At 64.9% G+C, this 57671-nt stretch carries 49 protein-coding genes (1 of these 49 running past the window's edge); 30 read left to right on the top strand and 19 right to left on the bottom strand.

Features of this window, described 5'->3' with window-relative positions; genetic code table 11:
* The 9 genes from MHX64_RS04890 to MHX64_RS04850 form a co-directional block, all read right to left on the bottom strand.
* Positions 1–1037, bottom strand: partial view of a Na/Pi symporter gene (locus tag MHX64_RS04890; protein ID WP_239356055.1) — the 5' portion only. The gene continues 247 nt to the left of window position 1, outside the view; 1037 of the gene's 1284 nt are visible here — the first part of the coding sequence; the start codon lies at positions 1035–1037; the stop codon falls past the left edge of the window.
* A gap of 112 nt (positions 1038–1149) precedes the next feature.
* On the bottom strand, positions 1150–3102 hold the full coding sequence (locus tag MHX64_RS04885) for an ABC transporter ATP-binding protein (protein WP_239356054.1): 1953 nt from the start codon (positions 3100–3102) through the stop codon (positions 1150–1152).
* The gene (locus MHX64_RS04880) at positions 3099–4805 is read right to left on the bottom strand and encodes an ABC transporter ATP-binding protein (protein WP_239356053.1); all 1707 of its coding nucleotides are present in this window, start codon (positions 4803–4805) and stop codon (positions 3099–3101) included. Before MHX64_RS04880 ends, MHX64_RS04885 begins: the two co-directional genes overlap by 4 nt.
* 113 nt (positions 4806–4918) lie before the next feature.
* Positions 4919–6157, bottom strand: coding sequence for a DUF418 domain-containing protein (locus MHX64_RS12060; RefSeq protein WP_239356052.1), 1239 nt, complete (start codon positions 6155–6157; stop codon positions 4919–4921).
* Positions 6154–6849, bottom strand: coding sequence for a hypothetical protein (locus MHX64_RS04870; RefSeq protein WP_239356051.1), 696 nt, complete (start codon positions 6847–6849; stop codon positions 6154–6156). The genes MHX64_RS12060 and MHX64_RS04870 overlap by 4 nt, the downstream gene beginning before the upstream one ends.
* A gap of 17 nt (positions 6850–6866) precedes the next feature.
* Positions 6867–7718 (bottom strand): ATP-binding cassette domain-containing protein, encoded by an 852-nt coding sequence (locus MHX64_RS04865; RefSeq protein ID WP_239356050.1) that lies wholly within the window; start codon positions 7716–7718, stop codon positions 6867–6869.
* A gap of 82 nt (positions 7719–7800) precedes the next feature.
* A complete protein-coding gene (locus MHX64_RS04860; RefSeq protein WP_239356049.1) occupies positions 7801–8463 on the bottom strand; it encodes a response regulator transcription factor in 663 nt (220 codons plus the stop codon).
* Positions 8460–9602: a sensor histidine kinase gene (locus tag MHX64_RS04855; RefSeq protein WP_239356048.1), complete on the bottom strand. Its 1143-nt coding sequence runs from the start codon at positions 9600–9602 to the stop codon at positions 8460–8462. Before MHX64_RS04855 ends, MHX64_RS04860 begins: the two co-directional genes overlap by 4 nt.
* 190 nt (positions 9603–9792) lie before the next feature.
* The gene (locus tag MHX64_RS04850) at positions 9793–11163 is read right to left on the bottom strand and encodes an FAD-dependent oxidoreductase (protein ID WP_239356047.1); all 1371 of its coding nucleotides are present in this window, start codon (positions 11161–11163) and stop codon (positions 9793–9795) included.
* Between the two features lie 238 nt (positions 11164–11401).
* Between MHX64_RS04850 and MHX64_RS04845 the strand changes: the two genes are divergently transcribed.
* The 8 genes from MHX64_RS04845 to MHX64_RS04810 are packed head-to-tail and all read left to right on the top strand — an operon-like array spanning position 11402 to position 18474.
* Positions 11402–13066, top strand: a complete 1665-nt coding sequence (locus MHX64_RS04845; RefSeq protein ID WP_239356045.1) for a nitrite/sulfite reductase — start codon at positions 11402–11404, stop codon at positions 13064–13066.
* The gene (locus MHX64_RS04840; protein WP_070472049.1) at positions 13063–13323 is read left to right on the top strand and encodes a hypothetical protein; all 261 of its coding nucleotides are present in this window, start codon (positions 13063–13065) and stop codon (positions 13321–13323) included. Before MHX64_RS04845 ends, MHX64_RS04840 begins: the two co-directional genes overlap by 4 nt.
* Positions 13320–14099 carry a phosphoadenylyl-sulfate reductase gene (locus MHX64_RS04835; protein ID WP_239356044.1) on the top strand — a complete coding sequence of 260 codons (780 nt, stop codon included), beginning with the start codon at positions 13320–13322 and terminating at the stop codon, positions 14097–14099. The genes MHX64_RS04840 and MHX64_RS04835 overlap by 4 nt, the downstream gene beginning before the upstream one ends.
* A 17-nt stretch (positions 14100–14116) precedes the next feature.
* Entirely contained in the window at positions 14117–15031 is a 915-nt protein-coding gene (cysD, locus tag MHX64_RS04830) for a sulfate adenylyltransferase subunit CysD (protein WP_194560608.1), read from the top strand.
* Complete coding sequence (locus MHX64_RS04825; protein ID WP_239356043.1) at positions 15031–16314, top strand: sulfate adenylyltransferase subunit 1; 1284 nt, start codon at positions 15031–15033, stop codon at positions 16312–16314. The genes cysD and MHX64_RS04825 overlap by 1 nt, the downstream gene beginning before the upstream one ends.
* Positions 16315–16325: 11 nt before the next feature.
* Entirely contained in the window at positions 16326–16967 is a 642-nt protein-coding gene (locus MHX64_RS04820; RefSeq protein WP_239356042.1) for a sirohydrochlorin chelatase, read from the top strand.
* Between the two features lie 10 nt (positions 16968–16977).
* Complete coding sequence (locus MHX64_RS04815; protein WP_239306197.1) at positions 16978–17901, top strand: sulfite exporter TauE/SafE family protein; 924 nt, start codon at positions 16978–16980, stop codon at positions 17899–17901.
* 6 nt (positions 17902–17907) lie between these two features.
* Positions 17908–18474: a nucleosidase gene (locus MHX64_RS04810; protein WP_181889176.1), complete on the top strand. Its 567-nt coding sequence runs from the start codon at positions 17908–17910 to the stop codon at positions 18472–18474.
* A gap of 332 nt (positions 18475–18806) precedes the next feature.
* Here MHX64_RS04810 and MHX64_RS04805 read toward each other — a convergent pair whose 3' ends face one another.
* Entirely contained in the window at positions 18807–19331 is a 525-nt protein-coding gene (locus MHX64_RS04805; RefSeq protein ID WP_239356041.1) for a type 1 glutamine amidotransferase domain-containing protein, read from the bottom strand.
* A 45-nt stretch (positions 19332–19376) separates the two neighbouring features.
* The gene (locus MHX64_RS04800) at positions 19377–20780 is read right to left on the bottom strand and encodes an AI-2E family transporter (protein WP_370642069.1); all 1404 of its coding nucleotides are present in this window, start codon (positions 20778–20780) and stop codon (positions 19377–19379) included.
* 142 nt (positions 20781–20922) lie between these two features.
* Here MHX64_RS04800 and MHX64_RS04795 point away from each other — a divergent pair, with 142 nt between their 5' ends.
* The 7 genes from MHX64_RS04795 to MHX64_RS04765 all read left to right on the top strand — a co-directional run bounded on the left by MHX64_RS04795 (position 20923) and on the right by MHX64_RS04765 (position 28746).
* Positions 20923–22443, top strand: coding sequence for an aldehyde dehydrogenase family protein (locus MHX64_RS04795; RefSeq protein WP_239356040.1), 1521 nt, complete (start codon positions 20923–20925; stop codon positions 22441–22443).
* A gap of 245 nt (positions 22444–22688) precedes the next feature.
* Positions 22689–24530 carry a molecular chaperone DnaK gene (dnaK, locus tag MHX64_RS04790; RefSeq protein ID WP_181889173.1) on the top strand — a complete coding sequence of 614 codons (1842 nt, stop codon included), beginning with the start codon at positions 22689–22691 and terminating at the stop codon, positions 24528–24530.
* Positions 24531–24566: 36 nt separating this feature from the next.
* The gene (gene grpE, locus MHX64_RS04785) at positions 24567–25262 is read left to right on the top strand and encodes a nucleotide exchange factor GrpE (protein WP_181889172.1); all 696 of its coding nucleotides are present in this window, start codon (positions 24567–24569) and stop codon (positions 25260–25262) included.
* A gap of 147 nt (positions 25263–25409) precedes the next feature.
* Positions 25410–26591, top strand: coding sequence for a molecular chaperone DnaJ (gene dnaJ / locus MHX64_RS04780; protein WP_239356039.1), 1182 nt, complete (start codon positions 25410–25412; stop codon positions 26589–26591).
* A gap of 21 nt (positions 26592–26612) precedes the next feature.
* Entirely contained in the window at positions 26613–27023 is a 411-nt protein-coding gene (locus MHX64_RS04775; RefSeq protein ID WP_239356038.1) for a heat shock protein transcriptional repressor HspR, read from the top strand.
* An 804-nt stretch (positions 27024–27827) separates the two neighbouring features.
* On the top strand, positions 27828–28247 hold the full coding sequence (locus tag MHX64_RS04770) for a hypothetical protein (RefSeq protein ID WP_239356037.1): 420 nt from the start codon (positions 27828–27830) through the stop codon (positions 28245–28247).
* 25 nt (positions 28248–28272) lie between these two features.
* Positions 28273–28746, top strand: a complete 474-nt coding sequence (locus MHX64_RS04765) for a hypothetical protein (RefSeq protein ID WP_239356035.1) — start codon at positions 28273–28275, stop codon at positions 28744–28746.
* An 86-nt stretch (positions 28747–28832) separates the two neighbouring features.
* Here the strand turns inward: MHX64_RS04765 and MHX64_RS04760 are convergent, their stop codons facing one another.
* Genes MHX64_RS04760 through MHX64_RS04750 form a run of 3 tightly spaced genes read right to left on the bottom strand, consistent with a single transcriptional unit; the run spans position 28833 to position 32051 of the window.
* On the bottom strand, positions 28833–30599 hold the full coding sequence (locus MHX64_RS04760) for a pyruvate dehydrogenase (protein ID WP_239356033.1): 1767 nt from the start codon (positions 30597–30599) through the stop codon (positions 28833–28835).
* A 58-nt stretch (positions 30600–30657) separates the two neighbouring features.
* Positions 30658–31803, bottom strand: coding sequence for an alpha/beta hydrolase (locus MHX64_RS04755; protein ID WP_239356032.1), 1146 nt, complete (start codon positions 31801–31803; stop codon positions 30658–30660).
* Positions 31800–32051 (bottom strand): hypothetical protein, encoded by a 252-nt coding sequence (locus MHX64_RS04750; RefSeq protein WP_239356031.1) that lies wholly within the window; start codon positions 32049–32051, stop codon positions 31800–31802. The genes MHX64_RS04755 and MHX64_RS04750 overlap by 4 nt, the downstream gene beginning before the upstream one ends.
* 91 nt (positions 32052–32142) lie before the next feature.
* On the opposite strand from MHX64_RS04750, the gene MHX64_RS04745 reads away from it, so the two are divergent.
* The gene (locus MHX64_RS04745; RefSeq protein ID WP_239356030.1) at positions 32143–32973 is read left to right on the top strand and encodes a carbon-nitrogen hydrolase family protein; all 831 of its coding nucleotides are present in this window, start codon (positions 32143–32145) and stop codon (positions 32971–32973) included.
* Here MHX64_RS04745 and MHX64_RS04740 read toward each other — a convergent pair.
* Entirely contained in the window at positions 32963–33976 is a 1014-nt protein-coding gene (locus MHX64_RS04740) for a hypothetical protein (RefSeq protein ID WP_239356029.1), read from the bottom strand. The two genes, MHX64_RS04745 and MHX64_RS04740, sit on opposite strands and share 11 nt — an antisense overlap.
* An 80-nt stretch (positions 33977–34056) precedes the next feature.
* Between MHX64_RS04740 and MHX64_RS04735 the strand changes: the two genes are divergently transcribed.
* Both MHX64_RS04735 and clpB read left to right on the top strand, forming a co-directional pair.
* A complete protein-coding gene (locus tag MHX64_RS04735; protein ID WP_239356152.1) occupies positions 34057–35385 on the top strand; it encodes a sodium:glutamate symporter in 1329 nt (442 codons plus the stop codon).
* Positions 35386–36385: 1000 nt separating this feature from the next.
* The gene (clpB, locus tag MHX64_RS04730; protein WP_239356028.1) at positions 36386–38932 is read left to right on the top strand and encodes an ATP-dependent chaperone ClpB; all 2547 of its coding nucleotides are present in this window, start codon (positions 36386–36388) and stop codon (positions 38930–38932) included.
* A gap of 15 nt (positions 38933–38947) precedes the next feature.
* On the opposite strand, the gene MHX64_RS04725 is transcribed toward clpB, so the two are convergent.
* Positions 38948–40111: a hypothetical protein gene (locus MHX64_RS04725; protein ID WP_194989494.1), complete on the bottom strand. Its 1164-nt coding sequence runs from the start codon at positions 40109–40111 to the stop codon at positions 38948–38950.
* A 165-nt stretch (positions 40112–40276) separates the two neighbouring features.
* Between MHX64_RS04725 and panC the strand changes: the two genes are divergently transcribed.
* The gene (gene panC, locus MHX64_RS04720) at positions 40277–41071 is read left to right on the top strand and encodes a pantoate--beta-alanine ligase (protein WP_239356027.1); all 795 of its coding nucleotides are present in this window, start codon (positions 40277–40279) and stop codon (positions 41069–41071) included.
* 23 nt (positions 41072–41094) lie between these two features.
* Here panC and panB read toward each other — a convergent pair whose 3' ends face one another.
* On the bottom strand, positions 41095–41913 hold the full coding sequence (gene panB, locus MHX64_RS04715; RefSeq protein WP_239356026.1) for a 3-methyl-2-oxobutanoate hydroxymethyltransferase: 819 nt from the start codon (positions 41911–41913) through the stop codon (positions 41095–41097).
* A gap of 128 nt (positions 41914–42041) precedes the next feature.
* On the opposite strand from panB, the gene adhP reads away from it, so the two are divergent.
* The 9 genes from adhP to MHX64_RS04670 all read left to right on the top strand — a co-directional run bounded on the left by adhP (position 42042) and on the right by MHX64_RS04670 (position 50480).
* Positions 42042–43073 (top strand): alcohol dehydrogenase AdhP, encoded by a 1032-nt coding sequence (gene adhP, locus MHX64_RS04710; RefSeq protein WP_239356025.1) that lies wholly within the window; start codon positions 42042–42044, stop codon positions 43071–43073.
* Between the two features lie 10 nt (positions 43074–43083).
* Positions 43084–43506 (top strand): DUF4265 domain-containing protein, encoded by a 423-nt coding sequence (locus MHX64_RS04705; RefSeq protein WP_035000158.1) that lies wholly within the window; start codon positions 43084–43086, stop codon positions 43504–43506.
* Positions 43507–43527: 21 nt separating this feature from the next.
* Positions 43528–44370, top strand: a complete 843-nt coding sequence (locus MHX64_RS04700) for a sulfurtransferase (protein ID WP_239356023.1) — start codon at positions 43528–43530, stop codon at positions 44368–44370.
* 29 nt (positions 44371–44399) lie between these two features.
* Entirely contained in the window at positions 44400–45290 is an 891-nt protein-coding gene (locus MHX64_RS04695) for a hypothetical protein (protein WP_239356021.1), read from the top strand.
* A gap of 4 nt (positions 45291–45294) precedes the next feature.
* Positions 45295–45822, top strand: coding sequence for an orotate phosphoribosyltransferase (pyrE, locus tag MHX64_RS04690; protein ID WP_239307531.1), 528 nt, complete (start codon positions 45295–45297; stop codon positions 45820–45822).
* Positions 45815–46477 (top strand): RNA methyltransferase, encoded by a 663-nt coding sequence (locus MHX64_RS04685; RefSeq protein WP_239356019.1) that lies wholly within the window; start codon positions 45815–45817, stop codon positions 46475–46477. Before pyrE ends, MHX64_RS04685 begins: the two co-directional genes overlap by 8 nt.
* A gap of 258 nt (positions 46478–46735) precedes the next feature.
* A complete protein-coding gene (locus MHX64_RS04680) occupies positions 46736–47932 on the top strand; it encodes a glycoside hydrolase family 76 protein (protein ID WP_239356017.1) in 1197 nt (398 codons plus the stop codon).
* 48 nt (positions 47933–47980) lie between these two features.
* Complete coding sequence (gene fbaA, locus MHX64_RS04675) at positions 47981–49015, top strand: class II fructose-bisphosphate aldolase (RefSeq protein ID WP_239356016.1); 1035 nt, start codon at positions 47981–47983, stop codon at positions 49013–49015.
* Between the two features lie 292 nt (positions 49016–49307).
* The gene (locus MHX64_RS04670) at positions 49308–50480 is read left to right on the top strand and encodes an aromatic acid exporter family protein (RefSeq protein ID WP_239356015.1); all 1173 of its coding nucleotides are present in this window, start codon (positions 49308–49310) and stop codon (positions 50478–50480) included.
* A gap of 98 nt (positions 50481–50578) precedes the next feature.
* Here MHX64_RS04670 and MHX64_RS04665 read toward each other — a convergent pair whose 3' ends face one another.
* On the bottom strand, positions 50579–51457 hold the full coding sequence (locus MHX64_RS04665) for a PRC and DUF2382 domain-containing protein (protein ID WP_239356014.1): 879 nt from the start codon (positions 51455–51457) through the stop codon (positions 50579–50581).
* Positions 51458–51784: 327 nt separating this feature from the next.
* The gene (locus tag MHX64_RS04660; protein ID WP_239356013.1) at positions 51785–52579 is read right to left on the bottom strand and encodes a hypothetical protein; all 795 of its coding nucleotides are present in this window, start codon (positions 52577–52579) and stop codon (positions 51785–51787) included.
* Positions 52580–52631: 52 nt separating this feature from the next.
* On the opposite strand from MHX64_RS04660, the gene MHX64_RS04655 reads away from it, so the two are divergent.
* Together MHX64_RS04655 and MHX64_RS04650 are read left to right on the top strand one after the other, a co-directional pair.
* Positions 52632–53921, top strand: coding sequence for an adenylosuccinate synthase (locus tag MHX64_RS04655; protein ID WP_239356012.1), 1290 nt, complete (start codon positions 52632–52634; stop codon positions 53919–53921).
* Between the two features lie 599 nt (positions 53922–54520).
* Positions 54521–57671, top strand: a 3151-nt coding sequence (locus tag MHX64_RS04650; RefSeq protein ID WP_239356011.1) for a YPDG domain-containing protein, incomplete at its 3' end; no start/stop codon positions are given.

The raw sequence follows: 57671 nt of genomic DNA, 5'->3' as shown, positions 1-57671 counted from the left end.
GCGATCAGGCCGGTGACGGTGGTGCCGATGTTGGCGCCGACCACGAACGGGAACAGGGTGCGCACTTTGAACTTGCCGGAGGCGGCCAGCGGCACGGTCAGCGCGGTGGTGGTGGAGGAGGACTGCACCAGGGTGGTGATGGCGGCGCCGGAGAGCACGCCCATGAACGCGTTCTTGCCCAGCGCGGCGTAGAGGATGTCCTGGGCCTTGCCCACCAGCAGTGCGTTGAGGATGTTGCCGATGAACTGGATGGAAAACAGAATCAGCGCGATACCCAGCACGGCCAGGACTATGCCACCCCAGACGTCGCCGAGCGGCTCGACCAGGCTGCCCACCAGGCCGACCAGCGGCTCAGTGATCGCGTCGATGAAGTCGCCGATGGACTCGAAGATGCCGGCCAGCACGCCCTCACCGGAGCCGGTCAGTGACGGTGCAATCGCGGTCGCTGTCTTGCCCAAAAAGCCGGTGAACATCTCCAGCGGGAAGAAGATCAGGATGGCGATCAGGTTGAAAAAGTCGTGCACGGTCGCCATGGAGAAACCCTGCTGGAACTGCTTCTTGTTACCGGCCAGGCCAAGCGCCACCAGGGTGGAGGTCACGGAAGTGCCCATGTTCGCGCCGAAGAGCATCGGAATCGCGATGTTCAGCGGCAGGCCGCCGGCGATCATGCCCACCACGATCGAGGTGGTGGTGGACGAGGACTGGATAATCGCGGTGGCGACGATGCCGATGGCCAGGCCCACGAACGGGTTTTCGGCGAAGGAGAACAGCTCTTCGGCGCGGTCGCCGGCGATGCCCTTGAAGCCGTCGCCGATCATGCCCACGCCGTTGAGCAGGACCCAGACGCCGATGAGCACGGCGATCCAGTTGGCTATCTGCTTGGCTTTGCCGTCGAGCGGGAGGAAGCCGAGCGGGTCCTTGCGTTCGTTGTCGTCGTCGACATCGAGGTCGTCGAGGTTTGAGTTCTCGTCTTCTTCGGTGCGGCCGGTGTTGTCGGCCACGGCGACGGAAGATCCGCCGGTAGCTTCGCGTTTCATTGTTTCCCAATCAGGTCGCTGACACAGGTGTGCTGGCCACCGTAGGGGCACCGTGTTAATGGAACGGTGTCCAAAAGGTGAACATTTGGGAAACGTGTGAGTTAGCTGTCAATTACTCACTGAACTGCGATTGGTGCAGGCGCCAGTACGCACCTTGCTTTTCGACGAGCTCCGCATGCGAACCTTGCTCCACAATCCTGCCGTCTTCCATCACAACGATCACGTCCGCGTCCCGGATGGTGGACAGGCGGTGCGCGATGACAAAGGAGGTGCGGTTGGACCGCAGCGCATTCATCGCGTCCTGGACCAGCACCTCGGTGCGGGTGTCCACTGACGAGGTCGCCTCGTCCAGGATCAAAAGCGACGGCTGCGACAGGAACGCACGCGCGATGGTGATCAGCTGGCGTTCACCGGCGGAGACGGACCCGCCGTCCTGGTCGACTTCCGTGTCGTAGCCGTCCGGCAGCGAGCGCACGAAGCGGTCCACGTACGTGGCCTTCGCCGCCTCGATGACCTCCTCGTCGGTGGCGTCGAGCCGGCCGTAGCGGATGTTGTTCATGATCGTGCCCTTAAACAGCACCGCGTCTTGCAGCACCATGCCGATCTGGCTGCGCAGATCTTCGCGGGAACAATCCCGGATGTCCACCCCGTCGAGGGTGATCGCGCCCGAATCGACGTCGTAGAAGCGCATGATCAGGTTCACCAGCGTGGTCTTGCCGGCGCCGGTGGGGCCGACGATGGCGGCGGTCTGGCCCGGCTCCACCCGCAGGTTCAGGTCCTGGATGAGGGGATCGTCCGTGTAGGAGAAGGACACATCGCGGAACTCCACCAGGCCCTCGGCGCGGCCGTCCATGCGGGCTTGGGAGCTGTCTTCGGGTTCCTCTTCAGCGTCGAGAAGCTCGAAGACGCGCTCCGCGGACGCCACGCCGGACTGGAGCATCTGCATCATGCCGGCGATCTCGCCGAGCGGCTGGTTGAACTGGCGGGAGTACTGGATAAACGCGGTGGCGTCGCCGAGCGTGAGCTTGCCCGAGGCGACCTTCACGCCGCCGAGGACCGCGACAGCCACGTACGACAGGTACGAGATGAACTGCATGATCGGGTGCATCGAGTTGGCCAAAAACTGCGCCTTCTGTGCCGCACCCGCGAGTTCCTCGTTGCGTTCGTCGAAGGTTTGGCGCAGCGCCTCGGTGCGGCCGAAGATGACCGCGACATCGTGGCCGGAGAAGGACTCCTCCACGTGCCCATTGACGTCGCCGGTGGCCTTCCACTGGGTGATGAACTGCTTTTGGCTGCGCGTGCCCACCAGGCCCATGACCAGGCCGGTCAGCGGGATGGCAAGCAGCGCCACTAGTGCCAGCTGCCAGGAGATGGCGAACATCATCACGATGATGCCCACGATGGTGATCACGGCGTTGAACAGTGAGGACAGGGACTGCTGCAGGGCCTGCTGCACGTTGTCCACGTCGTTGGTGGTGCGGCTCATCACGTCGCCGCGCTGCCGGGTGTCGAAGTAGCTCAGCGGCAGACGGTTGAGCTTTGCTTCCACCCGCTCGCGCAGGTCGAACACCGCCCGGATGGACAGCCTGTTCAAGATGGCGCCCTGGGCCCACATGAGCAGCGCCGACAGCACGTACAGCGCAAGCACTGCAACGATCAGTTCGCGCAGGCGGTCGAAGTCGATGCCGCTGCCGGGGGTCAGGTCCATCGCCGAGGCCATGTCCGCGAACCGGTCCTGGCCGGCGGCGCGCATGCCCTCGATCGCCTGCTCCTTGCTCATCCCGGCGGGCATGTGCTTGGACATCACGCCGGAGAAGATCACGTCCATGGCCCGGCCCATCACGCGCGGGGCGTACACCGACAGGAACACGGACACCGCGTTCATGGCGAACACGGCCACCAGCGCAAGCTTGTACGGCGCCAAAAGCCCCAGCAGGCGCTTTGCGGACGGCCAGAACTGCTTGGCCTTGCGCGGCGCCTTGCTGGAGAAGTCGTCGCCGGCCATCTTCTCTTCGTATTCGGCGAGCTGGTCGTCTGTCAGCTCAGTTCCGTGTTGGTTGCTCATGCGTCCACCTCCGCCTGGCTCGCTGCGATCTCCCGGTACGTTTCGCTGGTTTCCAGCAGCTCCTCGTGCGTGCCGCGCGCGACGATGCGCCCGGCCTCCATCACCAGAATCTGGTCTGCGTGCCGGATCGAGGAGACCTTCTGCGCCACCACGATCACGGTGCGGTCCTTGACCACCTCGCGCATCGCGGCGTTGAGGTTCGCTTCGGTGGTCGCGTCGAGCGCGCTGAACGAGTCGTCGAAGATGTACGCCTTCGGGTCCGCCACCAGCATGCGCGCGATGCACAGGCGCTGGCGCTGCCCGCCGGAGACGTTGGTGCCGCCCTGGGCGATCGGCATATCCAGGTCGTCGACGAAGCCGGCCTGCGCCACTCGCAGCGCCGCCCACAGCTCATCGTCGGTGGCGTCGGGGTTGCCCATGCGCAGGTTCGTCGCCACGGTGCCCGAAAACAGCCACGGTTTCTGCGGGACCATGCCGGCAGCCGTGACCAGGCTGGCTCTGTCGAGGTCGGTGACCGGATGGCCGTCGATAAGCACGCGCCCCGACGTGGGGGAGTACAGCCTCGGCAGCAGCCCCACCAGCGTGGTCTTGCCGCTACCCGTCGAGCCGATGATCGCCGTCGTGGTCCCCGGGCGCGCCTCAAACGAGATCTCCTCGAGCACCGGCTGCTCCGCGCCGGGGTACGTGTAGGAGACATCCTCGAAGCGCACGACACCTTCGCCTATCGACGCCTCTCCGGTCGCCCCCGCACCCGCCTCATAGCCGAGCACCTCGTCCACGCGATCCGCGCAGACGATCGCGCGCGGCAGCATCATGAGCATGAACACGCCCATCATCACCGCCATGAGAATCTGCATCAGGTACTGCATGAACGCGGTGAGCGAACCGACTTCCACCAGCCCCTCGTCCACGCGGTGGCCGCCGAACCACAGCACCGCGGCGGTGGCGAGGTTCATGATGAGCATGATCACCGGGAACATGGTCACAAACACGCGGCCGATGTTCAGGCTGAGCTTGCTCAAGTCCGTGTTGGCGTCGTGGAAGCGCTCCGCCTCGTAGTCCTCCCGGCCGAACGCGCGCACCACGCGGATGCCCGCAATCTGCTCGCGCAGCAGGCCGTTGATCGCGTCCAGCTTCGCCTGCATCTTTTTGAACAGCGGCATCAGGATGGCGGCGATGACACCCACGACAATGGTGAGGACCAGCACCGCCGTGACCACCAGCCACGACATGCCGGCGTCCTGGCGCAGCGCCATGATGATGCCGCCGATGGCCATGATGGGTGCTGCGACCATGAAGTTGAGGAACAGCAGGACCGTCATCTGCACCTGCTGGACGTCGTTCGTGCCGCGGGTGACCAGCGTGGCGGCGCCGAAGTGGCCCATGTCCTCGTTGTCGAAGCTGGAGACTCGGTCGTAGACCGCCTTGCGGATGTCGCGGCCCGTGTTCATGGCCACCTGCGAGGCGAACCAGAACGCGCACACGGCTGCCGCGAGCTGCACAAGCGCGACGACGAGCATGATCCCGCCGACGCGCCAGATGTACGGCACGTCGGCGTTAGCGACGCCGTTGTTGATGATGTCCGCGTTCAGGTCCGGCAAGTACAGCGTGGCCAGGGTGGTGACCAGCTGTAACACGATGACCAGCGCGATCTTGCCGCTGTACCGCCTGCCAAAGCGTGCGGTGAGGCGGATGAGATCCATGAGTGCCCCTCTCTTTTTGTCCGGGGCAATATTAGACCGGTGGGGGTAGAAACAACGGGCCGAAGGGGTGCGCAGGCGCAGTGCGAACTCCGGCTGCGTCTACTCCGGACGGTCTAGCCAGGGTAGTGCTCGGGCAGGCCGTCTTTGCCGTACGACAGGCGACGGTGCAGCCATTCGAACGGCCCCGGCCTGCCAGCCCTCTCAAGTGCCCACGCACCAGCTACCGTGGCCAGCCAGATAAGCACCGCCCAGCCAAGCTTTCCGGAGATTGCTGCGTCGCGGGTCGCCCACCAGAACGCGGGCTGGGTTGTCAGGATGAAGAGGATCGTTTGCGCAAGGTAGCCGCTCATGGAACGTTTCCCCAGCGCCACTAGCGGCTGGGCTAGGTGCGGGAGGGAACCGGAGGCGTTGATACGCGATTGCAACGGCCGGCACGCGAGGGAGATGGCAGCGAGGATGCCGGGGCCGGTGAGCATGCCGACGAGCTCGTTGGTGGCATTGAGCCCTGTAGCCCACCTGGGTTCGAGCGCGCCGATTTCCGCGCAGCCCCACGGGATGCCGACGGCCGCGATAACTACGGCTGCAAGAATCGCCCACCCGCGGAGCATCCGGGAGTTGCCGTCGACGTCGCCGAAGATACCGCGGCGGCCCCAGACGAACCCGACCACGACAAGCGGGAAGAAGGCGAGCATCTCGATCACGCCCATTGCCGGGTACACCCAGAAGTTGGTCAGGCCCGCGGCTATGCGGTCGCTGAGGTCGACGATGCGCGCGGGGCTGCCGTCTATTGGTTCCGCTGTCGACGAAAACGCGGCGAATACGCCAGGTGCCCGAAGTACCGCGTTCAGGGCGAACGCAGCACCTGCGAGGGCGTAGAGGGCCTTGTCGCTCCACCCGATGAACAAGCACAGGATGAGTGCCGCGATGCCGTAGGCCGTCATGATGTCGTTGGTGAAAAACAGCGTCTTATGCACCAGACCGAACAGGAACAGGAACCCGTAGCGGCGCGCGAGCACCATGCGCCGGGCGCGCAGCGGGTAGCCGCGCCGCTCGAGGCTGACAAAGATCATGCCGACGCCAACACCGAGCAGGGTGGCAAACATGGGCAAACCGCGCACGTGCACGAAGAGCGTCTCGAAGAAGACGAGCAGCTTCTCCAACACGGTGCCGTCACCGTTGTAGCCGCCGAGGCCCGCCGCGTGGTCGGCGCCCTCGGCAGGGTCCCAGTCAGTGACCATGTTGGCCATCGCGATGCCGACGAGAGCGAACCCGCGGGCGAGGTCGGGGGCCACGAACCGCTGGCGGGCCGCAGTGCGCTCACCGGTGTGTGTTGTGGTCCCTGTCGCGGTCACTTCACTGCCCTCCGCTGCACGGCAGCGTACGCGGCGGCGGCAAGGACCGCGACCCAGACCGCAAGAGTGACCACGCCGGCCGTGCCGTTCCCGGCCGCGCCGCCCGGCAGGAGCTTCTCCAGGGCCGCGGCCCACGGCTGGTTGATCGCGCCGAGGGCAGTCTCCACAATGAGCGACTCTACGACCCAGACGAAGAAGGACGCGGTGCCCGAACCGAGCAGTACGGCTGTCAGGGCCGCGAGGAGCGGGTACGCGATCCACAGCTCGGCCTGGCCGCGCACCATATCTGCGCTGTCGGCGCCTTCCAGAGCGACGCTGTCGACAAACACGTGCGCGCCGCCGAGCCCGATCGCCGAGGCGGCAAATGCCGTCAGTATGCAGGCGAGAGCTGCGATTCCGACGCGACATGCGAGCTCCCAACCGCGGTGGTTCGACGCGAGGTAGGCGTAGCCGATCGTGCCGCGCGAGTGCGCGCTGCCGGCGGGGAAAGCGCCCGCGGCGAACGCCACAGGGAGCATCAAAGCGGCCGGGATGAGCAGCATTGCAGGGTCTGCGGTGCTTGTACCGTTGGGGCCGAGGAGCATCGCGACGGCCATGGGCCCGAGAATGAGGGCGGCCGCGACAAACGCGAGCAGGATGCGCGTCGCGGGGCGGGAAAGGACTTCCCGAAGCGTTGCTTTCAGTGTGTGCATGGAAAACCTCCTACGTCCTATTTCGTCGACTCCAGGAACACTTCTTCGAGGCTTCGGCGGGATTCCTGGAGGGAGTACACCGTCACCCCGGCGCGCTGGGCGGCCTCGCCGACGTCTCGGGCGGTGGCGTCGTCGACGACAACGGAGTCGCCGATGACCTGGCCGCCGACGGCCTCAGCCAGCCGCGCCGGGTCGCTGCAGGTCGCCTCAACCCGGTTGGAGCCCAGGAAGTCCTCGAGCGGGCCCTCACCGGCGAGGCGGCCGCGGTTGATCACCACAAGGCGGTCCGCAGTGAGCTGCATCTCGCTCATCAGGTGCGAAGAGACGACTACCGCACGACCCTCGGCGGCCATCTCGCGGATGCGCCCCCGCATCCAGGCCACGCCCTGCGGGTCGAGGCCGTTGACCGGCTCGTCCAGGATGACGTTGGATGGGTCCGCGATCAGCGCGCTGGCCACGCCGAGGCGCTGTCGCATGCCGAGGGAGTAGTTTTTCACTTCCCGTTTTGCCGCCTCCGCGAGCCCGAACGCCTCGAGCGCTTCGTCGGCGCGGGATTCCGGCACGCCGGCGTAGTCGGCGACCATCTTCAGGTGGCCGCGCCCAGTCATGTGTGGGGCGATCCATTCCGGGTTGAGCAGTGCCCCGACGACGCGTGCGGGTTGGTCGAGGGATCGGAAAGCGGAGCCGTCGATAAGCGCCTCGCCCTCGTTTGGGGTTTCTAGTCCGACGATCATGCGCATGGTCGTGGACTTGCCGGAGCCGTTCGGGCCCAAGAAACCGGTGACGGCACCGTCCGGCGCCGTGAACGACAGCGCGTCTACGGCGGTGGAGCTTGAATATCGTTTGGTCAGGTTGTGAACTTCGATCATGGTTCCCACAATCGCGCGCGGCGCGGGTGAAATCGTCCGCCCGCGGGTGTAAATCGGCGTGTACACCCTCGGGTGTACGCGGCTAGTGGCCCAGCAACTCGCCGGTGCTCACCAGACCCGCGCGGAACGCGAAGAGGACGGCGTGGACGCGGTCGCGGGACTCGGTCTTGAACAGAATGCGGTGCACGTGCGTCTTCACCGTCGCGGGGGAGAGCGTCTCGGCCTCGGCAATCTCCTCGTTTGAGTAGCCCAGCGCCACCAAGCGCAGGACCTCCACCTCGCGCGGGGTGAGTCGCTCGAGCATTGCCTCGTTGCGTGCCGCCTCCCGCTGCTCGGGGGCTTGCGCGGCGCCGATGACGTGGCGCGTCACCTTCGGCGCGAGTACCGCGTCGCCGCCGTGGACGGTGCGCAGCGCGTCGAGCAGCTCGTCAGGGTCGGCGTCTTTGAGCAGGAACCCGGAGGCCCCGGCGTCAAGCGCGCCGAGGACGAGGTCGCGCTCGTCAAAGGTGGTCAGCATGATCACGCGGGTGTCCGGGTGCTCGGCGAGCAACGCGCGACAGGCCTCGATGCCGTCCGTGCCGGGCATCTGAATGTCCATGAGCACGATGTCCGCCGCCGGCTGCCCGGCCACCCCCGCGCCGTCGCCCGCCTGCCAGATCACGTCCATGTCGTCCTGGGAGGTGACGAGCAGGGAGAAGCCGGCGCGCACGAGCGGCTGGTCGTCCACAAGCGCTACGTTGATCATCGTGGTACCTCCGCGGTCAGGACGAACTCGCCGCCGTCGTCGGTCACGCTCACGCGCCCGCCGTGCGCCGCGACTCGCTCGCGGATGCCCACAAGCCCGAAACCGTCGGGGTCGTGCTTGCTTTTCGGCGCAGCGTTGACCGCCTCCACACGCACCGACTTCGCGTCGGCGGAAAAGGTGAGCGCACCTTCCGGTGCGGGCGCGTGGCGCAGCATATTAGTGATGGCCTCCTGGCAGACACGGTAGATGGTGAAGAGCGTGAGCGGCGGCATATCCTCGGGGAGCTCGTCGAAGCCCGCGACGGTTAAGTCGAGGCCACGGGCGCGGGCGTCGTCGAACAGCGCGGTGAAGTCGCGTCGGCCCGGGGCAGCGCCGGTGGGTGCCGTGGCATCGTCGTCGCGTAACACGCTGAGCAGTCCGCGCATCTGCGACAGCGCGGTGCGTGATTCGGCGCTGATAGTTTCAAGGGCATCCCTGGCCACTTCTGGGTTGTGTTTGGATGCGTATCGCGCACCGTCCGCCAGGGTGGTGATCCCGGCGAGAGTGTGGGCGACGATGTCGTGCATCTCCCGTGCGATCTGGGTGCGCTCGCGGACGTGAGCGAATTCGATCTGCTGCTCCAACTCGGAGATCTTTTCCCGCCGGTTGCGAAGCTGAGCGCCGAGAAGGAAAAAGAACCCTAGAAACACCCACGACAGCGCCACCGTGCGGACTGCGACGGCTGCGGCGCGCCACGCGGACTGGCCGCCCGGCCAGTCCGGTGTGAACATGCTGTGGGTGAAAAGTGCGACGGTGGGTATCGCGAGGAGCCAGACGGTCAACCAGGTGCGGTCGCGCCGGGGGACCCGGGATGAGGTGACGACCGCACCGAAGGCGAGCGCCGGTTCCCAGTAGAGGGGGACGCTCAGCGCAACAAGGCACAGCGCGACGCTGGCGCACGCGGCGATCCCGGCGACGGCTGCGGCGGGGCGGACGCCGTACGCCGCGCAGCAGGCACCGCACACGGCGATGAGGGCGGCGCCGACGGCGGTACCGGCCGCACCGTAGGGGGACTGGACTGTGACCCAGTCGAAAGCGAAGAGCAAGGTCAGGATCGCGATGACTACGAGCGCGGTCGCCCGCTGCCAGGTTATGTTCATGCGTTCGCCCCGTTCTCGGCGAAGAAGCGCTGCATCGTGGCCAGCCATTGCATGCGAACCAGGATAGGTCCTCCCGGGTGACCCAGCGGCGGTCAGACACTCGCTCCCGTCGAGGTCAGTTCCGCAACAAAAGATCGACACGTCGCGCGGACGTGTCGATTCGGTTGATGTGGCTTTCCGCCACGAGGCCCTAATGGCCGGCGCGGGAGTGGCCGAGCATGTCCTCCCACTCCACGATCTTCTTGCGCTCGCGCGGGAAGTTGGCGTCGGCGGCGCCGAGTGCGCGCTCGGCCTCGTCGAGCTTGTACCAGCCTTCCCAGGTGGCGTAGTCCACGCCGCGCTCGCGCAGCAGGTCGAAGATGTCGTCGGCGCCGGTGTGGGTCGGCGCGGCGAGCTTGCCGGCGTCGGCGTCGGCCACGAGCATGTCGGTGGTTTCCTTGGCGTCGGACTTGGTGTTGCCGATCAGGCCAACGGGTCCGCGCTTGATCCAGCCGGTGACGTAGAGCTTGTCCTCCGGTGCTGCGCCTTCCTCTGCGGTGACCAGGACGTGGCCGCCGTCGTTGGGGATGACGTGGCGCTCGAGGTCGAAGGGCACGCCCTCGACCGGCTCGGAGCGGTAGCCCACGGCGTGGTAGACCTGCTGGACCGGCCAGTCGGTGAACTTGCCAGTGCCTCGGATGCCACCGTTGCCGTCGAGCTCCTGGCGCTCGGTGCGGATGCCGGTCACGGCGCCGGAATCGTCGGTGAGCACCTCCACCGGCTCCTCGAAGAAGTGGATGTGGATCTTGTGCGGGGCGTCGTCCGGCTCGCGCATGGCGTACTGCTCCAGCACCTGGCAGTTCAGGTCGATGGACTTGTCGGAGCGGCGGACCTGCTCGGACAGCTCGTCGTAGTCGATGTCCTCGGGGTCCACGAGCACCTGAATGGTGTCGGACTCGTCGAGCTCGCGCAGCTCCTTCGGCGTGAACTTCGCCTGGGCGGGCCCGCGGCGGCCGAACATGTGCACGGTCTCGGCCTTGTTGTTCTTCAGGGACTCGTAGACGTTGTCCGGGATTTCGGTGACCGTGAGCTCGTCGCCGGTCTTGGCCAGGATGCGGGAGATATCGAGTGCCACGTTGCCCACGCCGACGACGGCGACTTCCTTGGCCTCGAGGTTCCAGTTGCGCTCGAAGCGCGGGTTGCCGTCGTAGAAGCCGACGAACTCGCCGGCGCCGATGGACTTGTCGCCGCCCGGGATGAGCAGCTCGCGGTCGCGCACCGCGCCGGTGGAGATGACCACGGCGTCGTAGTAGTCGCGCAGGTCGTCGATGGTGATGTCGCGGCCGACGGTGACGTTGGCGATCAGGCGCAGCTTGTCCTTGTCCAGCACGTTGTGCAGGGACTTCACAATGCCCTTGATTCTCGGGTGGTCGGGGGCCACGCCGTAACGGATCAGGCCGAAGGGGGCGGGCATCTGCTCAAAGAGGTCGACGTGGATGTCGTGCTCTTCGTTGCGGATTAGCAGGTCGGAGGCGTAAATGCCGGCTGGGCCGGCTCCAACTACGGCGACGCGCAGGCTCATAAGTTTGTTGTCCTTTCGCAAAAGGGTGTGTTGATGTTGGACACTATAGCGTATAGACCGAGTGGTCTTAAACCTATTCCAATTTTCATTCGGCCCACCCCAAAACGCTTTACATTCACGGCATTAACCGGCACTTTCGGTAGTCCGGTTGTTTCAGACCGAGTAGTCCGGCACTATTGGCCAGCAATAGCTCCGGGCTGCCCGGATGTGTACAGAGTTGTCTAGTTAGGGAGGGCAGATGAGCGCACCCACGAAGCCCAGGACACGCGCCAAAAAGCCGGAGGGGCAGTGGCTTATCGACGGCTCCACGCCGCTGAACCACGACGAGGAGATCAAGCAGGAGTCCCCGGTCCTGGACGTCAAGCAGCGCGTGATCGACGTCTACTCCAAGGGCGGCTTCGACTCCATCGACCGCGAGGACCTGTACCCGCGCTTTAAGTGGCTCGGCCTGTACACCCAGCGCAAGCAGAACCTGGGCGGCGAGTTCACCGGCGAGGACAACAGCGTGCTCGAAGACAAATACTTCATGATGCGCATCCGCTTCGACGGCGGCATCTGCTCCACCGCGCAGGCCCGCGCCGTCGGCGAGCTCTCCCGCGACTACGCGCGCTCCACCGTGGATCTGACGGACCGCCAGAACATCCAGTTCCACTGGGTGCGCATCGAGGACGTTCCCGCGATCTGGGAGAAGCTGGAGGAAAACGGCCTGAACACCTGGGACGCCTGCGGCGACGTGCCGCGCGTGATCCTGGGCTCCCCGGTCGCCGGCATCGCCAAGGACGAGATCATCGACGCCACACCGGCGATCCGCGAGATCCAGAAGATCGTCACCAACGACGAGTTCCAGAACCTGCCGCGCAAGTTCAAGACCGCCATCTCCGGCAACGCCCGCCAGGACGTCGTCCACGAGATCAACGACCTCGCCTTCATCGGCGTCGAGCACCCCGAGCTCGGCCCCGGCTTCGAGTGCTACGTCGGCGGCGGCCTGTCCACCAACCCGATGCTCGCGCAGTCCCTCGGCGCATTTGTCACCCTCGAGCAGGTGCCGGACGTGTGGGCGAACGTGGTGCGCATCTTCCGCGACTACGGCTACCGCCGCCTGCGCAACCGCGCGCGCCTGAAGTTCCTGGTCAAGGAGTGGGGCGTGGAGAAGTTCCGCCAGATCCTCGAAGAGGACTACCTGGGCTATGCGCTTCCCGACGGACCAAAGGCCCCCAACAACCTGGTCGACCGCGACCACATCGGCGTCCACGAGCAGAAGGACGGCAACGTCTACATCGGTGTGAAGCCCACGCTGGGGCACATGTCCGGCGAACAGCTCATCGCACTCGCCGACCTCGCCGAACGCTACGGCGTGACCGACCTGCGCTTCACTCCGTTCAAGGAGGTGCTGCTGCTCGGGGTCACACCGGAGGACGTCGAGAAGCTGCAGGCTGATTTGGAGGAGATGGGCCTGTACTCTAACCCCTCCGAGTTCCGCCGCGGCCTGCTTAGCTGCACCGGCCTGGAGTACTGCAAGCTCGCGCACGTGACCACCAAGTCCCGCGCGATCGAGCTGGCGGATGAGCTGGAGGAGCGCTTCGGCGACCTGGATTCCCCGATCACCATTTCGCTCAACGGCTGCCCGAACGCGTGCGCGCGCCACCAGGTTTCCGACATCGGCTTGAAGGGCCAGATGGTGGACAACGGCGAAGGCGAAAAGGTCGAGGGGTTTCAGGTGCACCTGGGCGGCACCATCGGCGAGGGCGCGAACTTTGGCCGCAAGGTGCGCGGCCACAAGGTGCTGTCCACCGAGCTGACGGATTACGTCACGCGCGTGGTGCAGCATTACGTGGACAAGCGCGAGGACGGCGAAACATTCCGTCAGTGGGTCGCCCGTGCGGACGAGGACGACCTGCGATGAGCTTTCGCCGGGCCCCGAATCCGAACCGCAATTTCCCCTCGTTTTGCCCCTATTGTGGCGGCGAGGACCTCTGGCCGAACGAGGAGACGGACTTTGCCTGGAAGTGCGGGGAATGCCTGCGCATTTTCGAGGTGAAGTACCACGGCCAGGACGATCCGGACACCCCGCACGCGCCCGCGCCGTCGACGGAGGAGGCGCTGCAGGCCTCCCTGGCACGGCACGGGCACACCGCAGTAGTGAAGGAAGAGAAGCGATGACCAACCTGCTCAACCAGCCGGGAGGAAACTTCCGCGACCCCGACATCAGCCCGGAGGGGCCGAAGGAGACGGCGGCGTTGCCGGAGGACGTCGCCAAGCAAAACGCCCAGTTAGTCGAGGAGTGGGCACCCAAGCTTTACGACGCATCCGCCGCCGACATCTTGAGCTGGGCCCACGAGCACGCCCCCGGCAAGCTCGTGGTGACCTTGTCTATGGAAAACACCGTGCTGGCGGAGCTGGCCGAGCGCCACCTGCCGGACGCGGACTTCCTCTTTTTGGACACCGAGTACCACTTCCCGGAAACCCTCGAGGTGGCCGACGCCGTAGAGGCCCGCTACCCCTCGCACACGCTGGTGCGCGCAAAGGCCCAGCTTTCCCGCCCGGAGCAGGACAAGGTGTACGGCCCGAACCTGTACCTGCGCAACCCCGGCGCGTGCTGCCGGATGCGCAAGGTGGAGCCGCTGGCGGTGCACATGAGCCCGTACGCCGGCTGGATCACTGGCCTGCGCCGCGCCGACGGCCCCACCCGCGCTGAGGCGCCCGCGCTGAGCCTGGATGGAACCGGCCGGCTGAAGATCTCCCCGCTGGTGACCTGGTCGCTGGAGGACACTGAAGGCTCCGAGGAAGACAACGACCTGATCATCCACCCGCTGACCCGCCAGGGCTACCCCTCCATCGGCTGCGCGACCTGCACGATGCCGGTGGCCGAAGGGGAGGACCCGCGCGCCGGGCGCTGGGCGTTCGCATCCAAGACTGAGTGCGGCCTGCACGAATAAAAGGAGTGTTAGAGAAGATGACGCAAGCAACGACAACTGAGCTGTCGCCGCACCTGAAGGACTTGGAAAACGAGTCCATCCACATCATCCGCGAGGTGGCCGGGCAGTTCGACAAGATCGGCCTGCTGTTTTCCGGCGGCAAGGACTCGTGCGTGGTGCTCGAGCTGGCGCGCCGGGCCTTCGCGCCGGCGGCGATGCCGATTGAGCTGCTGCACGTGGACACCGGGCACAACTTCCCGGAGGTGATCCAGTTCCGCGACGAACTCGTCGAAAAGCACGGCCTGCGCCTGCGCGTGGCCGAGGTGCAGGACTGGATTGACCGCGGCGACCTGCAGGAACGCCCAGACGGCACCCGCAACCCGCTGCAGACCGTGCCGCTGGTGGAGACCATCGCAGAGGTCGGCTACAACGCAGTGCTTGGCGGCGCGCGCCGCGACGAGGAACGCGCCCGCGCCAAGGAGCGCGTGTTCTCCGTGCGCGATTCCTTCGGCGGCTGGGACCCGCGCCGCCAGCGCCCCGAGCTGTGGGACCTGTACAACGGCGCGACGCTGCCGGGCGAGAACGTGCGCGTGTTCCCCATCTCCAACTGGACCGAGGCGGACGTGTGGGAGTACATCGGCGCGCGCGGGATCGCCCTGCCGTCGATTTACTTCGCGCACGACCGCGAGGTGTTCGGCCGCGACGGCATGTGGCTGACCCCGGGCGAGTGGGGTGGCCCGCGCGACGGCGAGCAGCTTGAGACCCGCCGCGTGCGCTACCGCACCGTGGGCGACATGTCCTGCACGGGCGCGGTTGATTCGGACGCGTCCACGATCGACGAGGTGCTCGTCGAGATCGCCAACTCCACCCTGACCGAGCGCGGCGCGACGCGCGCCGACGACCGCCTGAGCGAATCCGCCATGGAAGACCGCAAGAAGGAAGGCTACTTCTGATGACTACGACTACCTCCGCCGCGGCCGCCCTGGCAGACCGCGAAACGCTGCGCCTGTGCACCGCCGGCTCTGTCGACGACGGCAAGTCCACCTTCGTCGGCCGCCTCCTGCACGACACGAAGTCCGTCCTCGCCGACCAGCTCGCCTCCGTGAAGCGCACCAGCGCAGATAGGGGCTTTGAGGGGCTCGATCTTTCCTTGCTTGTCGACGGGCTTCGCGCCGAACGCGAGCAGGGCATCACCATCGACGTGGCCTACCGCTACTTCGCTACCGACAAGCGCACCTTCATCCTCGCCGACACACCGGGCCACGTGCAGTACACGCGCAACACCGTGACCGGCATGTCCACCTCCCAGGTGGTCGTGCTGCTGGTGGACGCCCGCAACGGCGTGGTGGAGCAGACCATCCGCCACCTCACCGTGGCCAAGCTGCTGGGCGTGCGCACCGTGATCCTGGCGGTGAACAAGATCGACCTGGTCGGCTACTCCGAGGAGACCTTCAACGAGATCAAGGCGGCGTTCGACGCCAAGGCCGCCGAGCTGGGCATCGAGGACCCGCATGTGGTGCCGATCTCCGCGCTCAAGGGCGACAACGTCGCGGAGCGCAGCGCCGAGACCTCCTGGTACACCGGCCCGACCGTGCTGGAGCTGCTGGAGACCATCCCGGTCAACCACGGCCGCGCCGACGACCTGGACTTCCGCTTCAACATCCAGTACGTGCTTCGCGAGCACGCCACCGACTACCGCGCCTACGCCGGCCGCGTCAACGCCGGCTCCGTCTCCGTCGGCGACGAGATCCTCGCCCCGCACGGCCGGAAAACCACCGTGGCCGGCATCGACACCTCCGACGGCCCGGTGGAGACCGCCCACGCCGGCGACTCCGTCGCGCTGCGCTTGGCGGACGAGATCGACCTGACCCGCGGCGACCTTTTGGCCTCGGGCACCCGGCCGGAGGACGTGCGGGAGTTCGCCGCCACCGTCGTGGGGCTTACCGAGAAGGAGCTGCGCGCCGGGCAGGCCGTGAAGCTGCGCATCGGCACCGCGTTCGTGCGCGCCCGCGTGGCCAGCGTGGACCGCGTCCTCGACATCGACGGCGCCGCCGGCGACAACACCTCGCCCGAGTCCGTCGCCCTCAACGAGATCGCGCACGTGACCATCCAGACCGCCGACGAGCTGCCGGTCGAGCCCTACGCCGCCCGCGGCGCGGTGGGCAACTTCCTGCTCGTGGACCAGTCTTCCGGCAACACGCTGGCCGCGGGTCTCGTCGGAAAGCGCCTGCACTAGGAGCACCCGCCATGACCGCGCTGATCACCCTCTCACACGGCTCGCGCCACCCGCGCGCCAAGGAGGGCATCCGCGCGCTGACCAAAGCGGCGGCCGGCAAGCTCGGCGTGGAGTGGGCGGACGCGCACCTCGAGTTCGACCGCCCCACCCTCGCCAAGGCGGCCGCCGCGCTGGACAGCCCCCGCGCCATCGTCGTGCCCCTGCTGTTCACCCGCGCGTTCCACGCGAAAGTGGACGTGCCGGCCCACCTCGCCGAGGCGCGGGCCCACTGCGACCTCACCCTTGCCGAGCCGCTGGGCACCGGCCCCGACATCGCCGAGGTCCTGCACAAGCGTTTGCTTATCGACGCCCCTTCGGCGCCCCACGCCACCCTCTTCCCCGTCGGCACATCAGATACCGAACAGGCGGCGAACTACACCCGCCTGGCATCTGACCTGGCACGTGTGGCCGGGGTCGAGGTGTCGGTGGTGCAGGCGACTGGGGGCGACCGGAGGTTCGTCGATAGGCAATCGCACGTGCTGCCGCTGTTTGTCACCCACGGAACTTTGCTGAACCGGATCCCGGAGCACCTGTCAGCCTCCGGGCCTTTAACTACTGACCTCGCGGACGTTGTCGCCAGCCGATACCGCTCCGCCGCCGAAAAGGACGCCTGAAATGTACAAGATTGAGACGCTGCTGCTCATCGCCGTGGCCGGCCTGGCCGCCCAACTTGTCGACGGCGGCCTCGGCATGGGCTTCGGCGCCACCTCATCCACCATGCTCATCGCGCTGGCGGGACTCACCCCGGCAGCCGCCTCCGCCGTCGTGCACACCGCCGAGCTTGGCACCACGCTGGCCTCCGGCGTGGCGCACACCCGCTTCGGCAACGTGGACTGGCGCACCGCGTTCGCCATCGGCATCCCCGGCGCCATCGGCGCCTTCCTCGGCGCGACCGTGCTGGTGCGGCTGTCCACCGAAGCCGCGCGGCCGGTGATGTCGCTGATCCTGGCGCTGATCGGGCTGAACCTGATGCTGCGCTTCGCCCGTGGGCTGACGCAGCGCAAGATGGCTGAAAAACCGCACTCGCGCGGGTTCCTGGCCGGGCTGGGCCTGTTCGGCGGCTTCGTGGACGCCACCGGGGGCGGTGGCTGGGGGCCCGTGACCACCTCGACGCTGCTGTCCGCCGGGCGCTCCGAGCCGCGCCGCATCGTCGGCACCGTCAACACCGCAGAGTTCCTGGTTACCCTGGCGGCCACCCTCGGGTTTGCGGTGGGCATGTGGAACGACCTGATGGCTAACCTCGCCGGGGTGCTCGCGCTGCTGCTGGGCGGAGTGGTCGCAGCGCCGATCGGCGCGTGGGTGGTCACCCGCATGAACCCCATCGCCCTCGGTGGGGTGGTGGGCACCTTGATCGTGTTTTTGAACCTGCCGGTGGTGCTGAAGTTCCTCGGCGTGGACTCCGGACTGTGGGCTGTGCGCGTTGCCGTCCTGATCGTGGGCGCGGCGTTGTCCGTGCGCGGCGTGCTCAAGGCCCGGGAGAACTCGCGGGCGGCGGGGGAGCGCGAGGGCGCGACAGTGGTCGATCCGGAGCCAGCCCGCCTACGATAAATAGCCATGTCTGACTTGCTTATCGTCGCAGCCATGAAGGAAGAGGCCGCGGACATCATGTCCGGCGGCGACCACGAGGTGCTGATCACCGGCATCGGCACCCTGCCCGCCGCGATCGCGCTGACCCGCCGCCTGTCCGAAGGCCCTCTGCCGTCGCGCGTGATCAACGTCGGCACCGCCGGCGCCCTGGTGGACTTGGAGCCGGGCGTCTACGAGGTTTCCGACGCCGTCAAGCACGACTTCAAAGTCGGCGGCACCTCCGAGATCACCGACTTTGTCTACCCGCGCTGGTTCTCCTTCGACCCGCTGACCGAGCTGCCCAAGGCCAAGCTCGCCACCGGCGACGCGTTTGTGAACCGGTCCGACCTGCGCGACGAGCTCGCCCGCGAGTGCCAGCTCGTGGACATGGAAGGCTACGCCCTGGCAGCGGTGTGCTCCACGTTCGGTGTGCCGCTGACCCTGCTCAAGCAGGTCTCCGACTCGGCCGACGAGTCCGCCTCCGAGGTCTGGGAGGCAGCCCTGGAGCGCGCCCGCGTCGAGCTGGAGCAGGCGCTGCGCGACCACCTGCGGTAATCCAATCACTTCGACGGACTCGCCTATTCTTCGATCGCTGGCGCCGGCTTCCAATGGGCCTTTCCAGACTCGACTCCGTTGAGAATGCGGATCGTCTAGTAGCCCACCCAACGCTGCTAGACGATCAGCCAAGTCGGGTGGTGTTCCCCCAGGTGATGTTGAAAACGATTGCCGGTATCGGCCTAATCGTCTAGCGTTTCGCTGAGGTTGCTAGACGATTCGAACTTTCGACAGCACTGAACCGGAGAATCGGTCCGCGCTGAAGCCAACTCCCACATCAGGCAAAGAAAACGCCCGCCGGGGCAAACCCAGCGGGCGGAGGGAACAGAGCCCTACTTCGCGAACTCCTCCACAAGCGTGGCGTTGAATGCCGGCAGGTCGTCCGGGGTGCGGGAAGAAATGAAGCCGGAGTCGACCACAACTTCCTCGTCGACCCAGTTGGCGCCGGCGTTGGCCAGGTCGGTCTTGACGTTGGCTACGGAGGTGAGCTTGACGCCCTTGAGCAGGTCGGCGTCGGCGAGGATCCAGCCGCCGTGGCAGATCACGCCGATCGGCTTGCCGGCGTCCTTGAACGCCTTGACCAGGGCGACGGCGTCGGCGTCGGTGCGGATGGTGTCGGCGTTAATGGTGCCGCCGGGCAGGATAAGCGCGTCGAACTCGTCGACGGAGGCGTCGGCAGTCTTGGCGTCGACAGCTACCTTCGCGCCCTTCTTGCCCTCGATCTCACCGGTCTCGGTGGAGACGACCTTGGTGGTCGCACCGGCGGACTCTACGGCCTCCTTCGGGGAGGTCAGCTCCGAATCCTCAAAGCCGTTGGTGGCGATGATCGCGATGTTCTTGCCGTTGAGGTCGGCCATGGTTTACGTCCTTTCGTCGATGAGTAAGTACGGCGCCCACCGTACCTATTCTTCGTCGTTGATGGCGTGGGTGCGGCCCGGGACGTCGGGCTCTCCCTCGGCGTCGCCAAGCGGCACGCGGGTGGAGCCGATGCCTTCCTTGACGGGGACCTTGGTGTTGGACTTTTCGCGCTTGGCCATGCTCATCATGTGGTCGCGCACGGCGAGGAAGGAAGACTTCGAGTCCATGGTTTGGGTCTGTTGGGTGGCCATGGCTATCTCGTCTGCGGTGATTTCACCGGAGCGCAGCGAGACCATCTCGGCCCAGTAGCGCAGCCACACCGCAGCGACGGCGGCGACCGGCACTGCGAGGAACGCGCCGACGATGCCGAACAGGGTGCCGCCGACGGCAACGGCGAGCAGGACCACGGCGGCGTGCAGGCCCATGGCCTGGGACTGCAGGATCGGGGAGAGGACGTTGCCCTCCAGCTGCTGCACGGCGATGATGAGGATGAGCACGAACACCGCGTTCATGAACCCGTTGGACACCAGCGCGATGATCACGGCCAGCGCACCTGCGGAGATTGCACCGACGATGGGGATGAAGCCGGCGAAGAAGGTCACCACGGCGAGGACAGGCCACAGCGGAACGCCGAGGAAGAGCAGGCCGAGGCCGATGAAGATCGCGTCCACCATGGACACGATGGCCTGGGTGCGGATGAAGCCGGACAGGGTGTTCCAGGAGCGCATGCACACCTCGGTGAGGTGCCAGCCGGCGCGCACGCCGGTGTACTTGCGGACCCACGGCAGGAAGCGGTCGCCGTCTTTGAGGAAGAAGAACAGCAGCACGAGTGTCAACGCGAGCGTCGTGCCTACCGACGTAATCGCGCCGATGCCGGAGAACACCCCGGAGGCGATGTTGGACGCCTGCCCCTTCACGAACGCGGTGGCCTGGTCCACGGCCTGCTGGATGCGTTCTGGCTCGAGGAAGGTGAAGTTCTGTTCCTTCAGCCAGGCGATGATCTGGTTGATGCCCTGTTCCGCCTGGTGGCCGAGCTCGGCGCCCTGCGACTTCACGGTCGGCGCCATCGCGGCGATGATGCCGCCGAGGATGCCGAAGGTGCCGATCAGCGTGATGAACACCGCGAGGGCGGCGGGCACCTTGTGGTTTCGCATCCAGCGCACCGGCGGCCACAGCACGGTGGCCAAAATCAGTGCGAGGAGGATGGGCAAAAGGCCCATCCAGACCCATTTGAGCAGGTAAAGCAGGATCGCGGTGGCGGCGACGATGATGATGAAGCGCAGCGCCCAGGCGGCGGCGGTGCGGCCGTCGGAGGCGATGATGTCGCCGCGGTCCACGGGCTCCTTGGAGAGCTCCTGGGCCGCGTCTGCCGGAGTGGGCAGCATCCGGACATCGTCGACGGCGGTGTCGAGCGCGCCGACGTAGTCGTTGTTTTCGTGTTTAGTCACGCGCTCATTGTGCCAGAGATGCTGGTTAATGCATATGTGTGGGGAGACGGAGGGACGTCGATAGGCAAAATGTCCTAGACCACACGGCAATAAAAGTGTAGCGTGAACCACAAACAATACTCGATGTAAGAAAGGCCTGGACATGACCGTTTACCCGAACCCTGGAACTGAAGGCTCGAACGTCAAGTACCGCGAGCGCTACGACAACTACATCGGCGGCGACTGGGTCGCCCCCGTGGACGGCGAGTACTTCGACAACATCACCCCCGTCACCGGCGAGGTGTTCTGCCAGGTCGCGCGCGGCAAGGAAGCCGACATCAACCTCGCGCTCGACGCCGCGCATAAGGCCGCGCCCGCCTGGGGCAAGACCTCCCCGGCGGAGCGCGCGATGGTGCTGCTGAAGATCGCGGACCGCATGGAGGAGCACCTCGAGGAGCTCGCCGTGGCGGAAACTTGGGAGAACGGCAAGGCGGTGCGTGAGACGCTCGCCGCCGACATCCCGCTGGCCATCGACCACTTCCGTTACTACGCGGGTGCGCTGCGCGCGCAGGAGGGTCGCCTGAGCCAGATCGACGAGGACACCGTCGCCTACCACTTCAACGAGCCGCTCGGTGTGGTCGGCCAGATCATCCCGTGGAACTTCCCGCTGCTCATGGCCGCGTGGAAGCTCGCCCCGGCGCTGGCTGCGGGCAACGCGATCGTGCTCAAGCCGGCGGAGCAGACCCCGGCGTCGATCCTGTACCTGATGGATCTGGTCGGCGACCTCATCCCGGCGGGCGTGCTGAACATCGTCAACGGCATGGGCGACGAGGCGGGTGCTGCGCTGTCCGGCTCCGACCGCATCGCCAAGATCGCCTTCACCGGCTCGACCGAGGTGGGCAAGATCATCAACAAGGCCGCGGCGGACAAGATCATCCCGGTCACCCTCGAGCTCGGCGGCAAGTCCCCAGCGCTGTTCTTCGAGGACATCTTTGAAAAGGACGACGACTTCAAGAAGAAGGCCATCGAGGGCTTCGCCATGTTCGCGCTGAACCAGGGCGAGGTGTGCACCTGCCCGTCGCGCGCGCTGGTGCACGAGTCCATCGCGGACGAGTTCCTGGAGCTGGGCGTGCAGCGCGTCAAGCAGATCAAGACCGGCAACCCGCTGGACACCGAGACCATGATGGGTGCGCAGGCCTCCACCGAGCAGATGAACAAGATCCAGTCCTACCTGGAGCTTGGGCCCCAGGAGGGCGCGGAGGTGCTCACCGGCGGCGGCGTGAACAAGATCGACGGCCTGGAAAACGGCCTCTACATTGAGCCGACCGTCTTCAAGGGCACCAACGACATGCGCATCTTCCAGGAGGAGATCTTCGGCCCGGTGATGTCCGTGACCACCTTCAAGGATTTCGACGAGGCCATCTCCATCGCCAACGACACCATTTACGGCCTGGGCGCGGGCGTGTGGGCGCGCTCCGGCACCACGGCGTACAAGGCCGGCCGCGCCATTCAGGCTGGTCGCGTGTGGGTGAACCAGTACCACACCTACCCGGCGCACGCGGCGTTCGGCGGCTACAAGCAGTCCGGCATCGGCCGCGAGACGCACCTGATGATGCTGGACCACTACCAGCAGACCAAGAACCTCCTGGTGTCCTACTCCGAGCAGGAGACGGGCCTGTTCTAAGCAATTGCTTCTCGACGTTTACGCCTCCGGTTGCCCACGCGGCCGGAGGCTTTTTCTTGGAGTTGAGCTGCATAAACAAAGAAAGTTGCGTCGAGTGGGAACAACTTTGTCGCACGTGCCGTTGTTACCTATGAGTGCGACAGACTCAAGAACGTCGCCGCCGGTGTTATAGTGGTGGCCGTCAAGTTGAGTCGGAGCACATCAACTTACTGATAAACCACTTCTCAACAGGAGGAATAACTCTTATGGCACGTGCAGTTGGTATTGACCTTGGCACCACGAACTCGGTCGTCTCCGTCCTCGAGGGCGGCGAGCCGGTTGTCATCGCTAACGCGGAGGGCTCCCGCACCACCCCGTCCGTCGTCGCTTTCGCGAAGAACGGCGAGGTGCTGGTTGGCCAGTCCGCGAAGAACCAGGCTGTGACCAACGTCGACCGCACCATCCGCTCCGTCAAGCGTCACATGGGCGAGGACTGGACCGTGGAGATCGACGACAAGAAGTACACCCCGCAGGAGATCTCCGCCCGTACCCTGCAGAAGCTGAAGCGCGACGCGGAGGCGTACCTCGGTGAGGAAGTCACCGAGGCTGTTATTACCGTTCCGGCGTACTTCGAGGATGCTCAGCGTCAGGCCACCAAGGAGGCCGGCCAGATCGCGGGCCTCGATGTGCTGCGCATTGTCAACGAGCCGACCGCGGCTGCCCTGGCTTACGGCCTGGACAAGAACGAGAAGGAAGAGACCATCTTGGTCTTCGACCTTGGCGGCGGCACCTTCGACGTGTCCCTGCTGGAGATCGGCGACGGTGTTGTCGAGGTGCTGGCTACCGCCGGCGACAACGAGCTCGGCGGCGATGATTGGGACAACCGCATCGTCGAGTGGCTCGTGGACAAGTTCAAGTCCCAGAACGGCGTCGACCTGTCCAAGGACAAGATGGCTATGCAGCGTCTGCGCGAGGCTGCGGAGAAGGCCAAGATTGAGTTGTCTTCCGCACAGCAGGCCTCCATCAACCTGCCGTACATCACTGTGGACTCCGAGAAGAACCCGCTGTTCCTGGATGAGACGCTGACCCGCACCGAGTTCCAGAAGATCACCTCCGACCTGCTGGACCGCACCAAGAGCCCGTTCAACCAGGTGGTCAAGGACGCCGGCATGTCCGTCGGCGACATCGACCACGTGGTCCTGGTCGGCGGCTCCACCCGTATGCCGGCCGTGTCCGAGCTGGTCAAGGAACTGACCGGCAAGGAGCCGAACAAGTCCGTCAACCCGGACGAGGTTGTGGCGCTGGGCGCTGCTCTGCAGGCTGGCGTGCTGCGCGGCGACGTCAAGGACGTGCTGCTTCTCGACGTCACTCCGCTTTCCCTCGGCATCGAGACCAAGGGCGGCGTGATGACCAAGCTCATCGAGCGCAACACCACCATCCCGACGAAGCGTTCGGAGACCTTCACCACGGCTGAGGACAACCAGCCGTCCGTGCAGATCCAGGTCTTCCAGGGCGAGCGCGAGATCGCGTCCGCGAACAAGCTGCTCGGCTCCTTCGAGCTGGCGGGCATCGCACCGGCTCCGCGTGGTGTGCCGCAGATCGAGGTCACCTTCGACATCGACGCCAACGGCATCGTGTCCGTGTCCGCGAAGGACAAGGCCACCGGCAAGGAGAACACGATCAAGATCCAGGACGGCTCCGGTCTGTCCGACGAAGAGATCGATCGCATGATCAAGGACGCCGAGGCTCACGCCGACGAGGACAAGAAGCGCCGCGAGGAGCAGGAGACCCGCAACAACGCGGAGACCATGGCCTACCAGACCCGCAAGTTCATGGATGAAAACGGCGAGAAGCTGCCGGAGGACATCAAGGGCCGCGTGACCGAGGCTGCCGACGCTGTGGACGAGGCACTCAAGGGCGAGGACTTGGACGCCATCAAGTCCGCCGTGGAGAAGCTCAACACCGAGTCCCAGGCAATGGGCACCGCGCTCTACGAGGCTCAGGCGAACGAGGGCGCAACCCAGGCTGACGCCGCCGCAGGCGACGACAACGTGGTCGACGCCGAGGTTGTCGAGGACGACGACGCAACCGATTCCGACAACAAGTAGACCCGGCCCAGCAACCGAGAAAGGAGGCGACCTCTGATGACGAACCCGCACAATGAGCAGATGCCGGACAACCCGGGCGCTCCGGAGGCCACGGACCCCGAGTACGTGTCCCCCGACCAGGCGGAAACGCTCGCCGACGAGGCCGCTGAGTCCGAGGCGCTTGCCACGGACGAAGACCCCCTCTTAGCCGCGGACGCCGAGCTCGAGGACGCCGCGAAGATCGCGGAGAACGAGATCGACCCGGATGTGGACGGGGATGGCGCAGTCAGCGACATCGAGCTGCAGCTGGCGGAGCGCACCGAGTCGCTCCAGCGAGTCAGCGCGGAGTACGCCAACTACCGCCGCCGCACCGAGCGTGAGCGCGGCGAGCTGGCCAACACTGCGAAGGCGAAGTTCGCCACCCAGCTGCTGCCGCTTCTGGACGACCTGGATCTGGCCGAGCAGCACGGCGACTTGGAGCAGGGCCCGCTGAAGGCGTTTGCCGACAAGTTCCGCACGATCGTTGCCGGCCAGGGCATCAAGGAGTTCGGCGCCGAGGGCGATGCGTTCAACCCGGAGATCCACGAGGCAGTGCAGGACCTGTCCCAGGGCGACACCAAGGCCGTGGGCACGGTGCTGCGCAAGGGCTACATGATCGGGGACCGCCTGGTGCGAAACGCCATGGTGATCATTGCGGATCCAGCCGATCCCGCCGAGCCGGCCGGCGAGCCAGAAGCCGACACCACCGAGTAACCAACACGCTCGGATGCCAGGGCCGGGGAATGAGGTAGCGCGGAGACCCACGCGGCCTCGTCCCCGGCCTTTGTACTTAGATAAATTAGTGAACAAACTTTAGCGAGACAGACTCAATACTCTTTGTAGAGGAAAGGAGGGTGCGAGATGGCTATGCAGCAAGAATGGGCAGATAAGGATTATTACGGCGACTTGGGCGTGAGCTCGTCGGCAAGCGCTGCCGACATTAAGAAGGCATACCGCAAGCTCGCACGCGAAAACCACCCCGATTCCAACCCCGGCGACAAGAAGGCGGAGGAGAAGTTCAAGCGGGTGGCCGAGGCGTACGACGTTATCGGCGACGAGCAGAAGCGCAAGGAATACGACCAGCTGAAATCCATGATCAGCTCGGGCGGCTTCGGCCGGTTCGGGCGGGGAGGAGGGTCCGGCTTTCCGGGCGGGTTTCGCGGCACGGAAGCGGAATTCGACCTCTCCGACATCTTCGGATCAGCCGCTGGTGGACAAGCTGGAGACAGCGGCCTTGGTGATATCTTCGGTGGCTTCTTTGGCGGCCGCGGCGGTGCTGGCAGGAACGCTCGGCCGTCGCGGGGGGCCGACGTCGAAACGGAAATAACCCTCGACTTCCGCGAAGCAGCCAAGGGCACGACCATCCCGGTCGAGCTCACCGGCGAGGCGCCGTGCACCACTTGCCACGGCTCCGGCTCCAAGGACGGCAAGACGCATACCTGCCAGACGTGTTCCGGTTCCGGCTTCATCCGTGAGAACTCCGGCGCCTTCGGCATGGCACGCCCATGCACGAACTGTGGCGGCACCGGCGAGGTCATCGAAGACCCCTGCGCCACCTGCGGCGGCACCGGCACCGTGCGGCGCACCCGCTCGATCACCGTGCGCATCCCCGCCGGCGTGATCGACGGGCAGAAGGTGCGCCTGGCGGGCCAGGGCGAGGCGGGCCCGAACGGCACGCCCGCCGGCGACCTGTTTGTCACCGTGCACGTGCGAGGCGATGAGGTGTTCACCCGCTCCGGGGACGACCTGGAGGTCACCGTCCCGGTCGCGTTCTCCGAGGTCGCCCTCGGCGCGACTATCACGGTGCCCACCCTGGATAACCCGGTGAAGGTGAAGGTCCCGGCTGGCACCCCGAACGGGCGCACCCTGCGAGTGAAGGGCCGCGGTATCCCGAAGCGCTCCGGCGCCGGCGACCTGATGGTCACCGTCGAAGTGAAGGTGCCAAAGGATTTGGATCCGTCCGCCACCTCCGCGCTGCGCGCCTACGCCCAGGCTGAGAAGGACTCCGGCTTCGACCCGCGCGCCGGGTGGGCCGGGCTCTAGCCCAGGAAGGAGGTGTAGACAATGGATGAGAACCAGGAGTACTTTGTCATCTCCGTCGCCGCCGAGCTGACCGGCATGCACGCGCAGACCCTGCGCACCTACGACCGGCTCGGCCTGGTCACGCCGATGCGCACCAAGGGCGGCGGCCGCCGCTACTCGCGTCGTGACATCTCCATGCTGCGCCGCATCCAGCACCTCTCCCAGGAGGAGGGCGTCAACCTCGCCGGCATCAAGACGATCATCGAGCTGTCCCAACAGATCGAGGACCTCCAGGACGAGCTGGAAACCCAGCGCGGCCACAACGAGGAGCTGCGCCAGAAGCTGCAGTCCGGTGGGCGCCGGGGCGGCGAGCTCGTGCACGTACCCCGCTCAACAGCGGTAGTCACGTGGGAGCCAGCTGCTTCTCGACGCCGCCGGCGCAGCGCACGGTAGGTGATACTCCTTACGGGCGTTGTGCTTGGAGCTCATCAACGCGTGATTGTCTGGTGTAAAGGCTTAAGGACAGTGGAGTAACTACATCTGCGTAGAAATCAAGCCTTAGGAAACTGCAAAAAGGGCGAGGACTTCAATAGTTCCTCGCCCTTTTTCGCTTAGCAAGCTCCCCCTACATCCTATCCATTTGCTTGTCGGTATCAGTACGCAAATCCGTTTCATTCACCGATCGGTACCCGTTGGCGAAACCCTTCAGAATTTTGACTACCCACCAAATCACCGCAATTACGATGAAAGCAAGGATCGCATAGACGAGAAACTCCTGCATCGAGAAATTAATTGTCGGTCTCCTATCAGGTACAGCAATTACAACAAATTCACCGCAATGGTAAGGCGGCCAGTTATCTGAGGATTGAGAAATCGTTTGTATCCAATCTGATACGTAGCGATCGGCACAAAGCCCCCAATGTCCCTTGGCGCCAGGGTGGTCGTGAACGGCGAACCGAAGGAGGTTTGTTTCACGACCGATTCACAGTTGCTTCAGTTGGTGCCGTCGGCGTTGACGTCGGCTGCGGCCGTTGATGCCTTGGTGGCCACCAGAATGGTCAAGCCTAAGACGTCGCGCGAGGGGGTCGAGGAGGTCCCCTGTATACTCTCCCCGGAAAGCCCCGGAACGATCCCTGCGAAAGCACATCGCCGGGGTTACTGAATTTCCTTCTTCAGCGGTGGTCACGTGGGAGCCAGCTGCTTCTCGACGCCGCCGGCGCAGCGCGCGGTAGCGGTCGGAGTTTTAAACTCGGCGGCATGACGACTAAGGCTGGCGCTCCGCCGCTGCTCAAAGAGACCGGTCCGTGGCGGTTCCGTTTCCCGGAAGTCATCCTGCTGATTGCGGCATTCGCATGGATGGTGGTTGAGGATGCGAACGCCGAAATCAGCGCTGGTTTTGGATTTGCATTGTTCTTCGTCGCACCGATGTTTCTGGGTGTTTTGCTGATGTGCATGGTGCTGGGCATTCCGCTGCAGCGCCAGCCGGTGAATAAGTTTTGGGGAGATGCCGCCTACGTCGTGGTGGGCGTTCTCGTCGCCGTCATTCTGGCGAAGAGCGACAATCCGTACGGCGTGCTGTCGGCCATCATGCCGTACGTCGCCGCAGCCATAATCCTGACCGGGGTCTCCGCGGCGCTGCGGCGCGCAATTGCGCTCCTGGCGTGGAAGAGGAAGTAATGCGGAGGCTCGAATACTCGGCCACATGATGGCAGGTGTCAGCGAACCGCCGCTGCTTAAAGACACGCGACCGTGGGGTTTTCGCATCCCCGAGTTTCTGCTGCTCGCGATTCTGTGTGTCGCGTTTCCAGGCGTGGCGGCATTCGGCGGCTACATTGTCGTCCCCCTGCTGGGGATGCTCGCCGCAGCGCTGCTCATCGGGCTTCCCCTGCAGAACCGCCGGGTGAACGACTTCGTCGTTGACGCTGGCTACCTGGGTGTCGCGTACGTTGCCGGTCTCGTGCTGAGGCTGACCGGGTTTCCCTACGAGGATCAGTTTTGGCTCAACGCCACATTTGGAGCGACGTCCATTGTCGCTGCAGGTCGTCGGGTGGTCGGCGTTGATCCGGCGGGCGCTGGGGTATCGGCAGTGGAAATCGAATGCGGAATGACAAAACGCCCGCGCAATGAACACGTGAGCGCGGGCGTTTGTGCTGTAAAAATTCGAAACGCTTCCTAGCCATGGAGGGCTAGGGGCTTTTTGAAGCCTCCACAACACTACATACGCCGATGTGTTTCCGCATTGAGGAGGCTACCGGGCCGGACTTAGCCGCCGAACTCGATGGCCGCGGCGCCGCCGATGTGGCGGAGGTTGGACTTTGCCAGGTTGAACAGGCGGCCGACGCCACCCTCGAGGAAGGCGGTGCGGGCGCCGGACTTGGTGAAGCCCTTCATCATGTCCCAGGTGATTCCCGGCGGCAGGGAGAGTGCCTCCGGGTCGGTGACAATGTCCACGAGCACCGGGCCGTCGTAGGCCAGGGCCTCCTTGAGCACCGGCTCAAGGTCGTCCGGGTCCTCGATGCGGAAGGACTTAATGCCCACGCCCTTGGCAATCTCGGCGTAGTTAGCCTGCTCGTGGTCGGTGCCGAAGTACGGCATGCCGGCCACCATCATCTCCAGCTTCACCATGCCCAGGGAGGAGTTGTTGAAGCAGATGACCTTCACCGGCAGCTGGTGCAGCTTGATGGTGAGCAGCTCGCCCATGAGCATGCCCAGCCCGCCGTCACCGGACCAGGAGATCACCTGGCGGTCCGGGAACGCGGCCTGCACGCCGATCGCCATCGGCAGCGCATTCGCCATGGTGCCGTGGAGGAAGGACGCGGCCTCGTCGCGCTTGCCGTTCGGGGTGAGGTAGCGCGAGGACCACACGTTGCACATGCCGGTGTCGACGGTGAAGTAGGCGTCGTCGTCCGCAAGCTCGTCCAGCACGGATGCGGCGAGCTCCGGGTGGATCGGCTTCTTGGACTCGAAGGCCTTGGAGGTGTAGCTCTTCACCACGTGGTCCAGCAGCTGGTAGTGGCGCTTGAGCATCTTGTCCAGGAACTTGCGGTCGGTCTTCTCCTCAACGTGCGGGAGGATGTTCTCGATGACGCTCTTGACGTCGCCGATGACCGGGTAGTCCACCTTGGTGCGGCGGCCGATGTGGGTGCCGTCGATGTCGATCTGCGCGACGTTCTCGTCCGGCAGCCAGTCGGTGTACGGGAAGTCGGTGCCCACCATGATGAACAGGTCGGACTCTTCCATCGCGTCCACGCAGGCGCCGTAGCCGAGCAGGCCGGACATGCCCACATCAAACGGGTTGTCGTACTCGAAGTACATCTTGCCGCGGAAAGAGTGGCCGATGGGGGACTTGATCTTCTCCGCCAGGGCGAAGACCTCGTCGCGGGCCTCGCGCGCGCCGTAGCCGCAGAACAGAGTGATCTTGTCGGCCTTGTTAATCGCCTCCACCAGGCGGGCAGCCTCGTGCGGGTCCGGGTAGACGCGCTTGTTGGCGCCGGTGGCGTACACGGAGTCCGCGGTGTGCGGGCCCTCAGCGGTGTCGGCGGCGAAGACGTCGCCAGGCACGATCATCACGGACACGCCGTTGCCGGCCAGGGTGTTCTGCAGTGCGTTGTGGAGCACGCGCATGCCCTGGTCTGCCTCGTGGACAACCTCGCAGTAGGAGGAGCACTCCTGGAAGAGCAGCTCCGGGTGGGTCTCCTGGAAGAAGGAGGAGCCGATCTCGGCCGTGGGGATGTGCGACGCGATGGCCAGCACCTTCGCGCCGTTGCGGTGGGACTCAAACAGGCCCTGCACGAAGTGGGTGTTACCCGGGCCGCAAGAGGCGCCGCACACGGCGAGCTCATCGGCGGCGAGGGAATCGGCGCCAGCGGCAAACGCTGCGGCCTCCTCGTTGCGTACGTGGACCCACTCGATATCGCTTTGACGCACGGCGTCGGACAGCGGGTTGAGCGAATCGCCCACCAGGCCGTAAATGCGCTTAATGCCTTGATCCTCTAGGCGCTTGACTACTTGTTCTGCAAAGTTGGGCATTGTCTACCTAATTCTCCTTATAGGTGGTTTCATTCAACGTGCGCCATGGTAACGACATTTACGCAGGCGGGTCGGCGCGCTGTTGCAAAGCAGACAAGAACGCGGGGTCTGTGAAGTAGTCGGTGTGGTCGCCTCTCACACCCAGCACACGCTCGCCGCCCCACCCGATGTACGACGGCGACGAGCCGAGCGCCGCCGTCGGCCCGGAGCGCAGCAGCAGGATCGGGTCTTCGGGGGAATCCACCACGTGCACCGTCGCCTCCGGCCCTGCGAGCGTCAGCTTTGAGACGTGCTCGCCAGACACGCCAGCGCTGCCCAGGATCCACAGGTCGTCCGCGAGCAACCCGTGCTGGTGCGCCGCCTTCGTGGCCAAAAGCGTGCCGTAGCTGTGGGACACCACGGTCTTTTGCGCGTCAGGGAAGCGCTCCTCCAGCGCGGCTTGGAACATGGCGAGGTCGTCCGCGCCGGCGTGGGCGCGGTGGGGCGAGGCAGCGTCCGTGAGTAGCGGGGGAGGGGCGTAGCCCTGCCACACCACCACCGCGGCCCCGGTTTTCTCCGAGAGCATCCGGGCCTTTTCCAGCTCGCTCGGCAGCTGCGAGGGTTTGCCGGTGGTGGCGCCGGCGACCATGGTGATCACGCGCGCCGGGTCCACCGCGTCGCCGACGAGCACCGTGCTCGCCGTCGGCCCGGCCTCCAGGAGCACACCGCCGGCGTCCTCCACCGCGCGCAGCGTGGAGGCCGGCACCGTCTGCGCGTGCCGGGCGTGCAGCGATTCGAAGGACTCGTCCGGGTGGTCGAACAGCGGGTCGTAGTCCTGCTCCTTGCCGGATGCGCCCAGCAGGGTCCGGGACAGCCGCAGGTCCAGCATCATGGACATGCCGTTGAGCCACAGCACGACGCGGGAATGGGAGTACATGCCGATGAACTGGGCGGCCTCGTCAAACTGCTGCTGCAGGGCGGCGGCGGCGACCAAAGCCACCGAGGCTTGCTCCAGCCGCTCCGCGCTGGCGCTTAGCGACGAGCCGTAGTCCGCAAACCTGGCCGCAGAGACCTCGAACGCGGGGCCGCGGAACCCGGAATCCGCAATCACAGCGGCTGAAAACGGCGCGTGTTCCGCGCGTTCCCGCGTACCCTCAGCGGCCAATCTGGTGGCGGCGGCCGCGGCGAACAATTCGGATGCGATCAGTGCTGGTTTGTATGTCATGGCGTTAGCTCCTTGCCGAATCGGGCATCTGCCTGCTCCACTTCGGACGCAAACGCGGCGACATCGTGGAGGTGGGTGTCAAGGCGGGACGTGGTGTCGTCGACAAGCAAATGCTCCGTGTCCTGCAACGTTGCGAGCGCGGATGCGGAGCGCGACGGGCTTAAGTGGGCGGTGGGAAGGGTGCCGAAGCTGCGGATGCAGCTGCGGGCGGCACGTGCGGTCTCTGTGGTCAGTTGAAGAAATGTCATGCAACGAACCATCCGCGAACGCAACAAGCGGCGCAATACCCCTTTTCAAATCTGTGGATAACTCCCCCGAAACGCACCTAGAGTTATCCACATGAAGATCGCGCTATTGCAATTCGCCTCCGGCAGCGACAAGATGGAAAATTTGGCCGCCATCGAACCGCTGGTCCGCGACGCCGCCGCCCAAGGCGCAACGCTGATCGTCCTGCCCGAGGCCGCCAGCCAAGCGTTCGGGCAGGGGCGGCTGGATACGCAGGCAGAAGAGCTGGACGGTCCGTTCGCCACAGGGCTGAAAAAGCTTAGCGACGAGCTCCGCGTCACCATCGTCGCCGGCATGTTCCGCCCCGCAGACACGAACACCGTGGACGGCAAGAAGCTCAATCGCGTCTACAACACCGCGCTGATCACCGGCGGCGGGGTGCATAAGGGATACGACAAGATCCACACTTACGACGCCTTCAACTACAAGGAGTCGGACACGGTGCGCGCAGGTGGTGAGCTGGTCACGTTCGTCCACGACGGCGTGACGGTGGGGGTGGCCACCTGCTTTGACATCCGCTTCCCGGAGCAGTTCCAACAGCTTGCCCAACGCGGCGCAAAGGTGGTTGTGGTACCCACGAGCTGGGCGGACGGGCCGGGCAAGGTGGGGCAGTGGCACATCCTCACCGCCGCGCGTGCGCTGGACGCCGGGGTGTTCATCGCGGCGGCCGACCAGGCGCGCCCGGACTTCGAAGCCAAGGCCGGCGAGCCCTCAGGCCCCACGGGCGCGGGGCATTCGGTGGTGGTGGACCCGTTTGGCACACGCCTCGCGGAGGCCGGCTACGGCCCGGAAACCCTGGTGGTGGAGATCGACCCGACTGACGCAGACGAGGCACGCAAGCAGCTGCCGCTAGAGGCGATTAGGCAGCACAGCGCTATGCGCTAAACCACTCCGGCGCCGCATCGGGGGCGACGGTCTGCACGTCCCGCGCCCCGGCCACCTCCAGCGCCGCGGCCAGGCTCACCGCGCGCTCCTCATTCGCGCACACGATCACCTCGCGGCCCCACCACATCCCGGCGCCGGAAACCACCTGCTCCAGCGGCGCACCCACCCGCGACTGCGCAATCCACGCCACGTCCAGCCAGTCCTGCGCCTTGGCAAGTGCGTCCAGCGCCGCCGTGTCGTAGAACCCCTCCGGCCCGCTCGCACCGACCACGAGGTGCACCTCCGGCGGATCGGTCTGCTCCAAATAGTGGAAGACCAGCGCCTTCGCCGCCGCGAACCCACCCTCGGCGGCAACCAGGAGCAATTGCCTATCGACGTCCCCGCGTACCCCGCCCCGCGCCGCCCCCAACGTCAACCAGTCGCCCGGCTGCAACTGCATCTCGTCGGGAACGTGGAACTCCAGCTGCCCGAGCTGGTTGGACGGCAGCGCGGGGACCAGGCCGGTCCACTCGCCGGGGCGATTCGGCGACATCACCGGGATGACCTGTCCGGGGGCGTAGGGCACCGGCGTGCCGGCCTCCAGGCGCACGACCTGCACCCCGCCGCGGCGCTCCACGCTGGTCACCTGCGCGGCGGTGGCGGCAGGCACGCCAGCAACGTCCGCCTGTGAGGCGGCATTGCGCATGAGCTCCGCCGCCTGGATCAGTTCGGGCGCGTCGGCCCCGGCTTCGTCGATAAGCATCTGCACAGCGTTGGGGTACTCCTCGGCCGGAAACCCTGTGCGGCGCAGATCCAGCGCCAAGGCCTTCAGCTCGTCGCGGACCTCCTCTGCGGGGCGCTCGAGCACGGCGAGGGCGGCGCGCATGAGAATGGGCGGCATCTCCTCGCCAGGCGGCAGCATCATCTCTGCCTGCGGGTACGCCTCGGAAAAGCGGGTACGCCACGCGCGGCTGACCTGCGGGCCGCGGGTGCGCAATATCTCGGCAAAGTGGGCGGAAGGCATAGAAACAGGTTACCTAGCGGCTGTGGGCTAAAGTTGCACCCGGCTTGAATGTGATAAGTGGATAGAAAAGAGGTGCTGTGGTGGAATTCACCCCGTATACGTTGCTCACGGACATCGGCTGGATTTCGGTCCTGCTCATCGTCGGCAACATTTTGCGCAACCGGCTGAAGGTGCTGCAGGCGCTGCTGCTGCCTGCCCCGATCACCGCGGGGCTGCTCGGCCTGCTGCTGGGCGACGAGATCCTGGGCGTGATCCACTGGTCCGATCAGGTGGGCACCTACACCACGCTGCTCATCGCGGTGGTGTTCGCGTCCATGGCCTACTCGATGGAGCTCGGCGGCTCCGTCGCCTCCGGCGCCCGCAACATGTGGGGCTACTCCACCGCCATGTTCATGGGCCAATGGGGCCTGTTCGTGCTGCTCGGCGTGTACCTGTTCGCGCCGCTGTTCGGCACTGAACCATGGTTCGGCATGATGCTGCCGGTCGGCTTCGTCGGCGGCTTCGGCACCGCGGCGGCCGTGGGCTCCGCGCTTGAAGAGATCGGCGTGGAGGGCGCGTCCTCCATCGGCTTCACCTCCGCCACCGTGGGCACCCTGGTGGCCATCGTGGGTGGTGTGATCATGGCCAACTGGGGTATCCGCAAGGGCAAGGCCTCCCAGCTCGCCGGCACGCTTCCCGACGACCTGCGCACCGGCTACATCCACAACGAAGACGAGCGCCCCTCCATCGGCAAGGCCACCACCAACCCGTCGTCCATCGAGCCGCTGGCGCTGCACGCCGGCTTCATCGTCTTCACCGTGCTCATCGCCTACATGGTCAACAGCGTGATCAAGGGCCAGTGGCCGAACGTGTCCATCCCGCTGTTCGCCATGGCGTTCGTCATCGGGCTTATCGGCCGCCTGCTGCTCAAGCTCGCCGGCCGCCCGAACTACCTGGACAGCTCCACCATCAACTCCGTCTCCGGCGCCGCCACGGACTACATGATCGCCTTCGGCATCGCCTCCATAGTGCCCGCGGCACTGGCCGGCTACTGGCAGGCGCTCGTGCTCATCTTCGTGCTGGGCACCCTGTTCTGCGTGGTGTGGATGTTCTGGGCCGGCCCGACCTTCTTCGGCGACAAGTGGCTCGAGCGCGGCCTGTTCGGCTGGGGCTGGGCCACCGCCGCAGTGGCCACCGGCATCGCGCTTTTGAAGATGGTGGACCCGAAGCTCAAGTCCGGCACGCTCAACGAGTACGGCGTGGCCTACGTCGGTTTCGCCCCGTTCGAAATCGGCACCACCATCATTGCGCCGATCGCGGTCATCGCGGGCTTTACCGCCGTCTTCGGCTGGATCGCCTTCGCCATCGCGGTCGGGGTTGTCGTGCTTGCTTACGCGATGAAGTGGATACCGGTCGCGAGATCGTCGTAAAGCTTGGTGCTTAGAACGGCCGGCGGCGCAAAGCGGCAGGGATATACTGCTGGCCGGCTAACCAAGACGCTGCCGCAGGATTCATCGAGTTCATTAGGCGGAGACAGACTTTGTGGTACCGCATGAGCTCGGTTGGCTCCAAAAGCGGTTCCAAGTGGCTCGCTCGATTGCGGGCGAATCGCACGGTGCTCGCCCACTTATAGATCACGGCGTGGCTCGCATGTTGGAACGAAGATCCCTGCTTAGGGGCAAATGCCGAACTGAGAGCCTCGTTCCAAATCCTCATCCTGGGGTTCTGGGAGGAAGTTACTTCGGGGCGTGGCAGAAGGAACAACCAGGATCCGAACGGCAGGGCTGCCACAAGATCGTCATGCGTTGGGTTGGGCTTTGTTGGGTTGCCGTCTTCGCCCAGAAGGGCGGGTTCAGCCTTCTTCCACATGGGTGGCCGGTTGGCGGGCGAGATAATCTGCCGGAGCCGCGGCGCAGGATCTTTAAGCCATCCGCGGGGATACGGTTCTGATCGACCGGGCTCGTTTACGGGCTCGTTCTCGTTCCACCCTTGAAGTAGAGCGTCGATACTGTTGCGCAGCTGCACCTCGACCATTCCGGTGGTCGCAGCGACGGCACCGGCCGCCCCAATATTCCATAAATAGAGTTCAAGTGCCTTCGCGTCGGAGCCCCCAGCGACGGTCCGGTATGTATCGAAGCGGGCGTCCGACAAGGCTTTTGTGATAGCCAAGGTGGTTTGCGTTTGCACGAACTCATATTTACACTGGCAACTACAAGACGGGTTAAAATCCGGTATCAATAAGAATCCCCGCTAGGTTTCGCGCCTAGCGGGTTTCTTTGTTGAAGGGGGTATCCCCCGCGTGTGATCTGGTGCGATGCTACTTTGAGCCAACCCCGCGCAACTTTTTTGCCGTTGACAGGAACAGACTCAACTTCTTGTGCGTTACACCTAGTGCGAAACAAACATTAGGCAAGAAAGGACCATGGAATCATGGCGAATAAATACACGCAGAAGACACAGGAGGCCCTGCAGCAGGCGCAGATGCGCGCCTCTGCCGCCGGCAACCCGGAGATGCGCCCGGCGCACGTGCTGGAAGCGCTTTTGAAGCAGGAGGACGGCATCGCCGCCCCGGTGCTCAAGGCCACGGGCGTGGACCCAGACACCGTCGCGCGCGAGGCCAGCGAGCTGATTAGCACCTACCCCAGCGCGCAGGGGCAGAACATGGCCAACCCGGGCATCAACCGGGACCTGCAGACGGCACTGCAACACGCGCAGGATCTCGCGGGCGAGCTTGGCGACGAGTTCGTGTCCGCCGACGTCCTTTTGGCCAGCATCGCAAAGGGAGGCGACGACGCCGCTGAGCTGCTGACCAAGCGCGGCGCCACCTTCGAGGCGCTCAAGGAATCCTTCCCGTCTGTGCGTGGCGGCAAGAAGGTGACCACGGAAAACCCGGAAGATCAGTTCCAGGCGCTGCAGAAGTACTCCACGGACCTGACCGCGCGTGCGCGCGAGGGCAAGATCGACCCGGTGATCGGGCGCGATTCGGAGATCCGCCGCGTGGTGCAGGTGCTTTCCCGTCGCACGAAGAACAACCCGGTGCTCATCGGTGAGCCGGGCGTCGGTAAGACTGCGATTGTGGAGGGCCTGGCCCGCCGCATCGTCGCTGGCGACGTGCCGGAGTCGCTCAAGGGCAAGACGCTGATCTCGCTGGATCTGGGCTCCATGGTCGCGGGCGCGAAGTACCGGGGCGAGTTCGAGGAACGTCTCAAGGCTGTGCTGGACGAGATCAAGGAGTCCAACGGGCAGATCATCACCTTTATCGACGAGCTGCACACCATCGTTGGCGCCGGTGCCTCCGGGGACTCCGCGATGGACGCCGGCAACATGATCAAGCCGCTGCTCGCCCGCGGTGAGCTGCGCCTGGTCGGCGCGACCACGCTGGACGAGTACCGCCAGTACATCGAGAAGGACGCCGCCCTGGAGCGCCGCTTCCAGCAGGTCTACGTGGGCGAGCCGACGGTGGAGGACACCATCGGCATCCTGCGCGGCCTGAAGGAGCGCTACGAGGTGCACCACGGCGTGCGCATCCAGGACTCGGCGCTGGTGTCGGCGGCGGAGCTGTCCAACCGCTACATCACCAACCGCTTCCTGCCGGACAAGGCCATCGACCTGGTCGACGAGGCCGGCTCGCGCCTGCGCATGCAGATCGACTCCTCCCCGCAGGAGATCGACGAGCTCGAGCGCATCGTGCGCCGCCTGGAGATCGAGGAGATCGCCCTGCAGAAGGAGTCCGACGCCGCCTCCGCGCAGCGCCTGGAGCACCTGCGCGAAGAGCTCGCGGACCAGCGTGAGCGCCTCGGCGAGATGAAGGCGCGCTGGGAGAACGAGAAGGCGGAGGTGAACAAGGTCCAGTCCGCGAAGGAGGAGCTCGAGCGTCTGCGCAACGAGTCCGAGATCGCGGAGCGCGAGGGCGACTACGCCAAGGTTTCTGAGCTGCGCTACGGCCGCATCCCGGAGCTCGAGGCTGAGGTTGCCAAGGTGGAATCCGAGGCCAGCAACAAGACCATGCTGGAAGAGGAGGTCACCCCGGACATCATCGCGGACGTCGTATCCTCCTGGACCGGTATCCCGGCGGGCAAGATGATGCAGGGCGAGACGGAGAAGCTGCTGAACATGGAGTCCGTGCTCGGCGAGCGCGTCGTGGGCCAGAAGGAAGCCGTGGTCGCGGTCTCCGATGCGGTGCGCCGCTCCCGCGCGGGCGTGGCGGATCCGAACCGCCCGATCGGTTCCTTCCTCTTCCTCGGACCCACCGGCGTGGGTAAGACGGAGCTGGCCAAGGCGCTGTCGGAGTTCCTCTTCGACGACGAATCGGCCATGATCCGCATCGACATGTCCGAGTACGGCGAGAAGCACTCCGTCGCCCGCCTGGTCGGCGCCCCTCCGGGATACGTCGGCTTCGACGCCGGCGGTCAGCTCACCGAGGCCGTGCGCCGTCGTCCGTACTCGCTCGTGCTTTTCGACGAGGTCGAGAAGGCGCACCCGGATGTCTTCGACGTGCTTCTGCAGGTCCTGGATGAAGGTCGCCTCACCGACGGCCAGGGTAGGACGGTGGATTTCCGCAACACCGTGGTCATCCTCACCTCCAACCTGGGCGCCGGTGGCAACCGCGAGCAGATCATGGACGCGGTGAAGCACCACTTCAAGCCGGAGTTCATCAACCGCCTCGACGACGTGGTGGTCTTCGACCCGCTGAGCCAGGACCAGCTCGTCGGCATCGTGGACATCCAGCTCGACGGCCTGGCTGAGCGCCTCGCCGCCCGTCGCCTGACCCTCGACGTGTCGGATTCCGCGAAGTCCTGGTTGGCCGAGCGCGGCTACGACCCGGCCTACGGCGCCCGCCCGCTGCGCCGCCTAATCCAGCAGGCCATCGGCGACCGCCTGGCCAAGAAGCTGCTGGCGGGTGAGATCGTCGACGGCGACACGGTCCACGTGGACGTCGCCGACGGTGGCGAGGGCCTGGACGTCACCGCGAGGTAGTCCAGACCTACTGTGCTAGATCAAGTCGGTTGTCTGCCTGGCGCGGCTAACCAGATCAAGTCGGGCGTATTTGATGAAAGGCCAGCCTGACGGCCACTGCCCCGAACCGAGGTGAAGAATCTCGGTCGGGGTTTTGTGCGTCCGGAGGTCATCTTTCGGGCTGAGGAGGTAGATGACGTAGCGGCCGCCCGTGTCGTATCCGTTGCCGAGGCCGTAGCGCATCGCCGCCGCAACTTTCTTGTCCCGCTGGTCCCCGTTTGCCAGTCGATTCGCTTCTTCTCTTGACCACTCGGCAGGGACGATGATGTCTTCGATCTGGGGAAAGATTTGGGGGATGTGTGGACGAGATTGCGTGGAACAGAAGGTTGATTGGTCGCCGTTGAGGCTGGCATCGTAGCGCGGTAGGTAAAAACCCAGATGACTGATTTCTTGGCCGATGTGGCTCGACTGCTCCAAGATGACTGCCGCTTTTTGGTGGTAGCAGTCAAACAGTGGGTATTTGAATCGCTTGCCAGGTGAAGCCGATCTATTTCGCGTCGAAGGAAGGATCGCAGTGTCTGACTCCGATTCGACGTGCGGACGATTCCGCATCACTTCCGTCACCCTGGAGAGCCGGTGTACCCATTTCACGGCGTCCTCGTCTATCCAGCCAGTGAGCCTCTCGATTTTTCGCATTTCAACCTCAGGGTGGAAACGCAGTAAAGAATCCTGGTGCGAACAGCGGTTTCTGAGCTCCTTCAAATCCTCTAGGGCTTGTGCAACTAGAAGGCGATCCGGTTGGCCGGGAAACACACGGTGCAGATGATCATCCCAAAGTTTCGCTACCCGGAAGTCTTTAGAGCTGACCAGGCTGGTCCAGAATCCAAGATTCAACTGGGAGGTCACGTCATCTTTGGTGGGCGCGATTTTGCGTTTATTGTTGGTCATCCGTTCAGCTACTGCGCCAATTGAGTCGTTATTGGGGAGAGTCCAAGGAAACGCGAGCGGATGAATCCGCTCCAGCTCGCGCATCATGGAATTCCGCAAGAGAACTTCCACGTGGTGAATCACTTCAGACAACGCAGCAGATACGGCAGCGTTCAACTCATAAAGTTCCCAGGCGAGGTCTTCGTCACCGGACGTTTGAGCCAGGTAAGGGGCGAGTCGCGCATGCGACACCCATTCAATCTTTCGCTGCAAGAGTCCCTCCCAAACCAATTGCAATGTCCCCAATGAGCTAATACTCTAACAGCCAGACCGTCGAACGACCTTGTCTTCGGCGGTGAGGACTCTGTTGAAGCAGATTGAATGCTTGCAGGGTCCTCTATTCGTTTGAGTGGATATGCAGAGGTAGATAATGGGTGCATGACTCAACTCGTGCACACCCCGGAAGCGCTGGACAGAGCGCTTCCGGACGGCCCCGTCTCACTCGTCCCCACCATGGGCGCGCTGCATAGTGGCCACCTCGCCCTCGTCCGCTCAGCCAAGGCACTGGGCAACCCCGTGGTAGTGAGCATCTTCGTCAACCCGCTGCAGTTCGCGCCGGGCGAGGATTTAGAGAAGTATCCGCGGACGTTGGCTGAGGACGTCGAGAAGCTTGAGGCTCTCGGCGTCGACGCCGTTTTCGCGCCGGCGCCGGAGACGATGTACCCGCACGGACCGCGCACGACGATCCAGCCCGGCCCGCTCGGCGCGGTGCTGGAGGGCGCGACGAGGCCGACGCATTTCGCGGGCGTGCTCACGGTGGTGGCGAAGCTGTTCGCGCTGACCGGCGCAGCGGACGCGTTCTTCGGCGAGAAAGACTACCAGCAGCTCGCGCTGATCCGGCAAATGGTGGATGACCTGCACCTTCCCGTGCGCATCCACGGCTGCCCGATCGTGCGCGACACCGACGGCCTCGCGCTATCCTCGCGCAACCGCTACCTCTCCGCCGAGGAGCGCGAGATTGCCCTTGCCATCCCGCGGGCGCTGGCCACCGGCAGCCTCGCCGAAGCGCGCTCGCTTCTCGACGCCACCAAAGGCCTCCACCTCGACTACCTCGTCGCCACCGCCCCCGACATGTCAGATCTGCCGGAGGGGTACACGGGTCCGGCGCGTCTGCTCGTGGCGGCGAAGGTCGGCGCGACCCGTCTGCTGGACAACGCCCCGATCGAGCTCTAGCGCTGCAAGCGACCCGCGCCCTCCTAGAACGTGTGCTCGTCGGCCGGGAACTCCCCGGTGTGCACGGCGCGCTTGTAGTCCGCGGCCGCGGCAGCCAGGTCCGCGCCGACGGTTCCGAAACGGCGCACGAATTTCGCGCGGTGGTCGCCGGCGGGCATGTCCGCCATGTCGTGCCAGACCAGCACCTGGGCGTCGGTGCCTGCACCCGCGCCGATGCCGACGGTCGGGACCGGGCACGAGGCGGTAAGTTCCGCCGCCAAATCCGCGGGCACCATTTCGAAGACCACCATGTCGGCGCCGGCTTGGACGACTGCGTGGACGTCGTCACGCAATTGCTCCGCTCCAGCGTCGCGGCCTTGGACCTTGAACCCGCTCAAGTTGTCCACGGACTGCGGGGTGAACCCCACGTGGGCGCATACCGCAAGACCTGCGTTTTTCAGCGCCCGGATGCGCGGGGCGATCCGCACGCCGCCCTCCAGCTTCACCATGTGGGCGCCGGTGCGGCGCACCAGGTCGGTGGCGGTGCGGACGCATTGCTCGTCGCTCGCCTCGTAGCTCCCGAACGGCAGGTCCATGATCACCAGCGCATTCCCAGCGCCGCGCACGACGGCCGCGCCGAGGAACGCCATCTCGTCCACGGAGACCTGGCTGGTGGTGTCGTAGCCGTAGACCACGTTGGCAGCGGAATCGCCGACCAGGAGACACTCGATGCCGGCTTCGGCGAAGATGCGGGCGGTGGCGTAGTCGTACGCGGTGAGCATCGCCCACTTCTCGCCGTCGGCCTTCTTGCGCGCGAAGTCCGCCACGCGCACTTTCTTGGTGGGGGCTAAGTATCCAGTCACGCATGCAGTCTAGGCCGACACTTCTATAGCCCGGTCGAATACCAAAATGTTATCTGCGACTCTACTCGCAATTCTATGTGATCTGTACCATATGACATGTAACTGCATTTCGTCGGAAAGGAGTCCCAATGTCCACCCCAACCGCAATGCGCGCGGCAGTGGCTGAACAGTTCGGTCCCAGCGTCAATGTCAAAGAGATCGATTTGCCCAAGCCGGGCCCGTTTCAAGCACTGGTGAAGCTTCGCGCTTCCGGAATCTGTCACACCGACCTCCATGCTGTCGAGGGGGACTGGCCGGTCAAGCCGCAGCCACCGTTCGTGCCGGGGCACGAGGGCGTGGGCGAAGTTGTGGAGCTCGGGCCAGGAGAGCATTCGGTGAAAGTGGGTGACATTGTCGGCAACGCGTGGCTGTGGTCCGCGTGCGGTGAGTGCGAGTTCTGCCGGACGGGGCGTGAGACGTACTGCAAGCAGGCGGAGTACGGCGGATACACCCAGAACGGTTCGTTCGGTGAATACATGCTGGTGGACACCCGCTATGCTCCTCGAATCCCGGATGGCGCTGACCCAGTTGAGGTCGCACCGATCTTGTGTGCTGGCGTGACCGTCTATAAGGGACTGAAGGAAGCCGAGACTAAGCCGGGCCAGTTCATGGTGATCTCCGGTGTCGGCGGTCTGGGTCATCTGGCGGTGCAGTATGGCGTGGCAATGGGCATGCGAGTCATCGCGGTAGATATTGCGGACGACAAGCTTGAGCTGGCCAAGCAGCTGGGTGCCGAGTTCGCGGTGAACGCAAAGACCACGGACCCAGGCGAGGCGGTGCAGGAGTACACCGAGGGTGGCGCCCACGGCGTGCTGGTCACCGCAGTGCACCCGGACGCGTTCGGACAGGCGATTGCGATGTGCCGCTCCAACGGCGCCATCGTCTTCAACGGCCTGCCGCCGGGGGAGTTCCCGGCGCCGATTTTCGACATTGTCCTGCGCGGCATCACCATCCGCGGCTCCCTGGTGGGCACCCGCCAGGATATGGCGGAAGCGCTGGACTTCTACGCGCGCGGCGAGGTCAAGCCGCACGTGACCGCTTGTGAGCTGGATGATGTCAACGAGGTGTTTGAGAACATGCGCAACGGCAAGATTGCTGGCCGTATGTCGATCAAGTACTAGACTGCCCTGCATGCAGGCAACCACCACGATCCTCACCCGCGTTGCAATCCCGGGCGTTGAGAGCGAGCAGCTGCAGGCGCACCAGATTGGGCAGAATCATTTTGTGGTGGCGAGCGTGCCGTTCGTGGATACGACGCTCGCGATGGGCGACATCGTGGAGTGCGTGACGGTGGGCGGCGCGTTCCACGTGGATCGCGTGGTGGTGCGCGGCGGCGCCTCGACGGTGCGCGTGCTGCCGGAAGACCCCGAGGGCCTGGACCCGGACGAGATCGCCGGCACGCTGCTGGCGTTCGGGTGCCGGGTGGAGCTCGGCCCGGGCGGCATGCTCGCAGCCAGCATCGGCGCGGATTGCCCGCGCGAGGGGATCACCGAGTGGCTCAGCGGTTTGGAAGAGCAGGGCACAATCCAGCTCGCTCCCGGGTACATGGCGTAAAACACCGTTACACTTGCGGCCATGAGCGTCTTTGTCTCCGCCGCTGAACTCAACGAGCGAATCCAGACTGGCCAGAAGCAGACCATCATCGCCGCGCTGTGGGAGCCGAAAGCAGGCAAAGCGTGGTCCAAATTCCAATCTGAGCACATCCCGACGGCGCTGTACTGCGACCCGTCGGTGCAGCTCGCCGGCATGCCCGGCCGCGCGGTGGGCCGCAACCCGCTGCCCAGCATCGACGTGGTGCAGAAAGCCGCCGCGGGCTGGGGCATCGAGGACGGCCGCCCGGTGTTCATCTACGACGGCGGCAACGGCCTGTTCGCCGCCCGCGCGTGGTGGATCCTGCGCTGGGCCGGGGTCACGGACGTGCACATCCTCGACGGCGGCTTCGCCACCTGGGACGGCGAAGGCTTCCCCACGGTCGCGGGCCCGGGCGGCATCGTCGTCCCGCGCGACGTCGAACTCACTGAGGGCAGCTTGCCGTCCGCAACCATGGAGGATGTTGGGGCATTCGAGGGATTGCTTATCGACGCCAGAGGTGCCCGCCGTTTCCAGGGCCTCCGCGAGATCCTGGATTTGCGCGCCGGACACATCCCAGGTGCCCGGAACCTGCCGGTGAACGACCTGTTCGACCCGGAGACCCACAAGGTGAAGGGCACCGATGAGATCCGCGACCGCTTCTCCGAGCTGGGCGTTACCCAGAACACGGACCCGGCCAGCGTGATCACCTACTCCGGCTCCGGCAACCACTCCGCGCTGCTGCTGGCCGCGATGGAGCATGCCGGCCTGCCGCTGCTCACCCATTACGTGGGCGGATGGTCCCAGTGGAGCGGCAACCGCGACAACCCGGTGGCGACGGACATTTAGTGTCGGGCCGCGCGGTAGCATAGTCCGCGATGGTCATCCTGCTGTTCGTTCTCGCACTCGCGGCGCTGCTCGCCGCCGTGGCGCTGTTCGCGTCGGACGCCCGCGAGGGCAGCACAGAACCCAGCAAGTCCAGCAAGCGCGCCCGCCGCGCCTGGGCCCGCGAGCACGGCTACGCGTTCGCGTCCAGCGACGACATGCTGGCCGGCGAGTGGTCACGCGGCGCCGCCGCCGGGGGAGCGTCCGCCCGCAACGTGGCCACCGGCAGTGCCTACGGGCACGACGCTCACGTGGCGGACCTGGGCGAGGCCACCGTCATCGCCATGGGTACCGGCGCCGAAACCAGCGCGGTGGTGGATTTCCGCCGCACGGATTTCGCGGCGGAAGGCTCCGATGACCTGGTGGAGCTGGACACGCACCACGGGTTCACGTGTTTTGCTACGCAGGCGGGGGCGGGCCGGAGGTTCGTCGATAGGCGAGTGCTCACTGCACTCGAGCAACTGCCCGCCGCCGTGCAGGCCGTCTGGTTCGAGGGGGCGTGGGCGATTGCGCAGCTTGGCCGCGACGCCACCCCGCAGGACTGGGACACTACGCTGGCGCCCCTAGCACTGCTCGCGGATGCGGCCCGGACGCTCCCGCCTGTCGACGACGCTCCGCTCACCCTCCCATTCCCCACCCGCGACATCCCGGGCCAGGCCCCCGCGGCAGAGCCTGAAGCCGAGGACGAGCCGGTGATGCAGCGCCCCGAGGACCCCGTGGAGCTGCCCACCCGCACCACCGGCGGCGAGCGCGGCGAGGTGGCCGACCACACCATCGGCGGCGACGACGTGGAGGCCATCGCCGGCGACGAGCGCCGCGTGGTGGACTTAACCCGGGTGCGCCGCATGCAGGGCCCGAGCTCAATTTTCGACGACAAGGAGTAGAACGATGAAGGAAAAACTCGCTGAACTGGTCAAAGAGCTGGCAGTGGTGCACGGCAAGGTGACCCTGTCTTCGGGCAAGGAGGCGGACTACTACGTGGATCTGCGCCGCGCGACGCTGCACCACGAGGCCAGCCCGCTGATCGGCAAGCTGCTGCGCGAGCTCACCGACGACTTGGACTTCGACGCCGTCGGCGGCCTCACCCTGGGCGCCGACCCGGTGGCAACCGCCGTCATGCACGCCCCCGGCCGCCCGATCGACTCCTTCGTGGTGCGCAAGGAGGCCAAGAAGCACGGTATGCAGCGCCGCATCGAGGGCCCGTCCATCAAGGGCAAGCGCGTGCTGGTGGTCGAGGACACCACCACCACGGGCAACTCGCCGCTCACCGCCGTCGAGGCCTGCCGCGAGGAGGGCGCCGAGGTGGTCGCGGTGGCCACCGTCGTCGACCGCGCGACCGGCGCCGACCAGGTGCTCCGCGACGCCGGCCTGGAGTACCGCTTCCTCCTCGGACTCGAAGACCTCGGCCTTGCCTAATTCGCCTGAAGACGAGCTCCGCGGCCCCACCGAATGGAACGAAGGCCGCCACGGCGTCGGCCCCTGGGAAGGCCAGTGGCCCGACGACCCCCGCTTGGACCCGGAGTTCCTCCGCGACGGCGATCGCCGCAACGTCGTCGACGCGTACCGTTACTGGTCGCTGGATGCGGTGGTGGCCGACCTGGACCAGCGCCGGCACCCGTTCCACGTGGCCATTGAGAACTTCGAAAATGACATGAACATCGGCACCGTGGTGCGCACCGCCAACGCGTTTTTGGCCCGCGAGGTGCACATCGTCGGGCGCAAGCGGTGGAACCGGCGCGGCGCGATGGTCACGGACCGCTACCAGCACATCCGCCACCACGAAACGGTCGCCGACCTCATGGAATGGGCCGCCGCGGAGGGCATCCCGGTGGTCGCCATCGACAACACCCCCGGCTCCGTGCCGCTCGAGACCGCCGAGCTGCCCCGCGAGTGCGTCCTGCTGTTCGGCCAGGAAGGCCCGGGCGTGACCGAAGCGGCCCAGAAGGCGTCGGTGATGACCTGCTCGATCGCCCAGTTCGGATCCACCCGCTCCATCAACGCTGGTGTGGCGGCCGGCATCGCGATGCACGCCTGGGTCCGTCAGCACGCGGACCTCTCCCAGGCGTGGTAGCCGAGGGGCGGCCGGCCCCGGTTTTGTACGAATTTACATGCACCAAAACTTATAATCTTCTGACCTGCACGTTCGAAATTGAACAACCGTCCCAATTGTCGATTTGTGCATGTTTCGTTTAGCTGGCCCGCCGCCAGGCCCGCTACCAGACCCGCCGCCAGACCTAACCGAACCCCTAAAACCAGCCGGAACCGGTGAAACGAATCCGGCCACTCTGGCAATATAGGTACGAACCGTTTGAATTTGAGGAGTCCCCCTGTGCCGGAAACGTGGGCGCACCGCGCCGACCTGGCTGAATCTGCCGTAAATGAACGCCACGCGCAAAAGCTTTGGGGCCTGCCCAAGACGAACCTGGCGGTGGTGGCGTGGCCGCCGGGCCCGAAGGACCGCCTGTTTTGGCACTGGCACTACTGGTGGCAGGCCCAGTACCTGGACTGCCAGGTCGACGCCGCCGCCCGCCGCGAAACCAAGGCTCGCCGCCGCCGGATCGCGGACACGCTGCGCGGGGTGCAGCGCCGCAACCGGGGCAAGCTACTCACCAACGTCCACTACGACGACAAGGCGTGGCTGGCCCTGGCGTGGAACCGCGCGACCCACATCGGCGGAATCAAGCGCAACCGCCACCTGGACGACCTGGAGTTTGACCTGCTCGCGGGTATCGACCCGGTCACGGGCGTGCTGCCGTGGCGGAGCGGGGAGACGTTCTACAACGTGCCGTCGAACGCCACCGCGGCGCTGCTGTTCGCCCGCACCGGCCGCCTAGACAAGGCGCGCGAGATTGTGGACTGGATCTTCGACAACCTGGTGCGTGAGGACGGCCTGCTTGACGACGGCATCCGGATGCGCATGAGCGGACCGGAGGTCGTCGATAAGGTGTACACCTACAACCAGGGCACCGCGCTCGGAGCCAGCCTCGAGATCGCGCTCGCGCTGCGTGAGGACGTCGGCCTGGCGCACGACGAGCAGATCGATTCCTTCGTTTACTCGGAGCGCGCGGACGCGTCGATGTTCTACATCACCCACATCCGCGCGATTGTGCAGGCGATTGCGCTGCACCTGGCCACCCCGCAGGGCGTGCTGCTGAGCCCGCCGGAGGAGTCTGGGGAGGGCGACGGCGGCCTGTTCAAGGGCATTCTCGCGCGCTACCTGGCCGAGGTTGCCCTGCGGCTGCCGGAGGATTCGAAGGAGAACGTCGCCACCCGCAAGATCGCGGCGCGGCTGGTCATGCAGTCGGCGGAGTCGCTGTGGTCGCACCGCCTGGAGGTCGACGGTTTGCCGGTGTTCGCCGCGGAGTGGACCCAGGATGCGAAGTTGCCGCACAACTACGGGCTCGGGCCTTCGTCGATAAGCGAGGCGGTGGGGCTCGTGCGCATCGACGAGCGCGACCTGTCCGTCCAACTTTCCGGCTGGATGCTGCTGGAGGCGGCGGCGAGGGTGGCTGCAGCGCAGGCGTAAAACGGGCATACTGGGGTCGTAACTGCAACCCCTAGCAGGAGGATTTCCATGCCTATCGCAACCCCCGAGGTCTACAACCAGATGCTGGACACCGCCAAGAAGGGCGGCTTCGCTTTCCCGGCGATCAACTGCACCTCGTCGGAGACCATCAACGCGGCTATCAAGGGTTTCGCCGAGGCGGAGTCTGACGGCATCATCCAGTTCTCCACCGGCGGCGCCGAGTTCGGCTCTGGCCTGGGCGTGAAGAACAAGGTTGCGGGCGCGAAGGCGCTGGCGTCGTTCGCGCACGAGGTGGCGCAGCACTACGACGTCAACATCGCCCTGCACACCGACCACTGCCAGAAGGAAGTGCTGGACGACTACGTCCGTCCGCTCATCGCCATCTCCCAGGAGCGCGTGGACCGCGGCGAGCTGCCGCTGTTCCAGTCCCACATGTGGGACGGCTCCGCTGTGCCGATCGACGAGAACCTCGAGATCGCGCAGGAGCTCCTGGCTAAGGCGCACGCGGCGAACATCATCCTCGAGGTGGAGATCGGTGTCGTCGGCGGCGAGGAGGACGGCGTTGAGGCGAAGGCCGGCTCGAACCTGTACACCAACGAAGCCGATTTTGAGAAGACCGTCGATGCCCTGGGCACCGGTGAGAACGGCCGCTACCTGCTTGCAGCCACCTTCGGTAACGTCCACGGCGTGTACAAGCCGGGCAACGTGAAGCTGCGCCCGGAGGTCCTGGACATGGGCCAGAAGGTCGCCGCCCGCAAGCTCGGCCTGGACGAGGGCGCCCAGCCGTTCGACTTCGTCTTCCACGGCGGCTCCGGCTCCGAGAAGGAGAAGATCGAGGAGTCCCTGCGTTACGGCGTGATCAAGATGAACGTGGACACCGACACCCAGTACGCGTTCACGCGCCCGGTCGCGGCCCACATGTTCTCCAACTACGACGGTGTGCTCAAGATCGACGGCGAGGTGGGCAACAAGAAGACCTACGACCCGCGCTCTTACCTGAAGAAGGCTGAGCAGGCCATGTCCGAGCGCGTCATCGAGGCGTGCCAGGACCTCCACTCCGTGGGCAAGTCTGTGTCCAAGTAAGCATTTGCTTCTCGACGAACCTCCGGCCATCCCCGGAGGTTTTCCTTTTGCCCTGTTTCGGCCTGGTGCGAACTTTCCCGGGCGCGAACCGCACACACCCCACGCCTCGGGTACCGGGCCCCACGCCTCGGGCCAGTGTTTGTAAAAGATTACATGCGCGACGCCTTATAGCCTCCTGACCTGCAATAATAAATCTGCACACTCGTCCAGGATGTCGACTTTTGCACGTTTCGTTTAGGCCTCAACCGTTCTCATGCCCGACCGGTTCCCCTCCCGCCTAAACTGTCTAACCATGGCGAAGCAGAGGATGGGTACGCGGGAGCGTCTTCAGCTGGTGGACAAGTCGGTGCAGGCGCGCCTGAAACGTGTGCGCAAACGCCTGCTCCCGATTATGCAGATCGGCCTCGCCGCCGGCCTGGCTTACTTCCTGGCCCGCGACGTCGCCGGGCACCCGCGGCCGTTCTTCGCCCCGATCAGTGTGGTCATCATTATCGGTATGACGGGCGGAGATCGCGTCTCTAAGTCAGTGGATATGGCGCTCGGTTGCATCCTCGGCGTGCTCGTGGGCGACCTCATCTTCTACCGGCTCGGCGACGGCGGCTGGCAGATCGCCGTCATCGTCGCGGGCTCGCTGTTCATTGCGTCGTTCTTCTCCAGTTCGATCCTGGTGAACAACCAGGCCGCGATCGGCGCCATCCTGATTGCCACGATCATGCCGCCGGGCGCGGAGGTCACGGGCATCGACCGCACCGTAGACGCGATCATCGGCTGTCTGGTCGCGTTGGCCACCATCGCGCTGATTCCGCAGGCACCGATGCAGTCGGCCCGCGCGGAGGTGTCCAAGGTGTTGGGCATCATGTCGTCGGTGCTCGACGACGTCTCCGATGGACTCCGCGACAAGGACCCCGCCAGCATCGACGAGGCCCTCGACCTCATCCGTGGCACCCAGACCGGCATCGACGACCTCGCCGCCGCCATCAAGGCCGGCCAGGAAACGTCGCGGGTCTCGCCGTTTCTGTGGGGGACGCGCCGCTACATTAACTCGCTCGCGCGCGTGATCCCGCCCGTCGACAATGCGGTGCGCACGACTCGCGTGCTGGCGCGCAGGGCGGGCGTACTTGCGGACGACAACGATTCCGCCACCCCCGCCCAAATCGAGCTCCTGGACACCCTTTCCCAGGTCTGCCTGGAACTTTCCGAGGTCTACGACGTCAACTCCCGTGTCGCACAGGCCACCGTGATCCCGCAGTGCGTTAACGAGCTGCGCCAGGCCGCCCAGGAGGCCGGCATGGACGTCATCCCGGAGGACGGCGTGCTGTCCTCGTACGCGATTTTGGCGCAGACTCGCTCGCTGATCGTGGACTTGTTGATGGTGTGCGGGATGTCCCACGAGTCGGCGCTGGCTGCTTTGGTACCCACCTCGAAGACGCCGAAGGTCGAGCCGGAATCGTTCGACTTCGACTAGCGAGCGTTGGGTTTGGCGGCCCAAACCAACCCGCATAGCGAAAACCCCGGCTGGGAGGATATCCCAGCCGGGGTTTGTGGCGCCCTAGCGCGTAGTGTTTAGCGCTTGTTGATGTCGCCCTCGACGTCGCCCTCGACGACGCCGTCGGTCTCGAAGCGCTCCTTGCGGACCTCCTCGGAGACACGCTCGGTGTCGCGGACGGTGTCCTTCTCCAGGGAAACCTTCTCCACCGGGACGGACTCCTTGGAAACGTTCACGCGGTCCTCGGAGAGGGTGACGGATGCTTCCTGCTCGCCGATGTTGCCGTCGTAGTTGGCGCGGTCAGCGTCGGTGATCGGCTCGCGGACGACGCGGACCTCTTCGCGCTCAACCGGGACCTCGACGGTCTCGGTCTCGTTCACGACGTACTTGCGCAGGCGGACCTGGCCGGTCTCGACACGGTCCTTGGAGACGTTCAGCTGCTCCTCGGAGCGGATGATCTCGCCGTTGTCTGCGACGTCGCGGCGGTCAGCGTCGGCAACGTCGCGGCGCTCGGTGTCAACATCGGTCTCGACGTTGCGCTCGCCGGCAGCGTAGCCAGCACCTGCAGCACCTGCTGCGCCCGCACCAGCAGCGCCGGTCTCTGCGAAGCGGTTACCAGTCTCGTAGGTGGTCACGTCCTGGGTGTTCTCCAGGCCGTAGTGGCGGTAGAACGCGTCCTGGTCCTCGGTGGTGAGGTGGCCGTTCTCGTCCAGGTCCGGTGCGTCCTCGATGCGCTCCTTCGGGAATGCGAGGTGCAGCTCGCCGTCGCGCAGGGTGTGGCCGCGCAGCGGGACGATGGAGTCGCCGCCACCGAAGAGACCGTGGTTGACGGAAACGAAGTCCGGCTGGCCGGTGGTGTCGTTGACGTAAACGTCCTTGACGCCGCCAACCTTGTCGCCGTCGACGTCGTATGCGGTTGCGTTTGCGAGGTCCTCGATGCGGTTGAAGTCAGCCATGATTTCTCCTTAAAGGTTTTGGCTAGTAAATTTATTTTGCTACCGCGGTTTCCGTCTGGAGCGGTCCTTGCGGGAACAAAAACGAATGTAGGGAAGAGTTCCACGGCGCGTTTGGACGTCCGTTCAAAACCGCGGTTAGAACAAAAATTCGAGCGACAAACCCGCCCACTTCAGGTAGCCCTAGTCACACCCCTTTGACGTGGGCCTTTGCCTATCGACGCCACGTAAACCGCCAAAACCTACAACAAGGCTCAGTACCGGCGAGGTAACGAAACGCTAACCAAACGCCACAAAATTCCCACTGTGAGATAACTCACATTCTAGAATTTAGCCCTCGCGGACGCTCTGGATGTCGCGCAGATGGCGGTAGAACGTGACGCGGGTGACGGGGCGGGGGCGACGGATGCCGTCGATAAGCACGGCGATTTCCTCGCCCCCTGATTGCAGCGCGCGGCCTGCGAGGACCCGGGAGGCGTCGGTGCGGCGCACGGGCTGTCGCCGTAGGAAGCGGCGCGTGGGCACAAGCGGGCTGACAAACGGCACCGCGACCAGCCCGGGCGCGTCGACGGTGGGCACGAGCCGCGCACCAAACTCGCCGCCGCCGACGAGTACCTCGGAGTCCACCACAACTTCGCCCACGTACGGCGCGGAGCCGTCGCCAGTAAACAGCTCGGCGGAACCCGCGACCACCTCGCCGAAGTCCGTGCGTATGCAGGGCATCGGCCGCACCGCCCCCTCGACAGCGAGCGCCGCATCGCCGGCGCCCCACATCACCGCTGCGGGAGATTGCCTATCGACGGGCACGTACCCGACCTCCACCCACATCACATCCGCCCGCATCAGGCGAGTGAGCACGAGCCCCAGGGCGCGGTCGTCGCCGGAGACCACCATGCGCACCGGCTCGGAGGGCTGCTGCGGCGCAAACGACGGTTCGCCCAGGTGGGAGACGTTGGGGCTGGCCTGGATCTCGTCCAGAGACGGGGTGGGGTCCTTGGGCAGTACCTCGCGCGCGATCTCCGCCAAAAACTTCAGGTCCCGCTGGCTGGGGTGCTGCGGAAGGTCGAAGCGCTGGGCGCCGGGAATGACGGGCGCGTCGCCGCACGCGCAGTGGATGAGCCGCATGGCGCTCACGCTACAATATGGCCGTTATTGCGCCATATATAAGGAGTGTGCGATGTCCGCCATCATCATTGTGGGCGCCCAGTGGGGCGACGAGGGCAAAGGCAAAGCGACCGACATCCTCGGCGGCAAGGTCGATTACGTGGTTAAACCCAACGGCGGCAACAACGCGGGCCACACCGTTGTGGTGGGCGGGGAAAAGTACGAGCTGAAGCTGTTGCCCGCCGGCGTGCTCAGCGAAAACGCCACCCCGATCCTGGGCAACGGCGTGGTGGTGAACCTGGAGGCGCTGTTCGAGGAGATCGACGGCCTGGAGGCCCGCGGCGCCAACGCGTCCCGCCTGAAGGTCTCCGCCAACGCACACCTGGTCGCGCCCTACCACCAGCAGCTGGACCGCGTGCAGGAGCGCTTCCTGGGCAAGCGCGCCATCGGCACCACGGGCCGCGGCATCGGCCCCACCTACGCCGACAAGGTCGCGCGCGTGGGCCTGCGCGTGCAGGACGTCTTTGACGAGTCCATCCTGCGCCAGAAGATCGAGTCCGCCCTAGACGTGAAGAACCAGATGCTGGTGAAGATGTACAACCGCCGCGCGATCTCCGTGGAGGAGACCATGGACTACTTCGGCCGCTACGCCGAGCGTCTCGCGCCCATGGTCATCGATGCGGAGCGTGTGCTTAACGACGCCCTCTCACGCGGCGAGCACGTCCTCATGGAAGGCGGCCAAGCCACGATGCTGGACGTGGACCACGGCACCTACCCGTTTGTCACGTCCTCCAACCCCACCGCCGGCGGCGCCTGCGTCGGCTCCGGCATCGGCCCGACCCGCATCACCGGCGTGCTGGGCATTGTCAAGGCGTACACCACCCGCGTGGGCGCCGGCCCGTTCCCCACGGAGCTGTTTGATAAGTGGGGCGAGTTCCTTCAGGTCACCGGCGGCGAGGTGGGCGTGAACACCGGGCGCGTGCGCCGCACCGGCTGGTACGACAGTGTGATCGCCCGCTACGCCTCCCGCGTCAACGGCTTCACCGACTTGTTCTTGACCAAACTGGACGTGCTCACCGGCATCGGGGAGATCCCCATCTGCGTGGCCTACGACGTGGACGGCAAGCGTTTCGACGAAATGCCGCTGACCCAGACCGACTTCCACCACGCCGAGCCGATCTACGAGACCATGCCGGCCTGGGACGAGGACATCACCGAATGCCGCACGTTTGAGGATCTGCCTCAGAAGGCTCAGGACTACGTGCTGCGCCTGGAGGAGCTCTCCGGCGCGCCGATCTCCTACATCGGCGTCGGCCCCGGCCGCGACCAGACGATCGTGCGCCACGACGTGATGGAGCGATAGCGGTTTCAGCCCTGTTGGTGCCACGGCTACGCGAACATCGCGATCCAGCAGCGTATTGGCGTGTTTAACTTGGAGGTTGCTGTTCGGGTTGCCGTGATCGACCCGCAGCTTGCGGGTTACGGTGCCGGCCTAGTACTTAGCTAGCATCGCCCCTCGGTCTATGTGGTCGGAGGGGCGTTTTGCGTGTCGACGTCCCTCCGTCCACCCCTTTATGCGGGTACGGAGCCACATTCTTATCGTTCTGTTAGGTAGAGCACTGTCCAAACTTGGAGATTAGCCTCGGGGGTTGCCCGCCTACCTGCGGTTTCATGATCGGTTACGTGTGACGTCGCAAAGCTCAAGCTTTTTAAGGTTTTGTAACCAGCTTCGCAATTAGATTGACGGATATCTGCAAAGTCGCAGCTAGTGTACGGCTATGCGCCGTATTAGCGGGGGTGAATACCGTGCAGTCTCGGCGTCGAAACACTTTAGGCATCCTTGAGGACGGGTGTCCACTTCCGTACGGTTGTACATGTTGACTCTGGATTACAGGTGTCTCCCACCGGTATTGCCCGGGTTCGGCTGAATGACCAATTTGGCACACGTTGAAGGGACGTATTTTGAATAAGAACTACAACGCGCGTCGCCGCGGCACTTCGGTAGCCGCCGCCGCGCTGTCTTTTGCTTTGGTTGCGCCGTTTGCGCAATCTGTGGCGGCACCAGGTTCGGCAACCGCCGCGTTCGCATCCACGAAGGATGAAGCTGGCCAGACCAACGCCAATAACAACGGTGTGAAGTACCCAGGCGTAAACGCCGACGGCATTTACCAGACCTCGGTTGGCGAGCCGCGCTACACCTTTGAGCCGGGTCCGGCGAAGGACGGTGCTATCGAGTCCGGCACCACGCAGAGAGACACGGAGTCTATCCAGGGTTACGTGCTGAACCTCCGTAACGGCAACATGACTGTTGACCCGGACACGACGAACTTCCAGCCGATTCCGATGGAAGGTGTGCGTGTCTACGCTGAGTGGGTGGATAAGGACGGTTACACCTCGCCGACTTACACCACGGTCACAGGTCCGGATGGGCGTTACGCGATCAAGATGCGTCCGTTCTTCGATGCGCTTGGTCAGAAGCACGAGTTTGACGCAGACCCGAACCTGCCAGAGGGAGAGAAGATTCGTGTCTGGGCTGAGAACCCGGATGGTGAGACGTTCCAGCAGATCTACGGTTACAACAATGGCTTCCTTGGTCCGCAGGCCAATTCGATCGATACGCAGGGTACGTCGACGCAGTGGTTGGTTGGCTCTAACCGCGTGAACAACGTGCGTTTCTTCTACGGTGAGAAGCCGCAGAATGAGGTCATGCACAAGCTGGACCAGGCGGTTGAGAACCCGAAGAAGTCCTCCGGTCAGGGTGGCCAGGTGCAGGGCAAGGCCTTCTGGGAGCAGGACCACACCCAGGGCGCATTCACCTGGAACCTGATGAACACTCTTAATAGCGGTGATGTGGCTGCTGAGGGTTTGAAGATCTACGGTTCCTACCTTTCGGATTACGCGATTAACAAGATCATGAACGAAGCACCGGAAGCAATCGGTGTTGATGAGATTCCTAGCGGTACACTCGGTAGGACGCCGACTAAGGGCTGGTCCCGTGACAATGAGGCTGCTCTTCAGAACTGGATCAAGCGCGAGATGGCCGCGGACACCGCGAAGGATCCGGTGACCGGCAAGTTCGGTAAGGACCGCTGGATCGCCGAAACTGTCATGGCGACGGTAGGCGCAGACAACAACTACACGCTGCAGTTCAACGGCACCTTCGGTCAAGATGAGAAGGGTGATCGTGGTACCGGTGGTTCCCAGGGTAACCCGCTGACGCGTAACGACGGCACTAAGGTTTCGTTCCCTGATGGTTCTGAGCACGTCGCATGGGACCTGCTTGGCACCGTTGCACCGGATCCGAACTACGGCACCTTCCGCAAGGGCGCCCTCGGCAACTCCAGCGACAAGATGCCGAAGCACGTCAACTGGGATTGGCTGTTCGTCTCGACCGAGGATGTTCCGGGCTTTGGTGTGCAGACCCCGTGGCATACCAACGGCTACCTGGATACAGCCCGCTATAACACCGGTGAAACTTGGAATGTTGTGAAGGTGGGTGAGCACCTGAACACCGCGTTCATTTCGTTGTACGCGGATTACGTGACGTTCGATGTGACCCCGTACGACTCCGCTGAGAACTGGGCGAAGCCGGGGGATGTGGCTGAGACGAACACCAACGGTGTACCGGCGAAGTTCGCTAATAATCTCAAGTACGAGATCGAGTGGGTTAACGCTGACACCGGTGAAGTTGTTGACACGAGTGAACTGTTGGAGGCTGATCCGAACGGTGAGCTTCCATCCTTCCCGCTGGACACTGGCGATGAAGATCTGTTCCCGAACGGTATCGATAAGACCACGACTTTCCGTGCTGACCTTTACCCGGTGGACATTGCCGAGGGTAATGCTCGTGGAAGCCGTATTGCTGCTGATTCCTTCACTGTTCTCGTTGGTTGGGCTCCCATCTACGAGGAGAAGAAGGGCAAGGCCGGTGAGCCGCTGGAGTCTGGTGTTCCGACGTTCGATAACACCACTACCGATGAGGTGGAGTCGGAGAAGGGCAGTGACCTTCCGTCGCCGGTTGCGAAATTCGAACTTCCGGATACGTTCCAGGTGCCGGAAGGTTACACCATTGAATTGGACGAGACCACTGGTGAAGTGACTCTGACCTTCCCGAAGGATGCAAAGCCGGGCACGAAGTTTGAGGTTCCGGTTGTTGCAGTCCTGGAGGATGGCACCAGGACGGTTGGTTCCGCTCCGTTTGAAGTCGTTGTGGATACTAACACCACTGTCGAGCCGAAGTACGAGGACAAGAAGGTTGTTCCGGGTATCCCGGCGGAGTCTGAGCCGACCTTCAAGAAGCAGGATGAAAACGGCAATGTCACCGACGAGACGGTTGATGCACCGGAGGGTTCCAAGTTCTCCATTCCGGAGGACTTCGAGGCTCCGGAGGGCTACACCGCAGAAGTTAATCCGGAGACCGGTAAGGTCACCGTCAACGTCGACAAGGACGCGCTCGACGGTGATTCTGCCGAGGAAATCGACGTTCCGGTGAAGGTTGAGTACCCGGACGGTTCCACGGACGACGCGACTGCGAAGTTCGAGTTGGATACCGATGGTGACGACACGCCGGACAAGGAGGACACCGACGATGACGGTGACGGTATTCCGGATGAGCAGGAAAAGGAAGACGGCACCAACCCGAAGGCTCCGAACCAGAACCTGGACTTCGAGCCTGAGTACGAAGACGGCAACGGTAAGCCGGGCGAGGATGTGACGGTTCCGGCTCCGACGTTCAAGGACAAGGACGGCAACGACACCGAGGCGCCTGAGGGCACGAAGTTCACCCCGGGTGAGGGTGCTCCGGAGGGTGTGACGGTTGATGAGAACACCGGTGAGATCACTGTTCCGGTGCCGGAGGATGCAAACCCGGGTGACAAGATCACTGTTCCGGTGGATGTGACCTACCCGGACGGCACGACGGACACCGTTGATGTCACTGTCACCGTCGACGAGCCGGATGCTCCGGCTCCGGTCGAGGAGGACAAGGACAAGTTCGAGCCTGAGTACGAAGACGGCAACGGTAAGCCGGGCGAGGATGTGACGGTTCCGGCTCCGACGTTCAAGGACAAGGACGGCAACGACACCGAGGCGCCTGAGGGCACGAAGTTCACCC

The organism is Corynebacterium sp. ACRPZ (genome assembly GCF_022346205.1).
GTDB classification, from domain to species: domain Bacteria; phylum Actinomycetota; class Actinomycetes; order Mycobacteriales; family Mycobacteriaceae; genus Corynebacterium; species Corynebacterium lehmanniae.
Note: the sequence above shows the minus strand (reverse complement) of the source record. Positions and strands in the feature narration are given on the sequence as shown.

Excerpts from the sequence above, each read along its gene's own strand:
- MHX64_RS04885 (WP_239356054.1), bottom strand. The coding sequence starts at position 3,102 with ATGAGCAACCAACACGGAACTGAGCTGACAGACGACCAGCTCGCCGAA.
- MHX64_RS04880 (WP_239356053.1), bottom strand. The coding sequence starts at position 4,805 with ATGGATCTCATCCGCCTCACCGCACGCTTTGGCAGGCGGTACAGCGGC.
- MHX64_RS04870 (WP_239356051.1), bottom strand. The coding sequence starts at position 6,849 with ATGCACACACTGAAAGCAACGCTTCGGGAAGTCCTTTCCCGCCCCGCG.
- MHX64_RS04865 (WP_239356050.1), bottom strand. The coding sequence starts at position 7,718 with ATGATCGAAGTTCACAACCTGACCAAACGATATTCAAGCTCCACCGCC.
- MHX64_RS04860 (WP_239356049.1), bottom strand. The coding sequence starts at position 8,463 with ATGATCAACGTAGCGCTTGTGGACGACCAGCCGCTCGTGCGCGCCGGC.
- MHX64_RS04855 (WP_239356048.1), bottom strand. The coding sequence starts at position 9,602 with ATGAACATAACCTGGCAGCGGGCGACCGCGCTCGTAGTCATCGCGATC.
- MHX64_RS04850 (WP_239356047.1), bottom strand. The coding sequence starts at position 11,163 with ATGAGCCTGCGCGTCGCCGTAGTTGGAGCCGGCCCAGCCGGCATTTAC.
- MHX64_RS04845 (WP_239356045.1), top strand. The coding sequence starts at position 11,402 with ATGAGCGCACCCACGAAGCCCAGGACACGCGCCAAAAAGCCGGAGGGG.
- MHX64_RS04840 (WP_070472049.1), top strand. The coding sequence starts at position 13,063 with ATGAGCTTTCGCCGGGCCCCGAATCCGAACCGCAATTTCCCCTCGTTT.
- MHX64_RS04835 (WP_239356044.1), top strand. The coding sequence starts at position 13,320 with ATGACCAACCTGCTCAACCAGCCGGGAGGAAACTTCCGCGACCCCGAC.
- cysD (WP_194560608.1), top strand. The coding sequence starts at position 14,117 with ATGACGCAAGCAACGACAACTGAGCTGTCGCCGCACCTGAAGGACTTG.
- MHX64_RS04825 (WP_239356043.1), top strand. The coding sequence starts at position 15,031 with ATGACTACGACTACCTCCGCCGCGGCCGCCCTGGCAGACCGCGAAACG.
- MHX64_RS04820 (WP_239356042.1), top strand. The coding sequence starts at position 16,326 with ATGACCGCGCTGATCACCCTCTCACACGGCTCGCGCCACCCGCGCGCC.
- MHX64_RS04810 (WP_181889176.1), top strand. The coding sequence starts at position 17,908 with ATGTCTGACTTGCTTATCGTCGCAGCCATGAAGGAAGAGGCCGCGGAC.
- MHX64_RS04805 (WP_239356041.1), bottom strand. The coding sequence starts at position 19,331 with ATGGCCGACCTCAACGGCAAGAACATCGCGATCATCGCCACCAACGGC.
- MHX64_RS04795 (WP_239356040.1), top strand. The coding sequence starts at position 20,923 with ATGACCGTTTACCCGAACCCTGGAACTGAAGGCTCGAACGTCAAGTAC.
- dnaK (WP_181889173.1), top strand. The coding sequence starts at position 22,689 with ATGGCACGTGCAGTTGGTATTGACCTTGGCACCACGAACTCGGTCGTC.
- grpE (WP_181889172.1), top strand. The coding sequence starts at position 24,567 with ATGACGAACCCGCACAATGAGCAGATGCCGGACAACCCGGGCGCTCCG.
- dnaJ (WP_239356039.1), top strand. The coding sequence starts at position 25,410 with ATGGCTATGCAGCAAGAATGGGCAGATAAGGATTATTACGGCGACTTG.
- MHX64_RS04775 (WP_239356038.1), top strand. The coding sequence starts at position 26,613 with ATGGATGAGAACCAGGAGTACTTTGTCATCTCCGTCGCCGCCGAGCTG.
- MHX64_RS04770 (WP_239356037.1), top strand. The coding sequence starts at position 27,828 with ATGACGACTAAGGCTGGCGCTCCGCCGCTGCTCAAAGAGACCGGTCCG.
- MHX64_RS04765 (WP_239356035.1), top strand. The coding sequence starts at position 28,273 with ATGATGGCAGGTGTCAGCGAACCGCCGCTGCTTAAAGACACGCGACCG.
- MHX64_RS04760 (WP_239356033.1), bottom strand. The coding sequence starts at position 30,599 with ATGCCCAACTTTGCAGAACAAGTAGTCAAGCGCCTAGAGGATCAAGGC.
- MHX64_RS04755 (WP_239356032.1), bottom strand. The coding sequence starts at position 31,803 with ATGACATACAAACCAGCACTGATCGCATCCGAATTGTTCGCCGCGGCC.
- MHX64_RS04750 (WP_239356031.1), bottom strand. The coding sequence starts at position 32,051 with ATGACATTTCTTCAACTGACCACAGAGACCGCACGTGCCGCCCGCAGC.
- MHX64_RS04745 (WP_239356030.1), top strand. The coding sequence starts at position 32,143 with ATGAAGATCGCGCTATTGCAATTCGCCTCCGGCAGCGACAAGATGGAA.
- MHX64_RS04740 (WP_239356029.1), bottom strand. The coding sequence starts at position 33,976 with ATGCCTTCCGCCCACTTTGCCGAGATATTGCGCACCCGCGGCCCGCAG.
- clpB (WP_239356028.1), top strand. The coding sequence starts at position 36,386 with ATGGCGAATAAATACACGCAGAAGACACAGGAGGCCCTGCAGCAGGCG.
- panC (WP_239356027.1), top strand. The coding sequence starts at position 40,277 with ATGACTCAACTCGTGCACACCCCGGAAGCGCTGGACAGAGCGCTTCCG.
- adhP (WP_239356025.1), top strand. The coding sequence starts at position 42,042 with ATGTCCACCCCAACCGCAATGCGCGCGGCAGTGGCTGAACAGTTCGGT.
- MHX64_RS04705 (WP_035000158.1), top strand. The coding sequence starts at position 43,084 with ATGCAGGCAACCACCACGATCCTCACCCGCGTTGCAATCCCGGGCGTT.
- MHX64_RS04700 (WP_239356023.1), top strand. The coding sequence starts at position 43,528 with ATGAGCGTCTTTGTCTCCGCCGCTGAACTCAACGAGCGAATCCAGACT.
- MHX64_RS04695 (WP_239356021.1), top strand. The coding sequence starts at position 44,400 with ATGGTCATCCTGCTGTTCGTTCTCGCACTCGCGGCGCTGCTCGCCGCC.
- pyrE (WP_239307531.1), top strand. The coding sequence starts at position 45,295 with ATGAAGGAAAAACTCGCTGAACTGGTCAAAGAGCTGGCAGTGGTGCAC.
- fbaA (WP_239356016.1), top strand. The coding sequence starts at position 47,981 with ATGCCTATCGCAACCCCCGAGGTCTACAACCAGATGCTGGACACCGCC.
- MHX64_RS04670 (WP_239356015.1), top strand. The coding sequence starts at position 49,308 with ATGGCGAAGCAGAGGATGGGTACGCGGGAGCGTCTTCAGCTGGTGGAC.
- MHX64_RS04665 (WP_239356014.1), bottom strand. The coding sequence starts at position 51,457 with ATGGCTGACTTCAACCGCATCGAGGACCTCGCAAACGCAACCGCATAC.
- MHX64_RS04660 (WP_239356013.1), bottom strand. The coding sequence starts at position 52,579 with ATGCGGCTCATCCACTGCGCGTGCGGCGACGCGCCCGTCATTCCCGGC.
- MHX64_RS04655 (WP_239356012.1), top strand. The coding sequence starts at position 52,632 with ATGTCCGCCATCATCATTGTGGGCGCCCAGTGGGGCGACGAGGGCAAA.